General features: G+C 63.1%; 33 protein-coding genes and 1 tRNA gene. 16 read left to right on the forward strand and 18 right to left on the reverse strand.

The genetic code is table 11. The annotated features are described in order from the left end of the window. From K1X71_14505 to K1X71_14520, 4 genes are all read right to left on the reverse strand, one after another. On the reverse strand, nt 1-971 hold a 971-nt coding region (locus K1X71_14505), incomplete at its 3' end, for a hypothetical protein (GenBank protein MBX7074354.1). Beyond that, on the reverse strand, nt 968-1408 hold the full coding sequence (locus tag K1X71_14510; GenBank protein MBX7074355.1) for a biopolymer transporter ExbD: 441 nt from the start codon (nt 1406-1408) through the stop codon (nt 968-970). The genes K1X71_14510 and K1X71_14505, both read right to left, overlap by 4 nt. 21 nt (nt 1409-1429) lie before the next feature. Further along, nucleotides 1430-2371 carry a MotA/TolQ/ExbB proton channel family protein gene (locus K1X71_14515; protein ID MBX7074356.1) on the reverse strand — a complete coding sequence of 314 codons (942 nt, stop codon included), beginning with the start codon at nt 2369-2371 and terminating at the stop codon, nt 1430-1432. Nucleotides 2372-2401: 30 nt separating this feature from the next. Beyond that, nucleotides 2402-5545 (reverse strand): tetratricopeptide repeat protein, encoded by a 3144-nt coding sequence (locus K1X71_14520; protein ID MBX7074357.1) that lies wholly within the window; start codon nt 5543-5545, stop codon nt 2402-2404. 22 nt (nt 5546-5567) lie between these two features. Here K1X71_14520 and K1X71_14525 point away from each other — a divergent pair, with 22 nt between their 5' ends. Continuing rightward, nucleotides 5568-5801 (forward strand): hypothetical protein, encoded by a 234-nt coding sequence (locus tag K1X71_14525; GenBank protein ID MBX7074358.1) that lies wholly within the window; start codon nt 5568-5570, stop codon nt 5799-5801. Nucleotides 5802-5902: 101 nt separating this feature from the next. Here the strand turns inward: K1X71_14525 and K1X71_14530 are convergent, their stop codons facing one another. From K1X71_14530 to hisF, 5 genes are all read right to left on the reverse strand, one after another. Continuing rightward, complete coding sequence (locus tag K1X71_14530; protein ID MBX7074359.1) at nt 5903-6664, reverse strand: DUF4190 domain-containing protein; 762 nt, start codon at nt 6662-6664, stop codon at nt 5903-5905. Between the two features lie 63 nt (nt 6665-6727). Continuing rightward, a complete protein-coding gene (locus tag K1X71_14535) occupies nt 6728-7345 on the reverse strand; it encodes a CvpA family protein (GenBank protein MBX7074360.1) in 618 nt (205 codons plus the stop codon). 59 nt (nt 7346-7404) lie between these two features. Further along, nucleotides 7405-9162, reverse strand: a complete 1758-nt coding sequence (tadA, locus tag K1X71_14540) for a Flp pilus assembly complex ATPase component TadA (protein ID MBX7074361.1) — start codon at nt 9160-9162, stop codon at nt 7405-7407. Then, a complete protein-coding gene (locus K1X71_14545) occupies nt 9162-10349 on the reverse strand; it encodes a PilT/PilU family type 4a pilus ATPase (protein ID MBX7074362.1) in 1188 nt (395 codons plus the stop codon). The genes tadA and K1X71_14545 overlap by 1 nt, the downstream gene beginning before the upstream one ends. Before the next feature lie 29 nt (nt 10350-10378). Then, nucleotides 10379-11164, reverse strand: a complete 786-nt coding sequence (hisF, locus tag K1X71_14550; protein MBX7074363.1) for an imidazole glycerol phosphate synthase subunit HisF — start codon at nt 11162-11164, stop codon at nt 10379-10381. Between the two features lie 712 nt (nt 11165-11876). On the opposite strand from hisF, the gene K1X71_14555 reads away from it, so the two are divergent. The 5 genes from K1X71_14555 to K1X71_14575 are packed head-to-tail and all read left to right on the forward strand — an operon-like array spanning nt 11877 to nt 21784. Then, nucleotides 11877-13511 carry a HEAT repeat domain-containing protein gene (locus K1X71_14555; GenBank protein ID MBX7074364.1) on the forward strand — a complete coding sequence of 545 codons (1635 nt, stop codon included), beginning with the start codon at nt 11877-11879 and terminating at the stop codon, nt 13509-13511. 20 nt (nt 13512-13531) lie between these two features. Further along, a complete protein-coding gene (locus K1X71_14560) occupies nt 13532-14434 on the forward strand; it encodes a hypothetical protein (protein MBX7074365.1) in 903 nt (300 codons plus the stop codon). Nucleotides 14435-14466: 32 nt separating this feature from the next. Then, nucleotides 14467-17847, forward strand: coding sequence for a protein kinase (locus K1X71_14565; GenBank protein MBX7074366.1), 3381 nt, complete (start codon nt 14467-14469; stop codon nt 17845-17847). Further along, nucleotides 17844-20288 (forward strand): hypothetical protein, encoded by a 2445-nt coding sequence (locus K1X71_14570; protein MBX7074367.1) that lies wholly within the window; start codon nt 17844-17846, stop codon nt 20286-20288. Before K1X71_14565 ends, K1X71_14570 begins: the two co-directional genes overlap by 4 nt. Nucleotides 20289-20290: 2 nt before the next feature. Next, nucleotides 20291-21784: a hypothetical protein gene (locus tag K1X71_14575; protein ID MBX7074368.1), complete on the forward strand. Its 1494-nt coding sequence runs from the start codon at nt 20291-20293 to the stop codon at nt 21782-21784. A 20-nt stretch (nt 21785-21804) separates the two neighbouring features. Here the strand turns inward: K1X71_14575 and K1X71_14580 are convergent, their stop codons facing one another. Further along, complete coding sequence (locus K1X71_14580; GenBank protein ID MBX7074369.1) at nt 21805-23202, reverse strand: hypothetical protein; 1398 nt, start codon at nt 23200-23202, stop codon at nt 21805-21807. Between the two features lie 177 nt (nt 23203-23379). Here K1X71_14580 and K1X71_14585 point away from each other — a divergent pair, with 177 nt between their 5' ends. The 3 genes from K1X71_14585 to hemW are packed head-to-tail and all read left to right on the forward strand — an operon-like array spanning nt 23380 to nt 26380. After that, nucleotides 23380-24219: a metal-dependent hydrolase gene (locus tag K1X71_14585; GenBank protein ID MBX7074370.1), complete on the forward strand. Its 840-nt coding sequence runs from the start codon at nt 23380-23382 to the stop codon at nt 24217-24219. A gap of 29 nt (nt 24220-24248) precedes the next feature. Continuing rightward, nucleotides 24249-25190, forward strand: a complete 942-nt coding sequence (locus K1X71_14590) for an amidohydrolase (protein MBX7074371.1) — start codon at nt 24249-24251, stop codon at nt 25188-25190. 41 nt (nt 25191-25231) lie between these two features. Next, nucleotides 25232-26380, forward strand: a complete 1149-nt coding sequence (gene hemW, locus K1X71_14595; GenBank protein MBX7074372.1) for a radical SAM family heme chaperone HemW — start codon at nt 25232-25234, stop codon at nt 26378-26380. A gap of 136 nt (nt 26381-26516) precedes the next feature. Here the strand turns inward: hemW and K1X71_14600 are convergent, their stop codons facing one another. Further along, a complete protein-coding gene (locus K1X71_14600) occupies nt 26517-28151 on the reverse strand; it encodes a hypothetical protein (GenBank protein MBX7074373.1) in 1635 nt (544 codons plus the stop codon). A gap of 327 nt (nt 28152-28478) precedes the next feature. Here K1X71_14600 and K1X71_14605 point away from each other — a divergent pair, with 327 nt between their 5' ends. Beyond that, nucleotides 28479-28925 carry a DUF393 domain-containing protein gene (locus K1X71_14605; protein MBX7074374.1) on the forward strand — a complete coding sequence of 149 codons (447 nt, stop codon included), beginning with the start codon at nt 28479-28481 and terminating at the stop codon, nt 28923-28925. Between the two features lie 49 nt (nt 28926-28974). On the opposite strand, the gene K1X71_14610 is transcribed toward K1X71_14605, so the two are convergent. The 3 genes from K1X71_14610 to K1X71_14620 all read right to left on the reverse strand — a co-directional run bounded on the left by K1X71_14610 (nt 28975) and on the right by K1X71_14620 (nt 33974). Beyond that, nucleotides 28975-30339, reverse strand: a complete 1365-nt coding sequence (locus K1X71_14610; GenBank protein ID MBX7074375.1) for a DUF1598 domain-containing protein — start codon at nt 30337-30339, stop codon at nt 28975-28977. Nucleotides 30340-30579: 240 nt separating this feature from the next. Further along, nucleotides 30580-32214, reverse strand: coding sequence for a serine/threonine protein kinase (locus K1X71_14615; GenBank protein MBX7074376.1), 1635 nt, complete (start codon nt 32212-32214; stop codon nt 30580-30582). A 161-nt stretch (nt 32215-32375) separates the two neighbouring features. Continuing rightward, nucleotides 32376-33974 carry a B12-binding domain-containing radical SAM protein gene (locus K1X71_14620; protein MBX7074377.1) on the reverse strand — a complete coding sequence of 533 codons (1599 nt, stop codon included), beginning with the start codon at nt 33972-33974 and terminating at the stop codon, nt 32376-32378. 897 nt (nt 33975-34871) lie between these two features. Here K1X71_14620 and K1X71_14625 point away from each other — a divergent pair. Then, complete coding sequence (locus K1X71_14625) at nt 34872-35657, forward strand: hypothetical protein (protein ID MBX7074378.1); 786 nt, start codon at nt 34872-34874, stop codon at nt 35655-35657. A gap of 61 nt (nt 35658-35718) precedes the next feature. Here the strand turns inward: K1X71_14625 and K1X71_14630 are convergent, their stop codons facing one another. Next, entirely contained in the window at nt 35719-36261 is a 543-nt protein-coding gene (locus K1X71_14630) for a hypothetical protein (GenBank protein ID MBX7074379.1), read from the reverse strand. Nucleotides 36262-36506: 245 nt separating this feature from the next. Next, nucleotides 36507-36824, reverse strand: a complete 318-nt coding sequence (locus tag K1X71_14635) for a Dabb family protein (protein MBX7074380.1) — start codon at nt 36822-36824, stop codon at nt 36507-36509. Nucleotides 36825-37323: 499 nt separating this feature from the next. On the opposite strand from K1X71_14635, the gene K1X71_14640 reads away from it, so the two are divergent. The 3 genes from K1X71_14640 to K1X71_14650 all read left to right on the forward strand — a co-directional run bounded on the left by K1X71_14640 (nt 37324) and on the right by K1X71_14650 (nt 44915). Next, nucleotides 37324-43605: a fibronectin type III domain-containing protein gene (locus K1X71_14640; protein MBX7074381.1), complete on the forward strand. Its 6282-nt coding sequence runs from the start codon at nt 37324-37326 to the stop codon at nt 43603-43605. Between the two features lie 315 nt (nt 43606-43920). Continuing rightward, complete coding sequence (locus K1X71_14645) at nt 43921-44736, forward strand: restriction endonuclease (protein ID MBX7074382.1); 816 nt, start codon at nt 43921-43923, stop codon at nt 44734-44736. 8 nt (nt 44737-44744) lie between these two features. Next, complete coding sequence (locus tag K1X71_14650) at nt 44745-44915, forward strand: hypothetical protein (protein MBX7074383.1); 171 nt, start codon at nt 44745-44747, stop codon at nt 44913-44915. A gap of 366 nt (nt 44916-45281) precedes the next feature. Here K1X71_14650 and K1X71_14655 read toward each other — a convergent pair. Both K1X71_14655 and K1X71_14660 read right to left on the reverse strand, forming a co-directional pair. Further along, nucleotides 45282-45354, reverse strand: a tRNA-Ala gene (locus K1X71_14655). 132 nt (nt 45355-45486) lie between these two features. Beyond that, nucleotides 45487-47280: an arylsulfatase gene (locus K1X71_14660; GenBank protein ID MBX7074384.1), complete on the reverse strand. Its 1794-nt coding sequence runs from the start codon at nt 47278-47280 to the stop codon at nt 45487-45489. 261 nt (nt 47281-47541) lie between these two features. Between K1X71_14660 and K1X71_14665 the strand changes: the two genes are divergently transcribed. Together K1X71_14665 and K1X71_14670 are read left to right on the forward strand one after the other, a co-directional pair. Continuing rightward, nucleotides 47542-49149, forward strand: coding sequence for a molybdopterin-dependent oxidoreductase (locus tag K1X71_14665; GenBank protein MBX7074385.1), 1608 nt, complete (start codon nt 47542-47544; stop codon nt 49147-49149). Nucleotides 49150-49325: 176 nt separating this feature from the next. After that, nucleotides 49326-50516 carry an NAD(P)/FAD-dependent oxidoreductase gene (locus K1X71_14670; GenBank protein ID MBX7074386.1) on the forward strand — a complete coding sequence of 397 codons (1191 nt, stop codon included), beginning with the start codon at nt 49326-49328 and terminating at the stop codon, nt 50514-50516. The last annotated feature ends 646 nt before the right edge of the window (nt 50517-51162 follow it).

A 51162-nucleotide genomic window follows, 5' to 3' on the forward strand; every position in this document is an offset into this window, starting at 1 on the left:
TCGGGCGCTTCCACCGACAACACGGTTTCGGCGGCGGCCTTGCCGATCTCCGCCCGCGGTATCTCCGCGGAGGTACGCGCTGCGCCGCCAAGCGTCGCTAAGCCCTCAGCGCCGTTCACTACTGGCGCTATCAAGACCGGGGCCGCAGCCGCGCTACCATGCGCTTCCATCGACTCGGCACTAGCGATCGGGCTGGTTGCTAACGGCAGCGCGGGCGCCACGGTTCTCGCGTCCAACGACTGAGCCTCCGCATGCGGCGCCACAACCTTCTGATTTGCAAGCTCGTCGGCAGTCGGCGCCTCGATCGGCGCCTCCTCTGCGTCGGGCAGAGCTTCCAATTGTCGCGCCGGCAATTCCGCCCGAGCAAAGTCGATCGGCTCGACCTCTGCCTGCTCAGGCGGCGCGGGGGGCGGCAACGCTTGCTGCGCCTCAATCGTCGGCGGCGTCAACTCCGGCGGCGCCACCACAGTTAGGGCGTCAGCGCTTTCCGCACGCGATGGCGCCGATGGCAATTCGACAATCGCGGCCTCCACCGGCTCGGCCAGCGCCGAATCGCTCACGACCTCGCCAGCATCGTCAAACCGATAGTCGGGCATTGTCGGGCGACCTGTTAAAGCCGCCGCGTCGGTCCACTCCAATGGCTGTCGCAAGTTCCCCCACGACGTGAACGCCAGATACTGCTCCTGCAAAAAGAACATCAGCGCCAGATGAGCCAACAAGCTGGCCATGAGCGCCAATTGCAGCCGCAGCAACAGCCGTCCGCGCAGCGCCGCCAGACCAATCAGCAGCACGACGACGATTGCGCCAATCGCCGCCAGTCGAACTCCGCCGTGATGCAGCAGACGCGGATCGTCGAACCGGCTCCGCGCGACCACAATGCCCGCCGCCAGCCCGGCCAACCCCAGGATTGTGCCGGCAAGCGGCCACACCGCCAGGTAGTCGTCGCCAATTTCCCTCGCGCGGCGCGTCATTTCGATGGAGTCGTCGTAGTGTCCGTGTTCGCCGCAGTGCTTACGCGATAGTCGCGAATCTGCGCGCGATTGCAGAGATTCATCACCCCCACCACATATTCCCACCGGCAGCGCTTGTCCGCTCGGATCAGCACGGTTTGCCGTCCCGGATTGTTGGTCTCCGCCTGTTGCAGCGCGGCCAATAGCTCGGCTTCTCCTAGTTCGCGGCCGTGCATGTGCCAACGCCCGACCTGATCCACGTTCACCACCAACTCACGTGGCCGCGAGATCAACGGCTTCGCCTCGCTCGCCTCCGGCAGCACGACGTCCATTACCAAACTTTCTTCCTGAAAGGTCGTCGCCACCAAAAAGAATATCAACAACAAAAACACCACGTCGATCAACGGCGTCAGATTCAGCGCGTCGAGCACACGCCCTTTTTGGATGCGAACTGGCATGGCAATCTCCGTGGCGCGTGACTACTCCGGCGTCGCCGCGCGCCGGCGCCGCGGAACCACTGTTTCCGGCGCCACGCGTGGCGGCTCGGCGTGCGCAGCCGTTGGCGGCTCGCGCTTGCCAACCCGCACTTTCCCCTCAAATCGCTCTAGCTCGGGCAACAGCGAATCAACGAACTCCTCGACATCTCCCAGCAGATTCTGAATTCGCCCCTCAAACCAGTGGGCGATCACCGCGGCCGGGATCGCCACGCACAGCCCCGCAAAGGTCGTCACCAGCGCCGTGTAGATTCCCTCGGCCAGGCTCTGCGATTTATTCACGCCGGCCGGGCTCACCGACGTCACGAAGAACGCCATGATCATTCCTTGCACCGTGCCCAATAGGCCCAATAGCGGCGCCACCGTGATCGCCAGTGTGATGGGTCGCACGCCGCGATAAAGCCGATTCGCCTCGCGCTGCAGGGTGTCTTGCACCGCCATGCGTATCTCGCTCGACGGATGCCCCACCTTGAGCAGCGCCGCGCGCACGACGCGGCTGGCCGAATTCGGCTTCGCTTCGCACATGCGATACGCCAGCCTGGGATCGAGCCCTCCGGGCGCGTGCGTCAACTCGCGCAGCTCCTTCAGTAGTCGTCGCGGCGCCACGCGGCGACGCCGCCGCGCCAGCCCGCGTTCGATGGTGCAGGCCAGCACCACGATCGACACCAGCGTGATCGGATACATCAAAATGCCCCCCGCAAAGAACAGATCGAGCGCGTTCAGCCGCTCCTGAGGGACGATCTTTGCCGCCGGCGGGGCCGCCGCGTCGGCCGGAGCCGACAGCGCCGCGTTGGCCAGCGCTTCGGCCTGTGCCGCGTCGGCGGGCGGCGTTTCGGCGCCTGCGGCGGCAGGCTCCTGTGCGCGTGTAACGCCTAATAGCGCGCACAACAAAACGATTGTTCCGCTCACTCTGCGTAATGGGTTCATGATCGCCATGAATCTCTCTGTTCCACCGTGTTAACCAGCCGCCAATGCCGACAATCGCTCGCGGGCCGCCGCCGCCTGTTCGCTCTGCGGAAACTTGTCGACGACCTCTTGATACGACTTGCGCGCCTGATCTTGCTTCTGCAGAACCTCGAAGCAACGCCCCGCTTCGTAATGCGCCGCCGCCTGCCATTTGGCATGGCGGTATCCATAGGCCACCTTGAAAAAATCGCGCACCGCTTCGGCGTGCTGACCTCGCGCGAACTGTATCTCACCCATCATGAAACGCGCCTGCGCCGCGATTTCCGCATCGGTCGCGTCAATCACTTGTTGGTATAGCGCCAGCGCCGCATCGCTCTGGTCCTGATTCTGCGCTGCCCAGCCTTGTGCATAGATCGCGTCCGGCAGACGCGCCGATTTCGGAAACTCGCTCGCGCACCGGGCGGCCAACTCGCCGCTTCGCGCAAAATCCTTCAATTGCGCGGCGGCCTGCGCCGCATGCAGTAGCGCCGCGGCCCGAAACTCCGGGTCGCTCATCCCTTCCGCCGCCACCAGCGCCGCAAGCGCCTCGTCCCAGCGCTCTTGCTGGAAAGCGATTTCGCCCAACATGAAACTCGCGTCGGCAGCCAAGGCGCCTTGGGGCCATGTCGCGCGTTGCCGCTCAAAAGCCTCGCGCGCTTCATCGAATTTTCCCAGCCGAAAGTTGGCCCAACCCGCCTTGTGCGCCGACTTCTCCCCCAACTCTCCCTCGCCTGCCAGCTCAAGCGCCTTCGCATACGCGCCTGTCGCTTCGGCGTAGCGCTGCGCTTCGTAGTCGATCTCCGCCTGCTGAAAGCGCGCCTCACCTGCCAAGGGGCTCTGCGGAAACCGCTCGGCCAGCGTCGCGAAAGCCTGCTGCGATTCAGCGACCTGTCCCGCGGAGCGCCGCGCCCACGCCAGTTCATAGGTCGCCCGATCGGCGGCCCCATAATTGGGATCATCGGCCAACAGCGCGCCAAAAGTCGCGCTCGCCCCGGTCGCGTCTCCTTGCGCCGACTGGCACAGCCCCAGCATATAGCGCGCGTCGCTCCGCTCGCCCCCCTCGGGCATCGCCGCCAGTACCGACTGCAAATCGCCAATCGCCGCCGGATACTGCTTGAGCTCGTAATTCGCGACGGCGCGCACGTAACGGGCCCGCCGTGCCAGCGCTGCGTCCGCTGCGGGCTCGAACAGCAGCGTAACGGTAGTCACACATTGACTGTGATCGCCCAACTTGAGAAGCGTCCATCCCAATCCCAATCTCGCAAGCGGCGTCTGTGGTCCATCCGGCCATTGGCGCACAATCCGCTCATAGGCCGCTCGCGCCGCGGCGTTGTCCCCCACCGCCAACGTCACGTCGCCCAACTTGAGATAGGCGCGATCCAAAAGCGCGCTCTCCGCGAATCGCTCGATCAGCGTTTCCAAAGTTTTGCGCGCGACGGCAAGCTCTCCCGATTTCTGTTCGGCTTCCGCCAGCGCCATGAGCGCTTCATCGGCCTGTCGCCAATCGCGGTTCGTGTCCCACGACTCACGCAGCGATTGGATTCCCTCTGCTGTTTCCTTTAGTTCGATGTGCGCGATGCCGGCCAAATAAAGGGCCTCTGCCCGCTGCGCCGCGTCGACCCAGCGATCATTCCAAGATTTGACCAGCTCAATCGCCTCGCGCGGCTGCTTGTCGAGATACGCCGCCCACGCCTCGCGCAGCGCCCAGCGCGGCGCCGATGCGTTCTTGGGATTATCGCGAACCAGCGCCGCCAGTCGCGCTCGCGCTTCTGCATTTCGGCCGAGTTGCAGCAAGCTCTCCGCCGCAACAAATCCGGCGTCAGCCGCGTAGGAATCCTGGGGAAATCGACCGGTGACATCGGCCGCCAACTCCACGGCTCGCGCAAAATCTCCCATCTGATGCGCCGTGAATGCCGCAAGATAGAGCGCCCGGGGCGCCAGCGGATGCTCCGGATAGTCGCGCGCCATTTGCAAATACTGCGCCACCGCTTCTTGCCGCCTTTCAGCAACAGCGGCCAAGGCGTCACCGCGATCGATCGCAAGCTGCCCTGTGGCGAGAGAATGACCCGCCCCCGGCAGAACGCGGTCGATTAACAGCACGGCCTCCGCTGGTTGCTTGGCCTGCAGCAGGATCTGCGCCATCCAGTGGGCGGCGTCCGCCGTCTCGGCCTGCGGCGGATCGTCCAACAGCGGCGCCAAGTGCTTCCGCGCCTTGGCCGCCTCCCCTCCGCGGTACAGCGATCGCCCGGCGCCCAATTGCGCCACTCCTCGGTACCTTGACTTGGTAAACCGCCCGGTCAACGAGCCGTAGAGCGCGGCCGCCTTGAGCCAATCGCCTCGCGATTCCACCGACTCGGCCTGCTTGAGCAGCGCCAAGTCGGCTAGCGGCGAATCGCTCTCCGCCGCTTTGGCCAATAGCGCCTCGGCATCCACCGCCTTGCCGTCCGCAATCCATATCTGCGCCAATCTTAGCCGCACCTCCGCGGCCAAACGGTGCTGTGGGTAAGTTTCCAAAAATCGCCGCGCCGATTGCGCCGCCAAGGCGCCCTGCCCCACCTCATCTTGCGACACAGTCAACGCATAGAGCGCCTCCGGCGCCAGTTCGTGCTGCGGATACGATTTCAAGAAGCGCTCATACTCCGCTATGGCGCCCGGCTTGTCCCCGCCGCCATAAAGCGCCTCGCCCCGATAGAACGTCGCGGCGGGCAATCGCTTGGATTGCGGAAACTTCTGCGCCAGTAGCGCCAACGCTTCGGCTGCCTGCACGTATGCTTCCGCATGGTTCGCCTGGCCGTGGCGATACAGCGCTAGTCCCAATTGATAATACGCGGCCTCCAATTGTTGCGACTTGGGATGCCCAACCACCACCGCCCGAAACTCCCCGGCCGCTGGCTCATACTGCTTCGTTTGAAACAGACACACCCCGCGATAATAGTGCGCCAAGTCAGCCCGCGCGTCCTGCGGGTGCTTCTCCAAAAACCGGCCCCATTCGTCGGCGGCCAGTTCATAGAGTTGACGGTTCTGTAGCGCCGCCGCCGCCGCATAGGCCCGTGCCGCAGCGCTGTCGGCCAGCGGTTCGGCCGCGAGCGCCGAATAGGTCCATGCGGCGCAAAGCAACACGCTCCCTACGATCGCCTTCGCAATCGAGCGGCGCAAAGATGGGTGATAGCAACCAGTCATGCCTTGCCAACAGATCGAGGATCGTCGCCAACCGGCCGGCTGGCGATGGTTGGCCATCCTGGCCGCCAAGCCGCTCACCGAGCCGAATCCGGCCTTCTCATGCCAGTTTTCGCTCGCCGAGGGATACTCTTGCCGCAACGAGGCGGGATCATTTAATCATCGTGGCAACAAGGCTCAGCGCGGCAATGAGAGCCTGGGCCTACGAAAGACTTACGGCTTTCGCGGCACTTAGGATTTTCGCGACTGGCGGCGCCGGATTCAAGAAAAATGCCAAATTCACGTGGCAAGCGCGGTGTGGCAAGCCAGGCAGCTCAAATTCGCGGCATTTACTTCCTAATTTGGCTCGTTTTCCACCACATTTGCCGGAATGAGCCGCCAGGCGATCTCCGTCCCCGGCTCGCTGATGCGATGCATGATAAATTTGATGCGAAAGCGTTGCTTCTCTTCCTTCGCCCGCGGGTCAATTACGTCGTACAGCACTTCCAAGCGCTCGAACTTGCTGCTCCGCTTCACATCGCTCACCTCGCCGAACTCGATTCGCGCGTCCGGCGATAATTCTTTTAGTCGTTGCACGATCGCTCCACCCGCGAACTCGGCAAATTGCTCCTGCAGCTTAGGCAACTCGGCGTAGTCGCTTTCGAGCCCTTCGTCGAGTTCCAATCGCGCGATGGGAATCAGCGTCATTTGATGCGCGCGCCGCAGGTTGCCTCCGCGCACGTCGCCAATCCACATGTCGCACAACCGCCGCGCCTCAGTGTCGACCACGTAACGGTGCGCCAGCGTTTGCGTCGCCGCCCCCACGCCGTTGATGATCGCCAGGCCGATCCCCAACAGCGCCAAACCGCGCCCTGTCAGATTGGGCGCGTACCGCCGAATCTGCGCAAGCGCCACGATCCCCAGGGCGACCGCCGCGACTGGCACGATCCACAATAGAAAATGCGCCCATGCCGCTAGCGACGCCACTCCCAGCGCAAGCGCGGCCACCGCCGGCACGCATACCGCCCGATACGCGTCCCCCTCGCCGGGCGACATGCGCGCCGCGCGATCGGCGCCCGATCGTTGCGGTTCGTCGGCGGCAAGCGGCAGTGGCGTCATGCGAATCCAAAAAGACTAATCGATCCCGCCGCAACGAAACACGACATCGGCGACGCGCGGCGCCTATTGCACCGCGGTAAAAGAATCGTCCTTCTCATACTGGTCTCGGCGGGTCGTGTAATTCGGTATGAACATTCCCTTCGGATCAAACACATGCGCCTCGGGATTGTTCTCGTCCACCACCCGCGACAACGAGCCTTGCGACAAAAGCTGCACAAAACCGAGCCACTGCCGGTCGGGCTTGAGCCCAAAGAAAATCGGGTTCTCCGCCTTGAAACCACCCCACATAAAGTTGCGTCCCAGCGGAGCCGTGTGCAACGTCATCGTCGTAAATGCGATCATCACATAGGCGGTCCAAATCGCGAAGAAGTATCCCCCCGCCAGATCAATCGGCCGTTTGAAGCGCACCCGCACCTTCGACAACTGATCGGTCGCCGCCCGCAGCACCAAAAACGCCAACGCGAAGATTCCCCAGACCGCGACAATATCCCAAAACATGGTGCCGCTCGGCACATATTTGGTCATCAGCGTCGCCAGCGCCTCGAAAAAGTTCGTCGCCAAAAGCGCCGCCAACAGCGTGTTCATAAGCGTCAGCAAGCTGCTCCACAATCCTTCGCGCAACATCGACGCGAAGATGCCGATCATCATGACCACCAGGACAAGCGGAAATAGCATGCTCATGGGAGACTCTCGTCGGTTCTAGGCAATTCTCAATTCGCCAGTCACTCTCAAACTCGATCCTACTCCTTCAACACCCGCATCAACTCCTGCAGCGAGGTCACCCCCCGGGCGACCAGCAAGATGCCTTCCTCTTGCAGTCCGCGCATCCCTTGTTTGCGGCTTTCTTGCCGCAGCAGATCGAGCTTGGGCGTCTTCGCCAGCACCTGGCGAATCGCGTCGTTCAGCACCAACACCTCAAAAATCGCCGTCCGTCCCAGGTAACCGATACCGCCGCAATCGGGACATACCTGCTCTGGCTGTTGCGGCGGCCGATAGAACATCTCCACTTTGCCAGCCGGAATGCGCAACTGCTGTAGCACCTGCGCGGGGGGCGGATACCCTTCTTTGCAGGTCTCGCACAATTTGCGAATCAGCCGCTGATTGACCACGGCGATCGCCGCCTGCGCGAACTTCTCCTTCGAGCCCTTGAGCATCAACACGCGCAGTAGCGCCTCGTTCGCCTCCTTCGCGCGCACCGAGCCGATCACCAGTCGATTCTCCTCGACCTGGTCGCACAAAAAGTCGACCACCTCGCCATTCACCAACTCGCGCACCACCAGCACGTCCGGATACAACCGCGCGATCTTCGGCAACACGGTGAGTGGCGTCTCCCCCTTCGCGCTGGTGTACTCATGCACTGGCACGTTCTCGGTCGTCTGCTCCTTCTTGCTCGACTCCTCCACCGCCATGAAGCTGCGCGTGAAGCGATCCGAAGAGCCCAATGCCGCGGTCACCAGCGCCGACAGCCCACCCCGCGGCGGCGCGCAAAAGATCAAGATGCCCTTGGGCTGCGCCAGCAACTCGCGCACCTGTTCCACCAGCTTGTCGCGCATGCCCAGGTCGGGCAGCTTCTTGAACCGCGCGCTCCCATCGTCAAACTGCGCCAGCACGCGCTCGCCAGTCTGCGTTCCTTGGCTCACCACCGCGCACGAGTATTTCAACTTCTCGTGCTGCACAATGAACTTCCCCTGCTGTCGCGCCCGCCGCTCCTGAGGATTGAGCGCCGCCAGCGTCTTGATCACCGCCAGCATCGCGTCTCCCGATTCTCGATCGCGCGAGTCGCCATTGTGCCACACACCGTCGATCAACATCCGGATCGTCATCGCCTGCGCCGTAAAGTCCAGCATCATCGACTCGGCCCGCCGGCTGATCGCGTCCCACACCAGCTCCTTGGCCGGCCCAAATCCTGGCGCGTTGCGCGCGTTGAAATAACGGGCGTTGTCGTCGGCGGGCGTCGCGCCGCCATGCGCCACCAGCGTGATCGGCGCGCCAAGCTGGTCCGACCGCTTGCGCTCGGCGTTGATCTTGATGCCCAACGGCCGTAGGCGTTCCGCCGCGACGAATCGCAGGTGGTCCGACGTCAGCACCTTCTGGTGCGGCTCCACTCGCGCGTTGCGATAAAACACATACGCCAAGAGCGGCGTGATTTGCGCAAAAATCAACAGCGCCAATCCGCCGGCGAAGTACGGAATATAAAACGCGCCGATGAACGCCACGAAAAACGGAAACACCACCAGTGGGTTCCACAGCACATAACTCAGCCGATGTCGCTGGCAGTCGATGTTCACCCAGTTTGTCGTCGACACCCACCACAACATCACCAGCCAGACCACGGCAATCTTGATCCAACTGAGATACATCCCCGCGCCGCGCGGCATCGACGACACCGTGCCGTCGTACGCGGACGGAAACGGCGGCGCGTTCTGCGCCCATGCCGCCGCCGGAGCGAGCACGCACCACAGGGCGACCAGCGCCATCATCCATCGCAGCCAACGCATCACAGAATTCCAGGGGCCGCGACCGAAATGCCTTTCAGCGCCATCTTGAGCGAATCGACGTTCGGCGCCACTTCAAACGCCGTCGCGCGATCGATCAAGTCCGCCTCCACCAGCGATTTGAGGCTCATCGTAAAGTCCTGCATCCCTTCGTTCACGCACATCCGAATCGCGTCCGGCAGGCGCTCGTCGTTCCCCTCCAGCACTAGCTTGCGCACGGTGGGGTTGAACGTCATGATCTCCACCGTAGGCACCCGCCCCACCCCCGGCTTGATGCTCGGCAATAGCTTTTGCGCCACGATCCCCTTCATGTTGAAGGCCATCGCGCTGCGCAGCGCCGGGTGCATGTCCTGTGGAAACAAGTCGAGGATGCGGCCAATTGTGGTCGGCGCGCTGGAGGCGTGAATCGTCCCGAACACCAAGTGTCCCGTTTCCGCCGCGTGAATCGCCGTCAAGAACGTCTCGCGATCGCGCATTTCGCCCACCAGCATCACGTCGGGATCTTCGCGCACCGCGTGCTTCATCCCGATCTCAAAGTTCTTCACGTCCGCGCCAATTTCGCGCTGGTTGATCAGGCACTTGTCCTCCGAAAACACCACTTCAATCGGATCTTCGAGGGTCAGAATGTGCTTGCGGTAGTTGTGATTGATCCAATTCAACATCGAGGCGATGGTGGTCGTCTTGCCGGAACCGGTCACCCCTGCCAAGAGCACCATCCCTTGATCGAACTTGCACAACTCCTCCATCACCGGCGGCAGGTTCAGCCCGTCGAAGTCGGGAATCCAGTTGTTCACGCGCCGCGCCACCAGCCCCACATGCCCCATCTGTTGCAACAAATTCACGCGGAAGCGCCAGTTCTCGCCATCCACCTCCACCACATGCGCGAAGTCGGCGCCTCCTGACTCTTCAAAAATCTTGCGGTTCCGCGCGTCCATCATCGGAAAGCACAGTCGCACCATTTCCTGGTCGTCGATCGGCTCGCGATTCAACGGCCGCAAGCTGCCATTGACGCGCAGATAAGGCGCCTTGCCCACCTTCAGATGCAGGTCGCTCCCCTTCAGCTTCACCGCCGTGCGAAACAGCTTGTCGATCTCCAGCTCGCGCTTTTGGCCGCCATAGCGCGCCATCTCGTCGTCGAGACTGAAGTCCTGAGTATCCAGGTGACTCGTATGTCGGCTGCCAAGGCTCATCGAAATGACGTCCTGTTCCGATTGTGTCGTTACGCCGCGCGCTCGTCCGGCAAACGGACGGCGATGCCGCGCTCTCGCATGATACGTTTTGTTTCAGTAATCGTGTATTCGCCAAAGTGAAAGATGCTCGCCGCCAGCGCCGCGTCGGCGTGTCCCAGCGCGATCGCGTCCGCCAGGTGCTCGGGACGTCCCGCTCCGCCGCTCGCCACCACTGGTATCGAAACCGCTCGGCTCACCGCCGCCGTGATTTCCAGATCGTAGCCCTGTTTGGTGCCGTCGGCGTCCATCGAGGTAAGCACAATCTCGCCCGCTCCCAGGCGTTCCACCTCGCGCGCCCAGGCCACGGCTTCCAGCCCCGTCCCTTTGCGGCCGCCGTTGATATGTACTTCCCAAAACTCGCGCCCGTCACGCTGTACGCGCTTGGGATCGATGTTCACCACGATGCACTGGCTGCCAAATCGCTGCGCCGCTTCGCGCACGAACTGCGGGTTTTGCGGCGCCGCCGAGTTGATCGACACCTTGTCGCAGCCGGCGTTCAATAGGGCGCGGATGTCGTCGACCGTGCGAATCCCCCCCCCCACCGTCAGCGGCATAAAGATGACTTCCGCCGTACGGCGTACCACATCCAAGATGATGTCGCGTCCCTCATGGCTGGCCGTAATGTCCAGAAACACCAGTTCGTCGGCGCCCTCTGCCTCATAGCGCGCGGCTACCTCCACCGGGTCGCCGGCATCGCGAAGATTCAAGAAATTCGTTCCTTTCACCACCCGGCCTCGATTCACGTCGAGGCAAGGGATGACGCGCTTGGCTAGCATCGTCAAAGCCCGCGTGTTGTTCTGTTCCGATGGAAGGCGGGTCGCTGGCTCGACTCAATTGGTCTAAGCCGTGGCAAGCTATCACTTTAAGCCCAAAACCCTAAAGACGCAACGAGCCAGCATCAGGTTTCGCCGCGCCGCGCGAATTGCCGTACGCGATCCTCAAATTCGCGGCAACTGTCGTGATTCTCCCGACCCAAGCCAGTTGCCGCACTCTTGGGAAGGGAGAAAAATGCCGCAGCGGCTTCCGTTCGCAGATCGATCGTCGTACTCGTTGCCGACAAAGCCCCAAATGTCCCAACCACGTTGCCATCTCTGCGGTCGCGACGTTCCGCTCACGCGACATCATCTGATTCCCCGCGCCTGCCACCGCCGCGGCTGGTTCCAACGGCGTTACAGTCGAGAGCAGCTAAATCGGTGGATTCCGCTTTGCCGACTTTGCCACAGCGGAATCCACGATCTTATTCCCAATGAGCAGCAACTTGGCAAACAGTACGCCACCCCCGAACAATTGCTCTCCCATCAAGGCGTACAGCGCATGCTGGCCTGGGTTCGCAAACAAAAATGAGCGTCACTTTGACCCAATCGGTCATCTGAGTTGACCCACCCGTACCGCCCCTTTACGATCGATTGAAAGGGTTTGCTCGGGCCAACTTACAGCGCTTGCGCACATGCGCTCGGGCGGCAGGGCAACCCCAGGGAGAGGTATGTCGTGATTCGTCCGTGCTGGGTGCGTTCGTTCCCTGCGCGCCAGGCGCTTTCGGCGCTGGCGCTCGGCCTCTTGGCCAGCGTCTTCCTCCCGCGCGCCTATGCCGAGCTCACGCCCGAGAGCCCGGAGGTCAAAAAGGCCGTTGAAAAAGCGCTGAAGTTCCTCGGCTCGGCAAAAGATCAGCGGCTCGGCGGTATGGCGGTCATGGGACTCGCCGCCTACAAAGCCACCAGCGATCACAAGCATCCGGTCGTTCAATCGCAGCTCGACGAAGTGCTACAGCATGTGAACGGCGACGGCGTGCTCAAGCAACAAGATATCTACTCGCTCGGCATCGCGCTCATCTTTCTGGCCAATATCGATCCCCAATCGCACACTCCTCAAATAAAGGCGCTGATCGACGAACTGGCGGCTCGCCAAAAGGGGCACGGCGGCTGGGGATATACCCATCTGCCAACCGGCGACACCTCGATGACGCAATACGCCGTCCTCGGCCTCTGGGAGGCAGCGCGCGCCGGTTTCGATACGCCCCTTGCCGCATGGGAGAATGTCGCCAATTGGCTTTTGCGCACACAAGATCCCAGCGGCGGCTTCGGCTATCAAGGCAACGACCCCGGCACCTTCGAGCGGACCACGCAGAACGAGGTCCGACATAGCCTCACCGCCGGCGGCCTCTCCAGCCTCTACCTTTGCGGCGATTATCTCGGACTCAACCTCGCCACGGGTCCTACCGAAAATCTCTCCGCCGCCCTCAAGCCCGTCGGTGGCGCGAAGCGGCGCAAGACCGGCCGGCTCAGCGACAAGGTCGATCCCCAGCGCATCGACGAAGCGCAAGCGCTCGGCGCCAATTGGTTCAACGATCATTGGGAACTCGCGCCCACCACATCGCAGTACTTGCACTACTTCATGTATAGCTTCGAACGCTACGAGAGCTTTCGCGAGGCGTTCGGCGGCCAGCCTGAATCACGCGATTGGTTCGATGGCATCGCGCAAGCGCTCCTCAAATCGCAGTCGGGCACAGGCAGTTGGGCCAGCGGATCGGGCGCGCAGGTCGACACCGCGTTCAGCGTGCTGTTCTTGGTCCGCTCGACCAAGAAAACCCTGGTCGATGCGGGCCTGTTAGGGGGCGGTTCGATGGTGGCTGGTCGCGGAGTTCCAAAAACCGATGGCGCGCTGCGGATGCGCGGCGGCGACATCGTCGCCTCCCCGCTGAACGTCCCCGCCGCGCAGTTGCTGTCGCTCGTCGAGGACGCCAGCAACCCCGAGAGCGTGAAGGCGGCCGAAGGGCTGTACGCCTTGGCCACCGCCGCCGACGAATCGGTGCTCAACCAACACGCGGTCCAGTTGCGCAAGCTCGCCGGCGCCGATTCGCCCGAGGCTCGCATGGCCGCGGTCACCGCGCTTGGTCGCACGCGCAACCTGGATAACGTGCCCACCCTGATCTTCGCCCTCACCGATCCCGATACCCAGGTGGTCACCGCCGCGCTCGAGGCGCTTCGCTACATCAGCCGCCAACGGCCGGGTTCGACCGGCACGGTCATTGCCGACGAGACGGGCCGCAAGGTCGCCATCGAGTACTGGAAAAACTGGTATCTCGCCATCCGCCCCGATGCCTCCCTCACCGACTTGGAGCGCTGACGAGCGAGCCGGACCCGCGCATGGCAACAGTCGCCGAAAAAACGCCCCCCCCTCCCCCGCGGATCACCAAGTCCGAAGGGCTGCGCGCCACCCCCTTCGATAACGTCGTCAGCCTGCTGGTGGCGCTGCTTATGCTGCTGGGCGTGATCGTCGGCGCGCTCTTGATGGTCTGGCTCAGCAACCGCGTCCTCACCATCCCGGTCACGCTTCCCGTGGTCATAGAAGATGTCGGCGGCGGTCGACCCGACGGCGTGGTAGGAGACAGCATGGAGCTTGACGAACCCGATGCCGAGCAGATCGGTCAACAGACCGACTTGCAACTGACGCAGGTCGAAGACACTCTCAGCAAAGTCTCGACCGTCATCTCGTCGCAGCTCAGCGAAATCGATCAACTCGTCACGCAAGACGCGCCGGCCGTCAAAAGCGGTGGCGGCAAACTGCAAGGCGACGGACGCCGCGTCGCCTACGGTTTCGGCGACGGCCCCCCCGGCATTCCGCGTTACAAACGCTGGGAAATTTACTATGCGTCGGGAGGCACCATGGAAGAATACGCTCGCCAATTGGACTACTTCAAGATCGAGTTGGCGGCGGTCGGCGGTGAGGAAGTGACCTACCTGTCGAATCTCTCGGCCCCCGCCCCCTCGCGGCGCACTGGCGCGGGCGACCAGGAAAAACGTCTCTACATGTCGTGGCGGCAAGGCAACCTCAAACAGGCCGACCGCCGCTTGCTTTCCAAAGCCGGCGTCCAGGCCGATGGCAAGCTGATCGTGCAGTTCTATTCGCCAGAAATCGAACAACGTCTCGCCCAGCTCGAAGTGGCCTTCGCCGGCAGAAAGCCGGGGCAAATCCGCCGCACCCGTTTCGCCGTGCGCAAAGCCGCCGACGGCTACGAATACTACGTGCTCGATCAAACGCCGCTCTAACCCAAAGCCAACTCTCCAACCAAGCGCCGCGCATGCTCACTGCCGACGACCTACTCTACGCCCTCGCCGACAGCAGTCTCATCACCCCCGAGCTGCTCGCCAAGCTGCGCAAGCGCGTCGACGATGCGGGCGGCAAGGTCGATCCCCGCACCATTGCCAAGTATCTCATCGACCGCGATCATCTCTCGCTCTGGCAGGCCAACCAGTTGCTGGCCGGGCGGCGCGCCTTCTACCTGGGTCGCTACAAACTCCTCGATCGCATCGGCCAAGGCGGCATGGGCGTCGTCTTCAAGGCGCGGCATGCGGTCATGGATCGCATCGTCGCGCTAAAAGTCATGTCGCGCGCCTTGCTCGACAACCCGCACGCCGTCGCTCGCTTCAATCGCGAAGTCAAAACGGCCGCCGCGCTCAACCATCCCAATATCATCACCGCCTTCGACGCCGATGCCGTCGGCAATACGCACTTTCTCGTCATGGAGTTCGTCGACGGCAAAGACCTCAACACCTGGCTGCGCGCGATTGGTCCGTTCCCCATCGCCGCGGCCTGCGAATGCGCAATGCAGGCGGCCCAGGGGCTCTCCTATGCCCATCGACAAGGCTTGGTGCATCGCGACATCAAGCCCGTCAATCTGCTCATTTCCTGGAACGCCGAAACCAGCCGCCCCGTGCTTAAAATTCTTGACCTCGGACTGGCCCGCTTTATCAGCGAATCGCACGAGGAAGGGGGCCTCACGCGGCTCGGACAAACCATCGGCACCCCCGATTACATCGCCCCCGAGGCGGCCCAAAGCTTCAAGACCGCCGACATCCGCGCCGACATCTTCAGCCTGGGCTGCGCCCTGTTCAAACTGCTTACCGGCAGGTTGCCCTACAGCGGCGACAACACGATGGAAAAGCTGATGGCCCGCAGCAGCCACGATGCGCCCTTGCTGCGTTCGCTGCGCGCCGATGCCCCCGCCGAGCTAGAAGCCCTCGTCGCCAAAATGCTCGCCCGCGATCCGGCAACTCGCTTTCAAACCCCCGCCGATCTGGTAGCCGCCCTCACACCGTTCGCCGCGTCTACCAACGGCGATCAGCAGTCGCTGGAGCTGTTTAGCCAGCCACTTGGCGAACCGGGCGGCATGGCCGCCTCGGCCATTGAACCCGACGCCGATACCAGCTTGGCCGAGTTCTTTCGCGATTGCTCCATATCTCCGGCGCGTGAGGAAAAGCCCTCCAAGCCGCGCCCCACGCTGACCGGCGACGTGCTGGAACTGGCGCCACTCGATGGAGATCCGGCGCCCGTCGCTTGGGAACCCCCTAAGCCGGACGCGCCCAAGCCGCAACTGCCTCCGCTCCCCACCGCGCCCATCGGCAAACCAGCCGCGCCCCTGCGCATTGTAGAACCAATCGACGACGACGCGCTGCTTGCGACCGACGCCGCCGATCCGGTGGAGGAACTGTTCGCCCAGCCGCGCCGCAAGCAGGCTGCGCCCCTGCGCGAGCCGCGCACGTTGCGTCCGCTGCGCAAACGCAATGCATGGGACTCCCCGTTGCTGCTGGTCGGCGGCGGCGCCCTCTTGTTGCTCATCGTGGCCGCGGTCGCGCTTACCTGGACCAATTGGCGACGCAGCGGCGACAACCTGCTCAAGGCCGCCGACGACGCCTACAAGGCGGGCTCTTTCACGCAGGCGATCGATATCTACAAGCAGTTTTTGGAAGGCAACTCGCGCCATCCAGAAGCCTCGCGCGCCAAAGTGTACGCCGCGCTCGCCGAGATGCGCCGCGCCGGCGCCGAGACGGGCGACTGGTCGAAATCGCTGGCCACTACCAAAGCTCGCCTCAACCAAATCGCCAGCGAACCGGCCGTTGCCAACGCCAAGGATGAACTCGGTTCTATCTTGTCCCATCTGGCCAAGGGACTGGCCGACCAGGCGCAGCGCCAAAAAGATCCTCAGCTTGTTGCCGGCGCTCAAGAAGCCTTGCAACTCCTCGATCAGCATGTCCCCCCCGAGTTTCGTCCCGCGCAGCGCGTCAAGGAAATCGAACACTCGCTGGAACTGACCACCCGCGACGTGGCCCGCGGCGCCGCTCTGACCAAGGCCGTCGCAGCCGTGAAGGCCGCCACTGCCCAAGGCGACACCGCTGCCGGTTACGCGCAGCGCAAACAGTTATTGCGCGACTATCCCGACCTGGCCGACGACCCCACGCTGCGACAAGCGGTCCTCAAAGTCGCCAAGGCGGAGCAAAGCGCCGTGCAGATCGATCGCGCGCCGCGCGCCGCCGAAACCACCGAACCCGCCGCCGCGATCATCAGTCCGCCAGCAAATTCCACTGGCAAGACAGCCCCCGGTGTCGAGGGGCAAGTGGTATACGCCTTCGCCGCCGGCCATGCGATTGGCGTCGATGCCACCACCGGCAGCATACTCTGGCAGCGCGGTGTTGGCGCCGATGGCGCCTTCGCCCCCGTGAGTGTGTCGTCGCAGGCCGATGCCGACGCCCTGTTGATCGACGCCAATCGCCACGAACTCTGGCGCGTCGCCCCGCGTGATGGTCAGCTTCGCTGGCGCGGTCCCCTGGTAGCGACAGCGGTCGCCCCACCGCTTATCGGCGGCAAGCACGCCTGGGCGGCCACCGCCGATGGGCGGCTCGCCGGCTTCGATCTGGAATCGGGCGAGCGCACCGTCGTCTTTACGCTCCCTCAGACACTCGGCGTCGGGCCAGCCATCGATGCCACCAGCGGCAGACTCTATCAGATCGGCGGGCATGCCAGCCTGTTTGCCCTGTCAACCGCAGCCGCCACCTGCGACGAGGTGTTCTATCTTGGGCATGATCCCGGCACCATCGTCGTGCCCCCCCTGGTCGTCAGTCGCTATCTCTTCGTTGCCGAAAATCATCTGGCCGACCGCTCGCGCCTTCGCGTCCTGCTGACCAACGATCAAGGTTTGGAAATCAAAGAAATCGCCCAGGTACCGCTCAACGGACATGTCCAGACGATGCCACAGTTAGTCGGCCGACAACTCTTCGTCGTCACCGACCGCGGCGCCGTGTACGCCTTCGAAGTCGCCAACCCCGACCAGCCACAACCGCTCGGGCCTCCGGTGCTCGCCCCAGCCACCGATGGCCAACGACGCTCGCGCGTCTTTGTGGCGCGGCCAGGTCGCTTGTGGTCGGGCGGCGACCAACTCACTGGCTACGATATTCAACTCGCCGCCGGGCGACTTGTGTCGATGGCGGTCCGCAATCAAGGCGACTCCTTCCTCGAGCCCATGACCGCCCAAAACGAAGTGGTGTTCCACTTGCGCCGCAAGGCGGGCAGCCAGGCCATCACCCTTTCGGCAATGGCCCTGCAATCGGGCGACGTCTATTGGGAGACCGATCTCCCGCCAGCCTCAACCGCAGCCGAACCGGCCGCCGCCAGCGCCTCGCAATGAACGCAACATCAACGTACAACCCGCGCTCGCTTCCATTCGGCACATGGCCACCTGCGCTGTGCATGGCGATGGCGCTTGTGGTCTTCCTCCTGACTAGGGCACAGGGGCAACCCGCGGAAGCGCCGCAGCGACTGTTCGAGCAAACGCCGCACGATCAGATCACCCTCAAAGATGGTTCGGTCATCCAGACCGAGCCCGCCAGCCTGCCCCAGCGCCAAGTTCCGCAAAAGCCCAAGCCCAGCGACAAGCTGCGCGTGTGCCTCATCGATCGTCCCGGCGAGGACTACGAGGTCCTCTGGCGCGACATTCAGCAGGTGCAGTTCTTTGAGCAGATGATCCTCGCCGAGGCCGTGCGTTTGTCTTCTTCGGGAGACATCGACGGCGCGTACGATTATTTCGACTATCTCGAACGCAATTATCCCAACATGCCCGGCCTCGAAGAGGCGATGCAACGATACCTGTACCAAGACGCCCAGGCCTGGCAACGGCGCGGACAGTTCGACTACGTGCTGGTCCTTTTGCGCCAACTTCACCAGCGCAATCCCAAGTTCCCTAATCTCGATCGGGCAATCGCGCTTGTCACCGAAAAGCTGATCGATGCCCGTCTGGAGCAAGGCGATCACGCCTCGGCTCACCTATTGGTCGAGCAACTGGAAAAAGCGTATCCGCGCGAACCCGCCGTTGCCCGCTTGCGGCAAAAGCTCACCGCACGCGCTGGGGAGCGGCTAGCCACGGCGCGGCAGCAGCTTGCCGTCGGCCAACTGCGCGCGGCGCACGATCAGGCCCGCGCGGCGCTGGCCATCTGGCCGGCCTTAAACGAAGCACGCGAATTGCTTACCGAACTACACAGCAGATATCCGGTGCTGGTGGTCGGCGTCACCGGTCCGCTCGTCGCTCCGCGCGACCGGCTCGACAATTGGCCGGCCCGTCGCGCTCGCCGCTTGCTGCAATACGAGCTAACCGAGTACACCGGCCCTGGCGCCGAAGGAGGCGTGTACGTCAGCCCGTTCGGCGCCGTCGAAAAAGGCGACCTCGGCCTGCGCGTCAGCTTCCTCTTGCGCGGCGACATTCATTGGCCCTCCGCCGCGCCGGTGACTAGCGCCGACATCGCCCGCACTTTGCTCAAGACCGCTGGCTCCGACGCAACCGCCCCTTGGCGAGAACTAGTCGAACGTGTCGATACGCCCGACGCGCAAACTGTTCATATTCGCCTGCGCCAGGCGCATCCCCATCCTGAGTCTCTGTTTCGCGCGCCGCTGCTGCCCCCCACCGACGTGCAACCCGCCGCGCTGCTGGGCCCCTTCACCCTGGGACCCGCCAGCGACCAGCAAGTCGATTATCTAGCTGCGGCCCAATTGCCACGCGCGGCGCAGTCGCCGCGTGAAGTCTCCGAGCGGCGATTCGACCGCGCGCACGACGCGCTGCGCGCCTTGGAGCGACACGAAATCGCCGCCATCGATCGCCTACCCCCTTGGGAACTCGAATCGGCTCGCGCCATCCCAGGCGTCACCGTCCAGCGCTATGCGGCCCCAACCATCCATTGTCTAGCCCCCAATCTCAACAAGCCGCTGCTCGCCAACCGCGCCTTTCGCCGCGCCCTCGCCTTCGGAATTCATCGCGAGTCGATCCTCAACGTGCAGCTATTGCGCGGCAAGGAACTGGAAGATGCCGTCGTCGCCACCGGCCCCCTGCCCACTGGCTACGCCCACGACAACGCCATTGAGCCGCGCGCCTACGAGCCCCGCGTGTCGATGATGCTGGCCTCGGTCGCCCTGTTGGAAGTGGCCGAAAACCAAAAGAAGCTCGAAAAAGCTGGGCCAACACCAGAAGAGACAAAAACCGACGAGACAAAACCGGTCGAGTCCACGCCAGTTGAATCAAATCCCGCCGCGCCGGCGGAGCCCCCTGCCGACTCGGCGCCACCTGACGCTCCCCCAACCGCCGACACGAAGAACGAACCAAAGTGCCCCCCGCTCAAACTGGTCCACCCCGGCGACGAGGTGGCGCGCCTCGCGTGCCGCACGATCCAGCGTCAACTCGCGCTCGTGAAGATCCCGATCGAATTGATCGAGCTTCCCGCCGGCCAGTCAGCGCCCCCAAATGACGACTACGACCTGCTCTACGTCGAGCTGCAAATGGAGGAGCCGCTGGTCGACGTCTTTCGACTTTTTGGCGACGACGCCCTGATGCCCCCTTCGAGCCCCTACCTGCGCGCGGCGCTCGGGCGCCTTGCCCTGGCCACCGATTGGCGCGCGGCGCGCGAGGCGCTGTTCGAAATTCACGAAGCCGTCGCCACCGAGGTGTCGCTGATTTCCCTCTACCAATTGCCTGAATTCTTCGTCTATCGCCGCACGATCTCCGGCATCGGCGAGCGCCCCGCGTCGCTGTACCAAAACATTACCGCCTGGCAAACTCAGGTCGATCTCCCAGAAGCCGATTAACGATGCGCGCCGCCGCAGGCATAACTTGGATTCGCGCGCTGGCGCTGCTCGCCTTCGCCAGCACGGCTGCTCCGCTGCGCGCCCAGTCGTTGATCGAGTTCGATCCCTATCGCGTCCGCCTGCTCGTCGCCGTTGAGGCCGGCGATGCCCCGGCCCGCGCCAGCGAAACCTTATCCCGCCGCGTCACCGAACAGGTCGAAGCCTACATCGGCGCCCGTTGGTCGCTCGAAATAACATCTGCCGCCGAGCCCTTGCGTACCGCCATGCTCCAAGACTTGGCTGCTGTGCAAATCGACGCGCTTCCCGCCGGTTGGCGCGAGCCAGACAAATTGCTGCTCGCCACACTGGCCGGCGCCGCCGGCGATTGGCGCTGGAGCGTTCGCGAGCTGGATGTGCCGACCGAATCGTGGAGCGCTGTGCTCCAGCAGAGTACACCGGATGAGCGCGCCCTGGGCGAAGTCGCCTTTCAATCGCTGCTGGCCGTTTTTCGTCCGCTTGCCGGGGTCGAATCGACTGAGCAGGACTTGGCGCAACTTCGCTGGCGCGCCGGCGCGTTGCCACCGCGCGATCCATCGCTGGCCTTCGTCCAGCCCGGTCTGCTCGCCCGCCCCATCATTCGCGTCGTCGACCGCGACGGCGCCACTCGCAAGACACAACTCATTGATTGGACCTACCTGATCGTCGAGTCGCTCCAAGACGGCAAAGGCCCCGCCCGCGTTTATACCGGTCTGCGCAGCCCGCTGGCCGGCAAGCGCCGCGGACGCGTGCAACTCTGGGCCCTGGCTGTTGGCAATGTCAGCGGATCGACGCGGCTGGTTCTCGCCGCGCGCAGCGCGGATGCCAAGCCACTCTATGGCTACGAAATCTACGCGCTGCGCCCCGGCCAGCCAGAAACCACGCTCATGGGCTACACCAATCGATCCGGCTCGCTCGAAATCCCACCCGGCCCCGATCCGCTCCGCTTGCTGCTGGTCAAGCATGGCAACGAAGTCCTGGCCCGCCTGCCGGTGGCCCCCGGCGTGTTGCCAAGCGTCACGGCGTGCCTCGCCGACGACGATCCACGACTCCGCGCCGAAGGCTTCATTCTCGGGCTGCAAGAACGACTGGTCGACGCCGTCGTGCGGCGGCAAGTGATGTTGGCTCGACTCAAACTGCGAATCGACCAAGGCGAACTCGACGAGGCCGACAAGCTCATGGACCAGTTGCGCCGCCTCGACAGTCAACAACAGTTCCTGTTGGCGCTCGACCAGCGTCAGCAAAAGGCGCGCTCCGACGATCCCTCGGTCCAGCGCAAGATCGAGCGCATGTTCTCGCAGGCCCGCGAACTGATTGGCCAATACCTCGATCCGGCGGAAGTGAATCGCGCCGAGTTGGAGCTAGATCAGGCTCGTCGCGGCGGGCCGCCGCCAGCCACGGCGCCGCCCGCCGTAACCCCTCCGCAACCTATGCCCGCGACAGGCGCCGCGGCCGCGCAGGCCACGTCCAAAACTAAGTGAACCGTTATCCGTCGCCATTCTCACGCCGATAGCGCCTTCGCCAGCGCCGCGTTCATCGCCGCTTCGCTTCCCTGTGCCACCCAGCACCAATCCCCCAGGTTGCCGTCTCCTTCCTGCCAGGCGCGCTCGATCGGCACATAGCCCGTGGCGCATTCGCCGTAGCCCGCGCTCACGACAAACGCGTCGGGCGCTAGCGACTGTGCCTTGAGTTGATACTCCACGTACGACTCTCCCGGCAGCAGCACCAGCCGCGCGCCCCCCAAATCGAGCACCGGCATATCAAGCGTATGCCCCGCATCGGCGCGGGCACGCCATGCCAAACCCATCGCGGCCAGACAGCGATCAAACGGGCGCGGCCCCTCCTTGAGTCGCCGCTGCAGGTCCTCCACCGTAAAGCCGGCCGTGTCGCGCGGCTCTAGCCGCAGCGGCGTGTGCGACAATTCAATCTGCTCCAATGGTTGCCGCTGCGTCGTATCCCAGGCCTTGCTCATCGCCGCATGCATCCGCCCGGTCAATACGGCCCTATTTTCCGGTGCTCCGTCGTTGTGTCGCCCAGCGGTCACGTTGCCACTCGCGCCCGATAGATAAATCTGATGCACGCCCGTTTCGCTTTGTCGCCGATTGCGCGCCAGCCCCACAAAGTCGCAAGAGATGCCCCCCTGTCCGTAGTAGCTCATCGGGTGCGTGGCGTACGCGCTGATCGCCGCCACCGGCGCGTCGCCATCCCAAAAGCTGATCGTCTTTAACCACGGATCTATCGTTCCTAGTTCCGCGTTCCGCGCCACCGCATCGCGGCAAGCGCTGGTGCGATCGAACCGCAGCGAACCGTCGGGCAAGTGATAGCGGCGATTCGAGGCCACGTCTCGAACCTCCGCCTGGCCGACGCCCAGATGCGTCACGCGCCTGGGCGCTTTAAGCGCTTCACTCAGCGCCCGGCGAGTCGCTTGCACGGCCCGCTCATGAAACGACAGGTCGCACACGCTCGCTCCCGCGCCCGACGCCTCCAACAAGCGCTGCGCAGCCAGGTCGGCCACCGGCGCATCGTGCTGATGCACCGAACTGACCAGCACACAATCGGGCGATGTCTGCGCCGCTTCGGCCAGCGCTTCGCGCCAGCGGTCAAACGCCTCGTTCCGAATCTCGCACCAGTCCACGGCCACCAGCACCACTGGCTGCCTGCCCCCCAGCAGCACTACGCCGCAGGCGCTCAACGGGTCGTCAACGCGCGCCGCGGCCTGGATGCCTCCCCCCATGCACGGATGCCCGATCGGAATGGTCACGTCCGCCACAAATGGCGCCAAAGCAAACTCGCCGCTCCCGGCCCGCGCGCGAGCCGGCCAGGGGTTCGCCAGCGCCAGGCCAGCCGTCAATACCGAGCCCTTCAAAACGGTCCGTCGCGGCAGCAAGTCTTGCGGCATGAGCAAAGTTCCCCAGGACAGTGGCGGGCCAAATTGCTTGGCCCGAAAAGAGCTAGTTCACCATGCCTTAGCGCTCGATTCAACTCGCGCGGCGCCGAACTTTGTCTCGCGGCGGTTGTCCAGAAACACAGCTTCTCTACACTGGTTGGTTTCCCACTTCCTCCCCGTGCCAGGTCCATGGTCCATAACGCGCCCGTCAAAACGATTACGCACAAGGGCCTGACGATCGAAGGCTACTCGCGCGCCGCGGTGCAAACCTACTGGCGCGTGCCAGAGTTCAAGCTCGGTTTCGATCTTGGCGCCCAGCCCTGGTCGTTCATGGGCACAGAAAACTGGTTCGTCTCCCACACGCACCTCGACCATCTCGCCGCGCTGCCGGTTTATGTCGCTCGCCGCCGCATGATGAAGATGGAGCCCCCCACCATCTATCTGCCAGAGCACGCCATCGACAGCGTTCAGCGCATCTTAAAGCATTTCACTCGGCTCGATCGCGGACGGTTGCCGTGCAATCTGGTCCCCACCAAGCCCGGCGACGAGATCGATCTCAGCCGCGAGCTGGTCGTTACCGTCGTCCCCACCAAACACACCGTCCCTTCGCTCGGTTTCATTGTTTGGGAGCGCCGCCACAAGCTCAAGCCCGAGTTTCACGGTCTGGCGGGCGAGCAGATTCGCGATTTGAAATTTTCCGGCGTCGAAGTCACCGGCGAAACTCGCATGCCGCGCTTAGCCTATATCGGCGATAGCGCGCCCGAAGGGCTCGACAATAATCCCGCCATGTTCGAGGCCGAGGTGTTGATCACGGAACTCACCTTCGTCGCACCGGGACATCGCAAGGAAAAGATTCACAAGTTCGGCCACATGCACCTGCACGACTTCGTCGAACGTCGCGATCGCTTTCGCAACGAGCTGATCATCGCGTCGCACTTCAGCACGCGGTATCATCAACGGGAGATTCGCTCCTGGATAGAAAAAGGCCTCCCCGACCTGATCGACGGCCGCTTGCATCTCTGGCTCTAACACCGCCCATCACGATGGCCAACCAGTTTTTGCTCACGCGCCGCGCGTTCCAAAAAGGCGTGCTTGCCGCCGGCGCTGCCATGGGCGCATCGCCACGGATTCGCGCCGATCAAGATTCGGCGCCGGCTGGCCGCTATGTCGACGTCCACACCCACCTCGGGCAAACGTGGAACAGCACGCAGCCCCTCTCGGCCGAAGAACTGCTTCGCTGGATGGACGCGTCCGACATCGCGCAGGCAGTGGTGCTCCCCTTGGTTTCGCCCGAGGCTAGCAGCTTTCCGCTCACGTCCGACTTTGTCCTGGCGCAGACCAAGCCCTACCGCGACCGCCTGATTCCCTTCTGCGCGGTCGATCCGCGCGCCTCATTTTCTGGCGGCAAGCAGGGCCTGGTCGCCATGCTCAAAAAATACCAAGACGCCGGCGCACGCGGCTTCGGCGAGCACAAGCCCGGCATCCCCATCGACGACCCGCGCAATTTGCAGGTCTTCGCGGCCTGCGGCGAAGTCGGGCTCCCCGTGCTGTTCCATCTCGACGAGCAGCGCAACACAGACCAGCCAGGGCTCCCCGGCCTGGAGCGCGTGCTCAAACAATGCCCGCAAACCATCCTCATGGGGCACGGGCCGGGCTGGTGGGCCTCCATCGGCGGTGGCGTCTCGGCCGCCGATCTAGCGGGCTACCCCCGCGGCGCCGTAGCCCCTGGCGGGGCGATTGACCGCCTCATGGATCACTATCCCAATCTCTATGGCGACCTTTCCGCCGGCAGTGGCGCCGGCGCCATCAGTCGCGACCTCGACTTTGGACGCGAGTTCCTCATCCGCCGCGCCGATCGACTGATGTTCGGCACCGATTTTTTATCTCCGGGCCAAGACGTTCCGCAACTGGAATTGTTTCGCCAGATCGAACTCCCTGCCGATGTCGCAGCCAAAATCTTCCGCGACAACGCGCGCCGGCTCCTGCTGGCTCCCGCGTGAATGGCGATGAGTCTAGCTCGCTGTCGCTGCCGAGCCGCGCCATGAGCGAACCTCAACCCTTGCCTCCGCCGCGCGCCGCCTACATCCATGTGCCCTTCTGTCGGCATCGCTGCGGCTATTGCAACTTCACGCTCGTCGCCGGCCGCGACGGCTGGATCGACCGCTATCTCGCCGCGCTAGAACAAGAACTGAGTCGCCTGGAACGTGCCCAACTGGTCGAAACCCTCTTCTTTGGCGGTGGCACGCCCACCCATCTGCCGCCGGCCCAGTTGGCTCGGCTTCTGCAACTGGCGCAGCGCTGGTTTCCCTTGGCGCCCGCGGGCGAGTTCAGCGTCGAGGCCAACCCATGCGACATCACCCCCCAGCGCGTCGCCCTGCTGGCCGAACACGGAGTCACCCGACTGAGCCTTGGCGCGCAATCTTTCGACGCCGCCAAGTTGCGACTGTTGGAGCGCGATCACTCCGGTCCCGACATCCGCCGCGCCATGCAATTGGCCCACGAGCGTTTTGCCTCCGTCGCGCTCGACCTCATCTTTGCCGCGCCGAGCGAATCCCTTGCTGCCTGGCAGCGCGATATCGCGCAGGCCGTGGAACTGGCGCCCCATCACATCTCCACCTATGGGCTCACCTTCGAGCGCGGCACGCGCTATTGGAGCCGACGCCAACGGGGCGAACTGATCGAAACCGACGACGAAACCTGGCGCGACATGTACGCCTACGCCATCGATCGTCTCGGCGCCGCCGGCTTTGAACACTACGAAGTTTCCAACTTCGCGCGGCCCGGGCATCGCTGCCGCCACAACGAAACCTACTGGTCGGGCGGCGAGTACTTTGCCGCCGGGCCCGGCGCGGCCCGCTATGTCGGCGGCCGCCGCGAGGTAAATCATCGCAGCGTCTCCACCTGGATGAACCGCGTGCTCGCCGGCCAGTCGCCAGTCGCCGAGTCAGAAACCCTGTCCGCCGAGGATCGCGCCCGCGAATTGCTGGTGTTCGCGCTCCGCCGCATCGCCGGAATCGACCCGCGCGAGTTTGCGCAGGACACTGGCTACACCGTCGCAGCGCTCGGCGGCGACGCCCTACGGCGACATCTGGAGTTGGGCACGTTGCGACACGCTGGCGACCGGCTCCAACTCACCCGCGAGGGGCTATTCGTCAGCGACGCCATCTGGCCCGACTTTTTGCGCCGCTAGCGCACCCTTCAGAACGCACACCTCGGTACGCTGCAGAACGGCAGGTTGAGGGTCAAAACGGAGGCAGGCGCCACGTCGACAACGGCCGTTCTGGAACCGGCGATGCTTGGGATATCGCTGTGGCCGACCTTCGTTTCTATTCCGAACGCCCTTCGCGCAGCGCGTCGAAATACTCCTTCGCGTGGCTCTGGCTGTCGCGCGGCAGTCGTTGGCCGGTCAGCGGATCGGCCGCTTCGCTCTTGGCCTCCTCAAACTGCGTGGCGATCTCTTGCTGTACCCCGCCCTTGATATTGGGGCCGTCGACAAAATCGACGATCTGCGCCGCGCCGCGCCCCGTCTTTTGCTTCACCGCCGTGTCGTAGGCGTTGGTCTTCTCTTGTTGCTCTGGGCGGGGACCCTGTCCACGGCCGCGTCCTAATCCCTCGCCGGGACGCATACCTTTACCCTGGCAATGGCCGCAGCCCATGCCGCCGCACTTCTTGCAGTTCATCGAATCCTTGGCCTGATCGATTTCGTTCATCGCCTGGTCCAGCAACTCCGCCTCGGCCATCTCGGACTGCAGGTCCTCCAGATCCGACTGCATGTCGCTCAACTGCTTGCCCGCCCCTTCGGCGTCCCCCTGCTTCATGCACTGTGCGCACTGACCGAGTTTTTGCGCCAACTTCTGCATTTGCTTTTGTTGACTCTGCTGCTGGTTCAACTCGTCCAACTCGCGCTGCAACTGGTCGGCCTCTCCCTGCTTGCCCGCCGCGCGCTTCTCGGCGATTCGTTGCTTCAAACGCTCCTTGGCCTGCTCCCGCGCCTCCGCCATTTGCTCAAGCTTCTCGCGCATTTGCTCTAGTTGCTTAGTCAATTGCTCGCGAGCTTTCTCGTCCAACTTGCCGGCGGCCAATTCCTTCTTGAGTTTCTCCAACTCCTGAATCGCCTGCTTCAAGTCGCCTTGCTTTAGCGCCTGCGCGAACTTGTCCGCCGGGCCGCGATCCAGGTTCTTCATGTTGTTGAGTTGCTGTTTGAGCGACTCCGACCCCGCCAGCTTGTTGCGCCGCTCCTCCAGCTCCTGCGAAAGGTCGTTCAGCTTGGTCAACGCCTGCTTCTTGTCCATGTTCGCCGGCTTCTGCAAATCGCGCTGCGTGGCCTGTTCCAGTTTTTGAAACAAATCCTCGGCGTCCTTGAGTCCTTCCTTTTTGGCCTGCTCGCGCCGTTCAGCCAGTTTTCTGTCGAGTTGCTTGATCGATGTTTGCACCTGCTTTTTGGCCGCGACCGGCGTGGTGCTAGCCGCTGCCTGTTGCTGCGGCGCCAGCGACAGCACGAACAGCGCCACCAGCATCGCGATCGTCGCCGGCGCCAATGGCAACAGCGACCAACGATTGAGCGACCAGCGGAACCGTTCGGCGATGTCCACCGCGCCTGCCCGCCGCATGGCGTCGTTCATCAGGGCGCGTCCGGCCGCAGTCTCGCGATCGGCCGCCGACAACGCCAGCGCCGTCGATACGCGCTCTTTGAGACCAAAGCGGCGATCGATCTCCATCGCCGCGTCGAGCGCGCCGCGCCGCGTGTATAGGGTCCAGCAAAACGCGGTCACCAGTCCCAATGTCGCGCCAGCGCCCAGCCAGACATACGCCGACACGCCCAGCGGCCAGCGCTTGTCCACCAAGATCACCAGCGCCGCCACCAACAGGCCGCCAGTCAGCGCCCAGGTCAGGGCCAACAGCCAACGCTCGACCATCAGCCGAAAATACGCCCGCCGCACTTGTCGCTGCAGTTGATCCACAGTCGCCGACTCCTTGCCCGCCCCGCCCTTACTACGGCCGCTGCCTTGCCTCTATGACTTTACCGACTTAACCGCAGTGCCGGCCACCTAATTTTACCAGCGCGCACAAACGTACACATCCTCCATTGCGATCGCCAGACGGCCACGACTTCGTCGCCTGTCCCGCGAACTCCACGGTCGCCAACTGGCGTGGCCGAACGCGTCCCAACTGCTATGCTTGCCTATATCGCTCCGTGGAAGAGCCAAGCCCTGAGGGGCGCAAGCCGCTGATCGCTCGCTGCCAGCGGCGGCGACTCCGCTGCTTGTAGAGCTACACCAGGTTATCGCGTGTCCGCCACGGTCGCCGCACAACCCACGCTGCTCCCCAGCCTCGACCAGCGGCCAAACGCCGACGTCGTGATCTACGACGGGCATTGCCGCATCTGCACTGCGCAGATCGAGCGCCTGGCACGTCTCGACCCCGCCGGCCGACTCGCCTATCTCTCGTTGCACGATCCCGAAGTGTCGCGCCGCTATCCCGATCTTTCCCACGAGCGGCTGATGCAGGAAATGTACGTGGTCGACCAGCAAGGTCGTCGCCACCATGGCGCCGAGGCCATCCGCCATCTCTCGCGACGATTGCCGCGACTTTGGTGGCTAGCGCCCCTGTTGCACCTGCCGGGCACGATGTCGCTTTGGCAATGGCTTTATCGCCAAATCGCCAATCGACGCTACCGATTTGGCCGCGTCGAGTCGTGCGATGGCGGCACATGTCATCTACATGGCCGCGGGTAGACAAGGTCACGCGGCAGTGGCAGCGGCCCAAAACAGGCCCGGGCGCTTACTAATCCCACCACCATTGGCCAGCGGCCAACTCGACCTGCGCCTTTTGCCGCGAGTCCCGCAGCGTTTGCTTGTCGTCGGCCAGCAGATTATCGGATTCAAGCGCTCGTTTGGGATGTAGCACCACGCCGCCGCCCAGCGGCGTCACGAGTTGGCTTCCCTTCCAAACCGATGTGACCACGGTCTCTACTTGCGTCGGCGCAGCATGCGTTTCCACCGGAAACTTCTCCTCGCTCGCAAAGACGCCCAGATCCCAGCCAGCCTTGCCGTACAGGTCCTCTTGCTGCACGTACGCCGCCGCCACCGCCATATCGATCACGTCGCGCAGTTGCGCGTACACCGGCGAACGCTCGGCAAGCTGCGGATACTTCTTGGTGAATCCCAACGCGAACATTTGGCTCGCCTTGTCCACATGGGTCGATCGGTGGCGCGTGCCGTCGCTGTCGACCAGTTCGCTTTCACCCACCAGTTTCACCCCATCCCCCACCAGTTCCATCGCCAGCCCATCGTCGCTGACGCGCACGCATTCGTAGTCGGGCACAAAAAACCACCGCACCATTCCATTGCGGCCCAAGCTGCCAGCCCGCGCCTTTTCGATATAGCTTGTCAACGGAATGGGTGGCCGCTCGACTCCGAGGCCAATCAACTTCATGCGGTAATCGGCCTCCACCATCACCGTGGCGAAGTGCGACTTGTTTGGCACGCCATACACCGTCACGGTCTGCATGCCCAGGTTGGTGCGAATGCCATCGACCAACGCGGCCTCGTCTGCCGGAGTGACATTGCCATACGCTTGCTGCAAGAACTGTTGCAACCGCTCTTGCCCCTCGCGCGTCGGGTCAATCGAGCAGCCGATCGGCTTTTTGTTCTTCACGCCGGGCGCGTAGGCGCGTAGCGCCACTACCAGGTCTTCGAGTTGCAGCACTGGCCGCCCCGTCGAAACGCTCACCACCCGCCCCGACAAATCCTGAGCCCAAGGCCCCGCCGGTCCGGCAATGACAATGTCCTTCGACTCGGGATAGTAAAAGACGTATTGCAGCCGTGTAAGGCCGCCCAAATAGCGCATCTCGTCGGTCAACTGCTGGCCGGCCGCAATCCGCGCGGCGACTGCTTGCTCTAGTTGCCGCAACGAGATCTTGCGCAGCGGACTCGCCTCCGCGGCTTCCGTCGTTAGCGCCGCGCCCCCTTGAGCCAGTCGCTGCCGATTCAGTTCGCCCGTCGGATCATTGTGTACCTGTAGCTTCAGCACGCCTTCTGCATCGACATGCACGCCAGCCACTTGCTGCGCCGCCGCGTCACGCTCGGCGCCAAACCAACCGGCCAACAACGCCGCCAACACCAACCATTTACGCCGTGCCAACCGCATACCGCACTGTTCCTTATCAAGAATCGCGATCAGATCGCGAAAAGCTCCGGTACGCTCCCACCCAGGGTCGCCGGCGCAAGACAAATTTCATCCTGGCCGGTTAAACGAGCGATGGGAGCGTGAGATTGGGCAAATGGAAAGGCTCGCCCCGAGAACCAAGAATCGATCTTAATTAGGCAAGATAGGCAAGGCAAGGAAACCGCGTTGCCTCTGCGGTCTCCAGCTATTCGATCGGTCCGGCTATGCCAGTCCTAACGCCTCTGCCTTGCGAACCGCTTCCGGCTCGTGTTTCTGCCACCACGCCTCGGCCGATTGGTCGGTCCAAGCCGCGGCCACCCCGCATGCGCCCAGCGCCGCCTCCAAATCTCCCACGGTCTGAAAACGGTCGGCCGGATCCTTGGCCAGACAGCGGAGGATCACCGCGTCCAGATCGGCCGGCAGTTCCGGCCTGATCTGTCGCGGCGGCGTCACCGGGTCGTGCGCGTGCGCGATCACGATCTTGATTGGCTTGGTCCCCTCAAACGGCGGCCGGCCGGTCACCAGATAGTAGGCCACCGCCCCGAGAGAATAAATGTCGTTGCGCGCGTCAGAAGCCGCTCCGCCAAGCGCCTGTTCGGGCGAGACAAAATAGGGCGACCCCGCGAACAACTCGTCGGCGTTCCAGGTCGCCACCGGATCGCTCATCAACTCCACCAATCCAAAGTCGACCACCTTCACCACGTCGTACAAGCCGCCTCGGAACGCCGCAATCATGTTGCTCGGCTTGATGTCGCGATGAATCAAACCTTGCGCATGCGCCTCGCGCAAGCCGCAACACGCCTGCCGCAACAAGTAGATCGCGCGTTCCGCAGGCAGCGGACCGTGCGTCTCTACAATCTCCATGAGCGACAACCCTGGCAGATACTCCATCACGTAATAAAACGTGCCTTCATCCGTCCGCCCGTAGTCAAAGATCTCCACCGTGTTCCAATGCGACAGCCGCGCCGTGGCGCGCACCTCGCGCTCAAAACGGCTCTGTGCCCGGGGGTCCGCCGATTTGCCGGCATCGATCAACTTGATGGCGCACGGTCGTTTGAGCAATTGATGCTCCGCCAGCCAGACATCGCCCATGCCTCCAGAGCCCAATAATTCGCGCAATCGGTACTGGCCCAATTGCCGCGCCTCAAACGCTTGCCGTCGCAGCGCGTTGATCACATGCGTGCCGTAAGTCGCCACACCCGCCACCAAGACCAGCAACAAACCGTTGCCGCTCAGTTCTTCCCAAAATCGCGACGCGCCGCCTGCCGCCTGCCGGTGCGCTATGATCGCCAACACGATGGGAGCCAGCGCCATCGTGCCGATGATCCGCGCCGCGCGCCGCCAGGGATTCGGCACGAACATCGCATAGGTGAAGATCAACGCCGACCAGGCGCCCGAACTGATCCGCACCTGGGTGATGCGCCCAGGATCGGTCATCTGCACGTACTGCGCCCCCAAAATCAGCAGAGCAGGCATGCCAAACAAGCCAATCTCGGCGGTCCGCAGGCCACGCCAGCTCATGAGCCGCGGCCGCCACAATTCAACTCCCGCCCAGGCCGTGGTTCCAATCATGGCCAAATGCAGCCACGACAGATAGCCGCGCGGCGTCGTCAGCGGAAAGTTGCCCGTCACCACTCCCCAGATGAGAAATAGCATGGCGCCCACGAAGATCACCACGCTCACCAGCCGCAATCGGGCGCGCAGCAAAAGCCGCGTTTGATCCGATAACCGTCGCCCCGCCCCCTCGACAATCGTCACTCGCCGAGACGGCCGCATGCCAGGGGCAGGAGTCTCAGCCGGCTTGGCGGCATTTCGCGCTGCGGGAGGATTCGAGATCGCGGGCGCGTCGAGTTTCATAGCGCCGTTCTATGGGTGACGGCAAAACGCGCCGCACGGAAAGGCCGTGTCGCGCGGCGTTCTATCAATCGTTTCGGATCGCTCGGCCCAACCACATTCGGCTAGCCGCCTGAGAACAGCGCGGTCGCGGTCGACGACTCGCTAACTCTGATCAAGCCAAGCTACGCATGCGCCGGTTGTAGCACACGCCCCTTGGTGGCATGCAGCGCCTTGGGGCGATGCACCAGCGCGCCTAGTCGCTGCTCCAGCACGGTTTCGCTTTCGTTCTTGATGACGTTCTTGATCAAGCGGATGAATCGAATCGGCCGGAACAAGTACGACAGGCCAAAAAACGAAGCCATGCCAAATAGCCGCCAAAACGCCAGCTCGCGGCCACGCACATGGCGGCAGTACTCGCTCGGCGCAAACGGATCCATGAACGCCACCAGCGAGCGGAAATAATCCTCGTTCAATTCGCCGATCTTGCCTTCTTCGCGCAACTCGTCGAACAACTTGCTTCCAGGATACGGCGAGAACAAAAAGATCGCCGCGTCATGCACCCCCAGCCAAGCCAGCTTCCAGGCAAACCATACCGTGGCCAGCACATGCTTGCGCGTCTCGTGCGGGAAGCCAATGATCAAGTTCACCTTAACGTGGATGTTGTTGCGGATCGCCGCCCGCGCCGAGGTGGTCAGCTTGTCGAGATCGACCTGCTTTTTTATCAGCTTAAGTGTCTCGACCGAACCGCTTTCCGGAGCGTACGTCACGTTGCGGCAGCCGGTGCGATACAGCGCGGCGCTCACCTCGTCGTCGATCACTTCGCTACGCGTGCCCGTCGGCAACTGCCAGGTGATCTTCAGCCCGCGTTCTTCCAACAAGCGGCAAAACTCCAAAATCCAAGACTTCTTGATGATCATCGTCAGATCGTAGAAGTCGATGTTCGTGGCCTGATACTTCTTCACGTAGTGCTCAATTTCGTCCACCACCTTCTCGGGCGAACGATGAATCCAAAGCTTGCCGTACATCACCGGATTTGAGCAAAACGTGCACTTATAAGGACAGCCACGCGTGGCCAAGATGCCCATGCTGCGCCCGAGATAAACGCCATGCGCGTTGCGGCTGCCGAGATACTCCTCCATCGGAAAATAGTCCCACGCCGGCAGCGGCACGTCGTCCACTTCCTGAATGCGTTGGCGCGGGGCCGTCTGCTTGAACTGCCCCGCTTCGATGTAGGCAATCCCGTTCACCTCGAGCAAGTGGTCCCAATGCCCCACATGGTTCGCCAACTCGACGATCGTCTCTTCCCCTTCTCCCAGCACGCAAATATCCAGCTCGTCGCAGTCACGCAGACTGTACTCCGGTAACGCGGTAATATGCTCTCCCCCGGCCACGATCGGCGTCGACGGAAAGCGCATGCGAATGGCCCGGATCAACTCGCGGCAAAAAGGCCAGTCTTGCGAGAACATGCACGACACGCCGATCAAATCGGTCTCGGCCGGGATCCGCTCCACTGTCTCCTGGATCGTCAGTCCCTGAAACAGGTAGCCCTCCTCCTCGATGAACTGATCCACCCGTTCCCCGATGCCGTCCACTGCGTGAACTCGGTGCCCGGCCGACTCCAAGGTCGCGCACAAATACGCCAATCCCAGGGGGGGCGTCACCGGATTGCTCCAGGTTCCGGTCGACGAGAGCATCGCCGGGCGAATAACGGTGACGTGACGATTGACCGGCGCCACCGATGCGGACGATGGCTCGATGATGGTCAGCAGGTTGTCCAACATGCGGCTATTCCCCCAGAGCTACAGACTGCGCGTGATTTTTTTCAATTCGAGGGCGAGAACTCGCCGACGGACGAGCGACTAGCTGGTCTCCGTCCCCTCCGCGGGGCCAGGGAGGGGGCGGGAGCCCAACTCGTCACAATTGGCTCAAATCGTGCGCCTCTATCGGCGCAAGGTGCAGCGTAGTTGTCTGAACCGCCCATAGTCAAGAATTTTGCCCCCCTTTTGTGGGAAAACAGGCGATTTCTACTACACTGCCGTCAAAAAACTCCTGAATACCCAACTCCAGACTTTCAAACGACGTGCGAGTTTTTCGCCCTTCGCATGGCGGCTAGGGAGATTGCAACCGCCGATGGAACACTTAGAATCCCTCCTTGCCGTGAATGACGGCATGCCAAAAAGCACAACAGCGGATTCCCGCAGAATCCATCAATTCGATATTCACGGGCATGCGCCCGGGCGAATGTGTGATAAGGTCCTGCCCCGCCTTGTCCCGTTTGTCTGGGCGCTTTTTTTGCGCGGCTGTCGATCGTTGCAGACGCGGCGGCGGTTTGTGCGGTAGTTTCCCACCGTTTGATTCATGACGCTCTCGATGCCGGCGCCGCGAGTCATACGGTTTTCGTCAACGAACGCTTCGGATCACATTGCGCAAAACGGGGGCGAATCAATGCCGCGCCGACGCGATTGCGTCTTAATGTTAGCAGGCGAAGCAACTACTCACTTGGGCGTGGCTATTCTTTGACCATCCGCTTGATTTCCGGTTGATGAACCAGCCGGAAAATTGAATAATACGAGCGGGCACATCCATTCTCTCGCAACGGAACTGCTACTGAATCCGAACTTAGGCCGCTCTCTCGCCAAGTCGACAGGGGATTCAGTGTTTTCGAAAGCAGTTTCATCATGCGTTTGCATTGTTTGGTTGTTGCGCTATTGGTCTGTGCCGCTCAGCCGTCATTGGCGGCCCCGCTCCGTGTAGTCGCCACTGGCGACTCTCAAACCAAAAACTATTCGCCTCGGCTCGCCGCCGCGCTCGCTGCGCGCGGCATTACCGCCGATGTCTCCGCCGTAGCGTCGGGGGGCGCCACCTCCGCCACCTATACAGGGCAAGTTGAAGATCCACACGCCAGCCCACCGGTGGCTCATGATTTCGTGGCCGATGCCCTCGCCAGCGATCCTGATATCGTGTTGTTCATGCTCGGTGTGAACGATGCGTTCCAAAATCGCTTCGACCAGTTCACCGCCGATATCAGCAGCGTCTTCGATCGCCTGGCGACTGCGACCAATTCTCGCGGTCGGCGCCCCAAAGTCATCGTCGCCACCAATATACCGGTGCTCGACAACCCCACAGACGACAAATACGCCGCCGCCGACGCGCTGCTCGACTCGCAGTTCAATCCCTGGCTCAAGTCGCAGGCGCTAGAACATGGCTTCGCGTTGCTCGATCTGAATCGGCGAATCCAAAATCAAACCGGCTACCAAAATTGGTATAGCGACGATGGCGCCACACCGGGTCATGTGCATCTGTGGGGAACCGATCGCGCCGGCGCTGGCTACAATTGGATGGCCGATCAATTTGCCCGCGCAATCCGCGCCGACATGGCCGCCGTGCCAGAACCCTCCACATTCCGCCTCATGATCGCCGCGGCGCTGGCCGTTGGCTTCGTCGCGTTCTCACGGCGAAATTAGCCGCGTAGGGCGTGTGGTTTGCTGGATGCCGCGAGTGGTTCGCCAACTCGGCAATCCAGAACTAGCGCTGCGCCATGCGCGGCGAGTTGCGATGCACATGTCGCGTGGTGCGCGTCGGCACGTGTCGACTCTTGACCGGTTGCGCGGGCGTCGATTGCCCTTCGCTCACCACCCGGTCCTCGCGGTGGATCACCTTGGCGCCAGGCGGCAAGTTCATTTCCGAGTCGCTCGGCGCGCGGCCCATCGACGCCATCCGCTCGGCCGGAGCATGGCCTCGCGACACCACGCCGTCGGCCGGCGTCGGCTGCCCCGCGTAGCCAGCGTAGCCGCCGTGTGGCAGATAGCCCGGGTAGCCTGTCTGCGATCCCGTCCAGTTGCCGCAGCCATCGCATGGATCGTGGCAAGCGGGCGGATCGCTCAAAACGCCGTAATACATCTCGCCGCAGCCGCTTTCGCAGGCGCAGTCGGGCAGGCAATTGCGGAGCGGAAAAATGCCGCAGTGCCGACGTGTGAACGTCATGCAGAGGATTTCACGCAGCACGCCGCAGCCCGTGGAACTGGTCAGCGTGACCATCATGAGAGCCAACAGAATCAGGCGTCTCATGGCGCCGCTCCTTTCTCATCGACCGCGTTGACGAGGCGTCGCGTCGACGCCTGCGAGGCATACCCCAAGGGTTTATCGACCGACTTTTGGCGAAAATCCACAGAATCGATACAACCGTCGCTAGCAGCAGCACAGCCAGTACGTCGCGCGTACGCCCCTTTGCTTGCGGATTGGCGCGACCCGCGGTTTGATTGCCCCTGCGCAGTGCTCTGAAAAGTCCCGCGCGAGTCGCTCGACCCGTCGATTCAGGCGACTTCCCAATCCACGATCAGCGCGCCAGCCAGGCCCCCTTCCAACAGCGGCACAATTCGGCCTTTCACGCGTTCATGCTCCGGGTGGGGCATGTACGCGCTCACCGCGGCCAAATCCGCGAAAGTCATCACAAATCCATGAGTGAAGCCTTGATGCAGCCCTTCTTGGCTGTTGTTGGCCCCCCAAGAAAAATCCAATATGCCGGGGATCACGCGGCGCAATTCCCCCAACTCGGCCATGACCTCGGCCAGCAATTCTGGCGTTACATCCCGCCGAATCTTCAGCAGCACCACATGCTTAATCTGTGGCATAGCGCGATCTTACTCCGCTGATGCGATGGTTTCACTGCGCCGACTCGCGGCCGCGCGGTTCAGAAACGGCAATATACTGCGCGCCGGCATCTCCCGCACGAACCCTACCCGCATCGCCCCAATTGTCACCAGCCGACATCTTCGGCTGTTGACATCCGGCAACGCGCGTTGCCCCGCCGCCACCTGTCATTCTCCAGCCGGCACGTTCGCGCGGCGCTCGACGCCGTGCGGGAGTCGCATGACCTAGGCTTGCATGGATCCATCTCTCTCCAGCCGTTGGCAGGCGGCGGGTGAGACTCGTCTCGCTGGTCATTCGACAACTCATACGCGCGCCTCTCCGCAGCCCCCTTGGGGGCGGATCACTTCGGCGAGCGCGCGAAAGGTCGCTGCATCATGCTTTGCAATTCGACGCGCGGTATCGCTCATCCTCGTCCGCTCTCGTCACCTGCTGGTTCGCGCTAGCGATCCCAAGAATCTCCTCCGGACGAGCGAGCCGATCATGCCGACCAAAACTCCATCGTGGAATCAACTGTGGCGCCGCGCCGCCGCCTATCTGGCCGGCAGTCCGACGCGCTCTCTGCGCCCGCGTCTCCACCACGCGGCCCTGCGCTTCGAGCATCTCGAACAACGACAACTCCACGCGATCACGCCCCTCTCGTTTGTCGAGGTCGATCCCCGCGGTTGGGAAATCCTTGACGCCGCCATCCAGCGCTCCATCGCGGTCGCTGATCCTCAAGATTTCACCGTCACGCTCAAAGCCGGGCAGGCCATCTCGGCCGCCCTCTCCGCCACCAGTTCACCCATCTCCCTCTCGCTCACCGATCCCTCGGGCGCCGTCGTCTCCACCTTGTCGCTCGCTAGCGGTCAAGCCGGCGTGCTAGTGCCGTATGTCGCCCCGGTCGGCGGCACCTTCACCTTCCGCCTCACCAACACCGGCGGCGCGGCCGGCGCGTACGCGCTCGATGTCGCGCTCAACTCCGGCGTGGAAGGAATCGACTCCTCCATCGCCAGCCCGCAATCGCTCAACAACACCTACACGGCCATCACCGGCGGCGCCACGCGGTATGCCTATCTCGGTAGCGCCAACACTCAATCCGGGTCCGACGTCGATTCGTACACCATCGACCTGTCCGGCGCCGTCGGCAAAACGCTCGACCTCCGGGTCGCGGGCCGCGGCGGCGCCGACTTCAGCGGTCAGCGATTGCAACTCTTCAGTCCTGGCGGCGTGCTGCTGGCCGAAGGCGTCGCCGAAATCGATCCCAACGAGACCACCAGCCGCTCGCTCGTCATTTCAAAGTACTTCGTGCCGGTGGGCGGCCTCTACACGATTCGCCTCACCTCGCAGACGGCGGGCAACTACGGCCTGGTAGTCAGCGATTCAACCCCCACCGCGCCGCTATCGGCAGCCACGGTGCTGAATATGGTGGTCGCCAATCGCTGGACCTCGAAGACCAGCGTCGAGTCGCTCGTCGGCACGGTGTCGTTTGATCGATACTTCACCTCGCTCACGACCGACGAGTTGCTGCGAACGCTGCTCAACAACAACCTGATCCGCGGCTATTCCGATCTGGGACTGCTCAAAGCGGCGCTCCCCAGTCGGCACGTCGATCTCACCAGCCTGCGCCCCGACGGCATTCTCACCGCGCTCGAAACGTCCTGGTATGACTCGCTGCTTGGTTCTGGCGGCGCCGCCATCGACGCCACTGACGCCAAAGACGCGCTCCGCGCGCTCTACGCCGCCAGCCCCACCGCGCTCTTGGACGTCTTCACCACCCGCGAACTGCTCGGACTGTTCGACGATTCGATCTCCTCGGCGGCCGGCGCGGCGATCGACCGCATGCACGCCAGCGGCACCCAAGCGACGTCGGACAGCAACATCAGCACGATGCACCAACTGTGGACGCACGACACGGCCGGCAACCTAAACACCCCTACGCCGCAAGACTCCTTCGCCGCCACCAGCGCCCAGCCAGTAGGCAACCGCACGATGCTCGCCACCAGCTTTTTGGCGATCGACGGCTACGGCAATTCAGATGGTTATAGCTGGGGCTTCGTCGATCCCGTCGATTCTCAGGGCCAGCCCACCGACTACTTTCTGGTGTGGATGGACCAGTGGGAGCAGGTCATCCGCGCGCGCGTGCAAAGCTTCTTCACGCAATACAAGAACCTTGGCGGACAACTCGACTACTTCGCCATGGACATCGAGGACATGAACTTCTCATACTGGGGCATGACCACCTTCGAGCGCCGCGTCAACCCGCAAGTCACCGCCACGCGCACCGTGTGGCAGGCGCTACAAGCCGATCCCCGTTGGAACGCCCTCAAGGCCGAACTCAAGGCCGCCGGACTCACCGACGACGATCTATCGCTTGCCAACATCGGCAACTACAACACGGTCAGCGAGAAGGCCTCCATCTGGAACGGCGTGCTCGAGGCCCGCTTCTCCGGCTACATCAACCGCGCGGTCGTGCAGCCCATCCTGGCGCTCTTCCCCAATGCCAAAATCCTCAACTATGGCAGCTACTACCGCAGCACCACCATGCCGTCCACCGAGTATTACGCCTTTCTCGACAGCACCGACACGGTCGGCACGCTGATCGGCAATCGACAATCAAAGGAACTGTACGGATATCACACCTCGGTCTACACCAAGGATGGCCAGTCGCAGCCCACGCCCCCCTTCGAAACACGCATCAAATACGCCTCGGCGACACAGCTCACCAACGGCCAAGGACAACCCACGCTCAACTGTCTGGCCACCATCCAGCTCTTCACGCCGATACCAGGCCTCAAGCCTGGCGACTCGATCACCATCGAAAACCGCGGCAACAACTGGATCGATCCCCTCTACGCCGGCAAGTGGACCATCCAATCCGCCTCCGCCGACGGTCTCACCGTCAAGTACGTCTTCACCATTCCCAATATCAACAGCGTGCCCGCCGCCTACGATCTGTCGAATCGCGGCGAGGTCATCAACAGCGCCTATCTGGAAACCTGGCGATCCTACAGCGCCTTCATCGCCGACCTCAAAATCGTCCGTACCGAAGTCGGCGCCAGCGACGTCCCCTTTGTTCCCTGGGTCAGTGGCCGCGATTGGCTGCAGCGCGAGTACGGGCTCAACCACACGTATTACCCGGAAACGATTTTCCACACGGCGCTCAGCGGCGCCGAGGACTTTCTCTTCTGGAAAGACAGCGCCGATCCTCAAGTCGCCAATCACACCGTCCTGAACAACTTGCTCAAAGAGCTAGATCCCCTCGTCGGCTTCGAGGGGCGCAAGACCATCACCTTCACCCATGCCGAATGGGACGATGGCTACATGCTCACCGGCATGGAGGCCAACGGCCGCCGTGTCTATCGCCTCACCCCCGATCCGCTGCTTTCAATCACCAATCTCTCCAGCGGCGGCAACGTCGTCTTTCGTATTGGCGGCAAGACCGTCACCATCCCCCACGCCACCCTATACACTCCCCCGGGTGGCAGCGTCTCCAACCTCGGCTACTGGATCGTTCAAACCGCCGGCGCCAACCAACTCACCATGAGCGCCGACCAGGTGGCCGCCGCGGTGCAAAGCGCTCTGCGACCGCAAATCAGCGCGCCAGACGCACTCGTCGGCCAGGCCATTCCTGTCACCCTCTCGATGAATTCCGCCGCGTTCCCCCCCGGCACACAGTTCAGCTTCGATATCGATTGGACCGGCGACGGCGTCGTCGATCGCACCATCGTCGGTCCCAGCGGCACACAGGTGAATTGCAGCTTTGCATCCCCTGGCGACTACAACATCGTCGTCACCGCGTCGGTGCTCGGCTCCGGTCAAGCCCTTCCCGCCGCTAACCGCCAGGTGCATGTCGGCACATTGCCGTTCACCGACTCCTTCACCCGCGCTGACAGCACCAGCCTCAGTACCAATTGGAGCGAGCAGTTCGGCGACCTCAAGCTCCAATCCGGCAAGCTCGAACTGGCGTCGGGCGACATGGCCCTGGCCATCGTCCGCGGCCCCAACACCGCCGACGTCGTCACCAGTGCCAACATCGACCTGCCGGCCGGCGGACGCATCGGCCTCGTCACGCGCTACGGCGGACCCGGCGACGACAACTGGTACATGGGGCGCATCTATTACTCGGGCAGCACCGCCTACGCCCAAATGCACAAGAGCGTTGGCGGTGTCGTCACGAACCTGGGCGAGCGAGTCGTCTCCGGCGCCGCCGGCACGCTCCGCTTCGAGGCCGTCGGAACCAGCCTCAAGCTCTATTGGAACGATCAGCTCGTCGTCTCCGCCACTGATGCAGCGCTCGCCGTCGGCGCCGTGGGCGCCCGTCTCGGTACGGGCACGCTCGACAATTTTTCAGTGACATTGCCAGCGGCCGCCGCCGCCAATCCTCCCACCGCCCCCACGAGCCTCACCGCCGCGGCCGCCAGCGCCTCGCAAATCAATCTGGCGTGGCAGCACTCCGGCGCCGTCGATCGTTTTGAAATCCTGCGCCACAACGGCACGCAATACGTCGTGGTCGGCACGGTCGCCGCCGCAGCCCGCGCGTATCAAGACACCGGCCTCGCCGCCGGCACGCAGTATCAGTATCAGGTTCGCGCGGTCGCCGCCGATGGCCAAACCGCCCTCGCGCAGGTTTCCGCCACCACCGATAGCGCCACGCCGCCGCCGGCTGGCTCCTTCGTCGACAACTTCAATCGCCCCAACAGCACCAACCTCGGCGCCAGTTGGAGCGAGCCAGTCGGCAACACGCGCGTCTCCGCCAACAGCCTCATGGTCGAAGGCGCCGGCGCCGGCATGGCCGTCCTCACTGGCGTCAACTACACAGACGCCGCCATCAGCGCCGATGTCACCGTCCCCACCGATGGCCGCATCGGACTCATCGCCCGCTACGGCGGCAGTGGCGACTCCGATTGGTACATGGCCCGCATCTACAACTCCGGCAGCCGGGTCTACGCCACGCTCTACAAAAATGTGAACGGCGCCGTCACCAATCTCGGCGAGCAGATCGTCTCTGGCGACTCCGGCGCCATGCGCTTCGAACTCGAAGGCAATAGCCTCAAGCTCTATTGGAACAACCAACTCGCCGTCAGCGCGCAAGACAACTCGCTCGCCACCGGCATGGCAGGTGTCCGCCTCGGTGTCGGCACGCTCGACAACTTCAGCGTCACCACCAGCGGCAACCAGGTCACGCCACCGCCCGCCGCGCCCAATAACGTCACCGCCACCCCGGCCAGCGCCACGCAAATCAACCTCGCCTGGCAGCAGTCGGGCGCCGTCGATCATTTCGACGTTCTGCGCCACAACGGCGCGCAATATGTCGTCGTCGGCACGGTTGGCGCCGCCGCCCGCGCGTTTCAAGACACCGGGCTCGCCGCCGGCACGCAATATCAATATCAGGTTCGCGCCGTTGCCGCCGATGGACAAACCGCGCTCGCGCAGGTTTCCGCCACCACCAACAGCGTCACTCCGCCGCCAGCGGCCACCTTCAGCGACACCTTCAATCGCGCCGACAGCACCAACCTCGGCGCCAACTGGTCCGAATCGCTCGGCAACGCCAAAATCGTAAACGGTCAACTCGTCAACGAAGGCGGCGGCGCCGGCATGCCAATCGTCAACAGCGCCGCCGTCGCCAATGGGTCGCTCAGCGCCGATCTGGTCCTGTCCGCCGGCGGCCGCATGGGCATCATCGCCCGCTATGGCGGCAGCGGCGACTCCGATTGGTACATGGCCCGCATTTACAACTCCGGCAGCACGGTCTACGCCACGCTCTACAAAAACGTGAACGGCGCCGTCACCAATTTCGGCGAGCAAGTCGTCTCCGGTGGCTCGGGCACGCTTCGCTTCGACCTCGATGGCGACAATCTCAAACTTTATTGGAACGATCAACTCGCCGTCAGCGCGCGCGATGCATCGCTCGCCACCGGCAAGGTCGGTCTGCGCCTTGGTCCTGGCGCCGTCGATAGCTTCTCGGTCAACATTGCCGATCAGCAAGTCGCGCAGCCACCGGCTGCCCCCACCAGCGTCACCGCCACCGCCGCCGGCAATAGCCAGATCAACCTTGCTTGGCAGCACTCGGGCACGGTCGATCACTTCGACATTCTGCGTCACAACGGCACGCAATATGTCGTGGTCGGCACGGTCGGCGCCGCCGCCCGCGTGTATCAAGACACCGGTCTCGCCGCCGGCACGCAATATCAATATCAGGTCCGCGCCGTCGCGGCCAATGGCCAATCGGCCGAAACTCAGGTCACCGGCGCGACCACCGGCGCCCCTCCCGCCGCGCTCAACTTTAGTGACTCGTTCACCCGTGCCGACGGCACCAACCTCGGCGCCAACTGGACCGAACCCCTCGGCAACGCCAAGCTCGTCGCCGGACAAATGGTGATCGAAGGCGCCAGCGCCGCCATGCCGATCCTCGCCAGCGTCAACGTGGCCGATGTTTCCCTAAGCGCCGATCTCGTCGTGCCCGCCGACGGCCGCCAGGGACTCATCGCCCGCTACGGCGGCAGCGGCGACTCCAATTGGTACATGGCCCGCATCTACAACTCCGGCAGCCGGGTCTACGCCACGCTCTACAAGAATGTGAATGGCGCGGTCATCAACCTCGGCGAGCAGGTTGTCACCGGCGCCACCGGCACGCTCCGCTTCGACTTAAGCGGCGACAATCTCAAGCTCTATTGGAACAACCAACTCATCATCAACCGGCAAGACAACTCGCTTGCCACCGGCAAGGTCGGCCTCCGCCTCGGCGCCGGCGCGGTGGAATCCTTCTCCGCCACGTCGCTGTAGCCACCCGCGAGTCGATTGCCGGCGCTGTGGTTGCTTCACACGCAATCGACCAGTCGGGGGAAAGATTTTGACGCCAGCGGCCAACTGGAATAAAACGTCCATCATGCGAAAAGCGAAACGACCGGCGGCGCCAATCACTGACCTATAACGGCGGACGATGCTCGACCGCGACGTGCCACTCTTGGTCATCGATCGCGAAACGGGGGTCCGCCGGGCATCGATGTGGCGATTCATGCGCGGAGAACAGTCGATTCGGCTCGACATAGCAGACCGTCTGGCGGCTTACTTCCGGTTGAGACTCTCGGACTAAGTTCGATGCTGGGAAACACCTTCGTCTTTCTGGTAACAGCTACATACCTAGCCGTTACCCTTAACGCAATACTCCAATACGGCATTCCCGGGCTGCTCGTAGCACTTCTTCCCGGCCTCGTCGTCTTCTGCCTACTTGGCGAAATGGTGGAGAGTATCGTCCCCAAGAAGTTGCCCTTGTCTGGAGAAGCCGACCATCATCTACAAATGGAGATGATTAATGGTCCTCAGCAACACAGCGAAGAGCCAGTTAGCCAGCAGACAGTAGAAAGCCAAAAACGGCAAAAAGAGATTCAACGGCGTCAGCAAGAAGCATGGGAGAGCTATCACAAGAGAAATTGGGTAGCCTTTGTTGACCATATGTCGGGATTGGAGTTTGAGCGATTCGTCGCCAGCCTTTTCGAGCGCATGGGACATCAGCATGTACGTCTAACTAGTGAGTGTGGAGACCAAGGTGCGGACGTGCTTTGCGAGATGGACGGTGTCCCAACCGCGATACAAGCTAAGCGATGGAAAAGCAGTGTCGGCAATTCCGCAGTCCGCGAGGTATTAGGCGCAATGCTCTACTACGGCTGTCAAGCCGGGATGATTGTTACGAATCAGTCGTTTACAAAGGCCGCCATTCATCTGGCTGAAAAAGACGCTCGCATTAAGCTTTGCGACCGAACAATGCTCGCACGAATGATTGAGGAGCATTTCCCGAAGGAGATTCCTCCATTTGACCAGCAGATGTATGACCGAATTGTTAGATGGTCCAGTCGTGGTGCACCACGCGTGACAAACAAATCGGCAAGTTGGCGTCATTATCGCAAACGCAGATAGGCAAATAATTGGGCACGATCGACTGCAAGCAAGTCACCAAGCCGCTACCCGCTGACGCCGAGTTATTTGCCTGCGGTAAACAGCGCTTAGCCCGCTGGCGCGACAGCAAGGGCAAGACCCGCACGGCGCCAGTAACCACCAGCGGCGATGGCGCAGAGCGCCTTGTGATCGAAGCGTGAACCTACGCCGCCAAGCACCACTGCGGCGACGGCATCATGCGTGAACACTCGACCGGCCGACGCGATGCCCAAACGACCCGCGCCTGCTCGACGTGCATGGCGCGCTCGATGCCTTGCCCGCGCTGCCGTTGAATTCGGCGCCGCAATCCAGCGCGCAGGCGAACCTTGCGACTGGCACTTACGGTCGCTCGCCGCTTGCACCGCTGCTTGCACCAAAATCTGTCCAAGCGTGTTCAAAACAGGCATCGACTGACAAAACGACAGTCGAGCGCCATCAAACTGATCGAAGCGCCGCGCAGCGCGCAACGTCTTACGGGCGCAACAAAAAAGACCCGCTGACAAGCGCTGTCAACGAGTCTCTTGTAGTGGAGCGGAAGGGAGTCGAACCCTCGACCTCTGCATTGCGAACGCAGCGCTCTCCCAACTGAGCTACCGCCCCAGTTCGACCGCACTGTTACTTTCGCCGCCCCAAGTGCCGCCGCTGGACACGTAAATGTAGCGCCTCGACTCCAAATTGTCAAAGACGCCGTGCATCGCAATTCGCTCGCCCGCGCGGCGCCGCCCCGCCCCTTCAATCCAGCAAGGTCAGCGTCACCCGCCGCATGTCCATCACCGTGTTCCCCGGAATCTCCAGCGCCCGCAGCGACAGTTCCCCCTCCCCCACTTCCAACCGCATCTCGCCCAATAAGAGCGTCCGAAATTCCTTCATCGGCGATTCCCCCGCGCGCGGCAGCGTGTCCCGTTGGGTCAGCAGCGGCGGATCCCAACCCGGCGCCACGCGCCCCCTCAGCCGACTGCCCAGAAAGCTCAACTCCACCTCCGCGCCAGCGTCCGCCAAGGGGCACGTGTAGTCGATCTCCACCCGATACCGCCCTGCCGTCGCCACCGCGATCTGCCACGCCATGCTGTCCGTCGTGGCGGTCCAGTTCACAAAGTAAGAACAGTTGGGCGCGCGGGCACTGCGCCGCACGCCGCCGCGCGGCGTTCCATCGCGCGCCGGCAACATCGTGATCGGAAACTCGCGGTAGCCCACCGGGATCGGTCGCGGATCAACGCTTCCCCCCGCCGCCGCCGGCGCCTGCTCGCCAAACATCTCGCGCCGCCACGCCTCCACCGCCTGCCGCATGCTGGCGACGATCATCGGCTCGTGATCGTTGATCGCCGCCGTCTGCGCGGGGTCGGCGGTCATGTCGAACAACTGCCCATCACTATCGAGTCGATACCGCTGGCTCCGCGCGCTGACCTGGCCAGACCAGGTGGTAAAGAGCATCCGCTCCTCCCACTCCGGCGACTCATTCAACAGCAGCGGGCTCAGATCGCGCCCGTCCAAGGGCTTGTCGCCAGCGCGCGGCACACCGACCAGAGACAACAGAGTTGGCAGCAAATCAATCGCCCCGGTAATCTGTCCCACCGTGCGCCCCGCCGGCAACCGCGCCGGCCAGCGCCAATAGCACACGCTGCGCACGCCCCCTTCGTCTGTGCTTCCCTTGCGCCCCTTCATGCCGCCATTCCAGCGCGGCGTGTTGGGGCCATTGTCGGAGAAGTACACCACGATGGTGTCGCGCTCCAGTCCCAACTCGGCCAACTTCGCCAGAATGCGCCCCACGTTCCCATCCTGATTTTCGAGCATCGCCAAGGCGCAGCGCGTTTCGTCCACCGCTTCCTTGTCCCCATCGGCCCCGCGCTGCGTAATTGGCAAATTGCGAAAGCGTTCCCAGTTCTCCGCCGGCACACACCACGGCGTATGTGGTGTGGTGAACGGCACGTAGCACAAGAACGGCCGCTGCCGATTCCGCTCGATGAACTCCAGCGCCCGATCGGTGCAGACATCGACGATGTATCCGCGCGTGCGCTTCATCCGCCCAGCGTCTTCCAGCGGCGCGTCGAAATACTCTCCCCAATGCCCCGCCGTGTAGCCAAAATATTCGTCGAAGCCGCGGGCACGCGGATGATAGGGCCACTGGCCGCCATTATGCCACTTGCCAAAGGCGCCGGTGGCGTAGCCCGCCTGCCGCAACGCGTCGGCCAGCGTCGCCTCGTCCAGGTCAAGCCGCTCCCGCCCCAGCGACACCCCATAGACGCCCCCGCGCGGATGATAGCGCCCCGTGAGAAACTCCGCCCGCGTCGGCGCGCACACCGGACAGACAAAGAATCGATCGAGCGACACCCCGGCCGTCGCCAGCGAATCGATGTGCGGCGTCGTCGCCTGCCGATTGCCAGAGTGGCCATAGTCTCCCCAGCCCGCATCGTCGGCCAATAGCACCACAATGTTCGGCCGCGCCGGTTCCGCGCCAATTGTACGGCCCGCCGCCAACGCAAGCAGCGTCAGCGACCACACCAAGCTCAAGCGACGTGCGCCAACCATGCCGCGATTTTCCACCTGTTAGCGAAACAATATCGAAAACAAAACACGCCCTGCGCGCACGGCCGCCAACGTGCGTGAAATTCGACCATCGACCTGCGCGATAGCGACTCGTTTCTAGCGCCAAGACTACAAGGCATATTTTTTGCAATCAACCAGTTCTGTTCTCGCACATCCGCAGCGCCCTGAAATTCTCGGCGCGTAAGCGGTATAAATGGTTTCTGTCGCGGCTCGATCTCAGTCGACGCAACCCAGGGGACGCAAATGCACGTCAGGTCGAAGCCGCTACTGCTTTTTGGCGCCTTGCCATTGCTGGGCATCATCGCGGCGTATGTGCAGTGGGGCGCGTTCGGCCTGCCATCAATTCCGCCCATTCCCGACACAACCCCCGCTGCTGCCGCGCTCCCCTTTGGCTTTCCGGCGTGGCTGCGCGTCACGCACTATGTCAACTTTCTGCTGCTCGTGCTCCTCGTCCGCAGCGGATTGCAAATCTTGATGGACCATCCGCGACTCTATTGGAACGTCCACTGCACGCCCGGCGACGAGTGGCTGCGACTCACCTCGATCAAAGTACCGACCGATCGCGTCTGGACCGCCAAAGACGACGCGCGCCACCTATCTCCCTGGATCGGCCTGCCCGGCTATCGCCATACCATCGGCATGGCCCGGCACTGGCACTTTCTCAGCGTGCTCTTCTGGGTCGGCAACGGCGCGATCTTCATGTTCCTCTTGTTCGCCACTGAACAGTGGAAGCGTCTCGTTCCCACCTCCTGGCAAATCGTGCCCAACGCCTGGTCGGTCTGGGTGCATTACGCCACCTTCCACCTGCCGCCAGAACCCAACGGCTTCTACCGCTACAACGCGCTGCAGCAACTGGCCTACTTCGGCGTCGTCTTCCTGCTGGCGCCGTTGGCCATCCTCACCGGCCCCTCCATGTCGCCCGCGCTCACCAATCGCTTCGTCTGGTATCCCAAGCTCCCGGGCAACCGGCAGATCGGCCGCTCGCTCCACTTTCTCATCATGTGCGCATTCGTCCTCTTCTTCGTCAGCCATGTGACGATGGTCGCCCTCACGGGCTTCGTGCGCAACATGAATCACATCGTCATCGGCGCCGACGATGGTCGCCTGACCGGTCTCTATCTTGGTCTGCTCGGCATCGGCGTCGTCGTGGCGGTCAACGCGCTGGCCAACTGGTTGGCCTGGCGCCACCCGCGACTGGTGCAGCATGTCGCCAAAAAATTGGTTACCCCGGTGATGAGCTTCTTGCTCGATCGACCCGCCCCGGTGGCCGAGTTTCGCCCTCAAGACGTCTCGCCGTTCTTTTGGGCCAACGGCAAAACGCCCACCTCCCACGAGTGGACCGCGCTCGCCGACGGCCACTTCGTCGACTATCGCTTGCGGGTGTGCGGCCTCGTCGCCAACCCCGTCGAACTCTCGCTCGACGATCTCCGCGCGCTCCCCCACAAAACACAAATCACGCTGCATCACTGCATTCAAGGCTGGTCGGGCATCGCCGCCTGGGGTGGGCTGCCGCTCGCCGATCTGGTCGCGCTCGTTCGCCCCACGGCCGCCGCTCGCGCCGTCGTCTTTTATTCCTTTGGCGAGGGGGGCGAAGGGGGCGAGTTCTACGACAGCCTGTCGCTCGACAACGCCCGTCACCCACAAACGCTGCTCGCCTACGACATGAACGACCAGCCCTTGGGCATCTTGCACGGTGCGCCGCTGCGGCTGCGCGTCGAGAACCAACTCGGCTTCAAGATGGTCAAGTGGATTCGCGCCATCGAGTTCGTCGCCGATGTGCGCGCCATCGGCCAGGGCGAAGGAGGCTACAACGAGGACCACGAATATTTTGGAGAATTAGCCAACATCTAACCCCCGCGGTTCGCCACCAAAGGAACAACGCTCAAGGCCCGTTTTCAGAACCCTCGCCCCGGTACGCCGGGGAGAGGGCAGGGTGAGGGGCACAGCGGCGCAAGCGCGCGGCCAAGAAGTATCGATCCAGAGTTGGAGACAGTACTGAAAGTTGTTGTAAACAAAAGGAGAACGCCATGCCCAACTACAAATATCTGATCATCGGTGGCGGAATGACGAGCGACGCCGCCGTGCATGGCATTCGTCAGCGCGATCCACAAGGCGCCATCGGCGTGATCGGCGCCGAGTCGTATCCCCCCTACGACCGCCCTCCCCTCTCCAAGGCGTTGTGGAAAGGCAAACCGCTGGAAAGCATCTGGCGCCAGGATGATCAGCGCGCCGCCAAACATCTCGGCCGCCTGGCCTGCCAACTCGACCCGCAAAACAAGCGCGTCACCGACGACCAAGGCGCCACCTACACCTACGAAAAGCTGCTCTTGGCCGCCGGTTGCTCACCGCGGCGCCTGCCGTTTGGAGAAGACCAGATCATCTACTACCGCACGCTCGACGATTACCAGCGCCTGCGCCAACTCGCAGAGCGGCACGAGCGGTTCGCGGTCATCGGCGGCGGATTCATCGGCTCCGAGATCGCCGCCGCGCTCGCCATGAACGGAAAAAAGACCACCATCCTCTTCCCCGGCCCCTGCATCGGCGGTCACGCCTTTCCGCAACCGCTGGCCGAGTTTCTCAACGACTACTACGTCCAGAAGGGGGTCAACCTGCTCCCTCAGACCACCGTCACCGGCCTCGACACGCGCGACGGCAAGCCGGTCCTCCAGGCGCGCGGCGCGCAGTCCGGCAGCGATCACCAACTGCCGGTCGATGCCGTCGTCGCCGGCATCGGCGTCCTGCCCAATGTCGAACTCGCCCAGGCCGCCGGGCTCACCGTCGACAATGGCGTTCGCGTCGATGCGGCGCTCCGCACTAGCCATCCCGATATCTACGCCGCCGGCGATGTCGCCAGCTTTCACAACCCGGCCCTCGATCGCTGGCTGCGCGTCGAGCACGAAGACAACGCCAATCACATGGGCGACGCCGCCGGCCGCTCGATGGCGGGCGAAAGCGTGGCGTACGACTATCTGCCGTCGTTCTACTCCGACCTGTTCGACCTCGGCTACGAGGCCGTCGGCGAGATCGACGCCCGACTCGAAATATTTGCCGATTGGAAAGAGCCCTTCCGCGAGGGAGTCGTCTATTATCTGCGCGCCGGGCGCGTGCGCGGGGTGCTCCTCTGGAACGTGTGGGACCAGGTCGGCGCCGCCCGCCGCCTGATCGCCGATCCCGGCCCCTTCTCCGCGCAAAATCTCAAAGGCCGCCTGCCAGAGTAAAGGGCGTTCCTTCGTGCGGGTGCAACTTCGTCCTTCGCCGGGTGCCATGCTCCACGGCGCAGCCGCAGACATGCCGTGCCGTGAACCGCGTCGATTTCATCCTTCGCCGCCGCGCAGCAAAGGAAGAATTTGGCCGATAGGCCGGATGAGGGGGGCTCCCTCTCCTGCTCCACTGCTCACCTGATCCAACACGTGTGCCACTGGCTCCGCCAGTGGTGAGCAACATACGAGCTTGCCATGAAACAACACCAACCAACGTGCGAGTCCATCTCGCCCCCGCCGGGTGCCATGCTCCACGGCGCAGCCGCAGACATGCCGTGCCGCGAACCGCGTCGATTTCATCCTTCGCCCCCGCGCAGCGAAGCGCAGCAGGGGGAGAAGGTGGCCGCAGGCCGGATGAGGGGGCCTTCCTTCGCGCTTTCTGCTGCTGTGCGTCTTCGCGCCTTGGCGACTTCGCTCTTACTCCTTCCTGCGTCAGTCCTCTTGTCTCCGCCCCTCCGCGCCGCCACGGTTCCATCGACCCGCAGTGCGCCCGCGCGCCGAAGCCGGCAGACTTCAATTCCGATACGCCTGCCAATCAATTAGAATGTCCACCGCTCCCCCGCGCCCGTAGCTCAATCGGATAGAGCAGCGGACTTCTAATCCG

The organism is Pirellulales bacterium, from assembly GCA_019694455.1.
Classification (GTDB): domain Bacteria; phylum Planctomycetota; class Planctomycetia; order Pirellulales; family JAEUIK01; genus JAIBBY01.

What these genes read in the sequence shown, in the direction of transcription:
- K1X71_14625 (MBX7074378.1), top strand. Translation starts at nt 34,872, where the DNA reads ATGCGTTTGCATTGTTTGGTTGTTGCGCTATTGGTCTGTGCCGCTCAG.
- K1X71_14510 (MBX7074355.1), bottom strand. Translation starts at nt 1,408, where the DNA reads ATGCCAGTTCGCATCCAAAAAGGGCGTGTGCTCGACGCGCTGAATCTG.
- K1X71_14665 (MBX7074385.1), top strand. Translation starts at nt 47,542, where the DNA reads ATGCACGTCAGGTCGAAGCCGCTACTGCTTTTTGGCGCCTTGCCATTG.
- K1X71_14565 (MBX7074366.1), top strand. Translation starts at nt 14,467, where the DNA reads ATGCTCACTGCCGACGACCTACTCTACGCCCTCGCCGACAGCAGTCTC.
- K1X71_14560 (MBX7074365.1), top strand. Translation starts at nt 13,532, where the DNA reads ATGGCAACAGTCGCCGAAAAAACGCCCCCCCCTCCCCCGCGGATCACC.
- K1X71_14515 (MBX7074356.1), bottom strand. Translation starts at nt 2,371, where the DNA reads ATGAACCCATTACGCAGAGTGAGCGGAACAATCGTTTTGTTGTGCGCG.
- K1X71_14630 (MBX7074379.1), bottom strand. Translation starts at nt 36,261, where the DNA reads ATGAGACGCCTGATTCTGTTGGCTCTCATGATGGTCACGCTGACCAGT.
- K1X71_14635 (MBX7074380.1), bottom strand. Translation starts at nt 36,824, where the DNA reads ATGCCACAGATTAAGCATGTGGTGCTGCTGAAGATTCGGCGGGATGTA.
- K1X71_14645 (MBX7074382.1), top strand. Translation starts at nt 43,921, where the DNA reads ATGCTGGGAAACACCTTCGTCTTTCTGGTAACAGCTACATACCTAGCC.
- K1X71_14545 (MBX7074362.1), bottom strand. Translation starts at nt 10,349, where the DNA reads ATGAGCCTTGGCAGCCGACATACGAGTCACCTGGATACTCAGGACTTC.
- K1X71_14670 (MBX7074386.1), top strand. Translation starts at nt 49,326, where the DNA reads ATGCCCAACTACAAATATCTGATCATCGGTGGCGGAATGACGAGCGAC.
- K1X71_14570 (MBX7074367.1), top strand. Translation starts at nt 17,844, where the DNA reads ATGAACGCAACATCAACGTACAACCCGCGCTCGCTTCCATTCGGCACA.
- K1X71_14580 (MBX7074369.1), bottom strand. Translation starts at nt 23,202, where the DNA reads ATGCCGCAAGACTTGCTGCCGCGACGGACCGTTTTGAAGGGCTCGGTA.
- hisF (MBX7074363.1), bottom strand. Translation starts at nt 11,164, where the DNA reads ATGCTAGCCAAGCGCGTCATCCCTTGCCTCGACGTGAATCGAGGCCGG.
- K1X71_14615 (MBX7074376.1), bottom strand. Translation starts at nt 32,214, where the DNA reads ATGAAACTCGACGCGCCCGCGATCTCGAATCCTCCCGCAGCGCGAAAT.
- tadA (MBX7074361.1), bottom strand. Translation starts at nt 9,162, where the DNA reads ATGCGTTGGCTGCGATGGATGATGGCGCTGGTCGCCCTGTGGTGCGTG.
- K1X71_14610 (MBX7074375.1), bottom strand. Translation starts at nt 30,339, where the DNA reads ATGCGGTTGGCACGGCGTAAATGGTTGGTGTTGGCGGCGTTGTTGGCC.
- K1X71_14575 (MBX7074368.1), top strand. Translation starts at nt 20,291, where the DNA reads ATGCGCGCCGCCGCAGGCATAACTTGGATTCGCGCGCTGGCGCTGCTC.
- K1X71_14660 (MBX7074384.1), bottom strand. Translation starts at nt 47,280, where the DNA reads ATGGTTGGCGCACGTCGCTTGAGCTTGGTGTGGTCGCTGACGCTGCTT.
- K1X71_14525 (MBX7074358.1), top strand. Translation starts at nt 5,568, where the DNA reads ATGCCTTGCCAACAGATCGAGGATCGTCGCCAACCGGCCGGCTGGCGA.
- K1X71_14620 (MBX7074377.1), bottom strand. Translation starts at nt 33,974, where the DNA reads ATGTTGGACAACCTGCTGACCATCATCGAGCCATCGTCCGCATCGGTG.
- K1X71_14585 (MBX7074370.1), top strand. Translation starts at nt 23,380, where the DNA reads ATGGTCCATAACGCGCCCGTCAAAACGATTACGCACAAGGGCCTGACG.
- hemW (MBX7074372.1), top strand. Translation starts at nt 25,232, where the DNA reads ATGAGCGAACCTCAACCCTTGCCTCCGCCGCGCGCCGCCTACATCCAT.
- K1X71_14640 (MBX7074381.1), top strand. Translation starts at nt 37,324, where the DNA reads ATGCCGACCAAAACTCCATCGTGGAATCAACTGTGGCGCCGCGCCGCC.
- K1X71_14535 (MBX7074360.1), bottom strand. Translation starts at nt 7,345, where the DNA reads ATGAGCATGCTATTTCCGCTTGTCCTGGTGGTCATGATGATCGGCATC.
- K1X71_14530 (MBX7074359.1), bottom strand. Translation starts at nt 6,664, where the DNA reads ATGACGCCACTGCCGCTTGCCGCCGACGAACCGCAACGATCGGGCGCC.